Raw genomic sequence first — 57,671 nt, 5'->3', positions numbered from 1 at the left:
TTTGATACGTTTTACTTAGCCACACTGCGTCTGCACAAAGAAAAACAATTTTTTCACTCTGTAAATGGACGAATAAACCGAATTGTCCCGTTGCATGTCCTGTTAAGTCAACAGCAAATAATGAGCCATCATCAAATACATCATACCCCTCTTCAAACTTTCCATATGTAGAAGGTAAGTTTTGCGGTGGAGTTTGATCAATGAATGACATCCTCTTCTCTAAATCCACCGGCAGTGTATCTTTTAGACACCCTTTTAATAGAGCACCAAATTTACTTCTCTTTTTAATATCCTCATAAGCTTTTGCGAAGGTTAATATTTTCGCTTTTGGAAAATCAGGTAAACCAGCTGTATGATCGCCATGAAAATGAGAAAGAATAATATATTTAATTTCTTCTGGCTGAATACCATCAAGAAGAAGTTGCTGTTTAATAGATTGCTCTTCCGTAAAATGAACAGGCGTAAGTTTTGCATATACAGAGTAAGGGAATTTTTTTGTCGCCTCTTTAAAATGTCCCGCATATCCAGTATCAAATAAAATATATCCTAATACTGGATGCTCGAGTAACCCTACTGTAGCAGGAAAGCATATTTGTTTCCAACTGCCCTTGGAGTATGCAATTTTTTCTGGATGTGTGCAATATCCTGTATCATATAGCTTTAAAGATTTGATTTTCATTGTATTTTCCACCAGTCTACAAATTTTGTAATTCCTTCTTCTATACTGATCTTTGGAGCATATCCTAGTTCTTCTTTAGCTTTATCAATATTTAATGTCTGGCTTTTTGAAAGGACACTAACAGTATATTTTGTGAGAATAGGTTCTTTTCCGAATAAAATAGTTTTTGAGATTCCTTCTAGTATAGCAGCTAGTGAAAAAGCGGTTTTGTAGGAAATTTTTTTATATTTTACTTCCTTATCAAGACGCTTCATTACATTTTCTATAACCTCATATAAATTTACACGCTCGTCATTTGTTATATTGTACTTTTGCCCTAATGTATGTTTTGGGGAATGCATACAAAGAAGTAAAGCATCTACAACATTCTCAACATACGTAATATCAACAAGAACATCTTCAGTACCAATTCTCGGTAAAGCACCCTTTTCACATACTTTAATAAGACGCGGAAGAATCGCATTATCTCCTGGTCCGAATAAAGCGCGCGGGCGTATTGTGATAACTGGTAAACCATGCGCGAAAGCTTGATCAATAGCTTGTTCAGCCATGTGCTTCGTTGTTGCATAATGATTTACAAATGTATCAGGAAGTTTTGCGTTTTCAACTACATTTTGTCGCTCATCATAATAGAAATAAATACTTGGTGTTGATACGTGGATCAGGCGTTTTATACCGTACTTTTGACACCCCTCGATAATATGTTTCGTTCCTAACACATTCGCATTATAAAAATCTTCATATTTGCCCCAAGGGGAAGAAAGTGCGCCGCTATGAAAGATGTAATCTTTACCTTTACAAACTTGTAGCACACGATCCCTGTCTTCAAGAGGACAATGAACAAACTCAATTCCATTTTGTTCTAATACCTTACCGATTGTTTTATTTCTTCCCGTTGCCGTTACTTCATAGCCCATATTTTTCAGTCGAAAGGCGAGTTTTTGTCCTAGAAAGCCCGTTCCACCAGTTACTAGCATTTTCATAAATCTTCACCATCCCAAGATATGTCATATGTTGTTTGCTCTAAAATAGTCCGTTCCTGTTTATAACTTTCACGCCACAATTTATACATGCTAAAAAACTGATAAAAAAATGGTTTCCAATCATTGTGACGATAAATGATATCTGGATAAGAGCATAAAACTTTTAACCATCGCTTACGTTTTTGTTTACTTTTTAAATAAGGAAATCCATATAGAACCATCGCTAACCGAATTGCACACTCAGAGTTTGGTCTTGGAATGAGTGTATTGTTTACCTTTTCATGAAAGAAGGCCGGCAATATTTCCTCATCGAATAAATGTAATCCACTTGTAGTACGTGGATTACATTCAATCGGAATCGCATCTCCATCCTCTGTAACGATAAAATCAAAAGCAATTTGTCCTGAGAAATTTAGCTCTTTTACAATATGTCTCACAAACTGATCAATTTTAGGATGATTCATATGCTGAAACGCAATGGTAGCACCTAAGCCTGCCGTGAATTCCGTTTTATACGTAGAGTGAGCTAATACTTCCCCAGATTGTGCAATACTATAGGAACAATGCTGCGTCCCTCGTATAAACTCTTGCATAATATAATTCGACTTATCTATCATGCTTTCTTTTAGAGCATCCTCTTTTGTAATAAATTCCACTTTATCAGAAAACCGGGAAAAAATCGGTTTTCGTACAAAAGGAGTATAAGCTGGTGTTTTATGTATCATTGAACGTATCGCTTCTTCATCATCTATTCTATATGTTGCAGGTACTTGCCACCCTAAATTCGCTACGAACTGAATAAATTCCCACTTATTATGCAGTAATGATAGCTTTTGAAAATCATCTACTAATACATGGCAAAATGCGCTTAATTCTTCTCTATATTTAGATATATAAAACACTTCTTCACAAGTAGGAATAAGCAAATCCACATTATGACGTTTAATAATGGATAGTAGCGCACGGATACTTTCTTTTGTTTTCCACTTTGGAGAAGGAATTTCATAAAAGTAATCCGTACTCTTTGAAACTTTACTTAATGGATAAGGAATACTATCTGCAATAATAACGGTATGTCCAGCGTTATGAAACAGTCTGCATACATGCAAAGTTGCTGGTGCACGTGCCCCTGTAATTAATACTGTTTTCTTAGTATTCAAGAAGGATGCCCCCGATTGAAAGTCCTGCAGAAGTACCTAATAATAGTATTTTATTTCCACGTTGCACTTTCTTTTGCTTAATCGCCTCGAAAAGAGCGACTGGAATAGATGCGGAAATCATATTACCGTAGTCTTCAAAAATGGTCATAAAGCGCTCTTCATCAACACCTAATTTTTTACGAATGAGTCTCATAGCTGGTCCACTCGCTTGGTGAGGAACAATTAAATCAATATCGGCTAGAGTATAACCAGTATCTATAAGTAGCTTGTCGATAAACTTCAACAAATACTTAGAAGATAGTTTAAAAATGGCTCTTCCATTCATATCGAACAAGAAGTCTTCTTTTCGTTCCTCACTATACTCGCGAGGATGAATCATCGTTCCACCGCCACGAATTTCTGATAAATGCGCACCAGAGCTATATGTTTCCATATGGGAAGCAATAATAGAAGATGTATGATCGCCTTTTGTTATGACAACAGCTGCCGCACCGTCACCGAATAAAATGCTGCTTTCATTTTGTCCCCAATTTAATCCGACAGAAGAAATTTCAGAAGAAATGATAACAACATTTTTGTATCTCCCGCATTCCATTGCGTACGAAATTGTATCAAGTGCTGTTATGAAACTTAGACATGTTGAATTGATATCAAAACATGGAATACCAGAATGCTGTAGCCCGAGCTGTTCTTGAATAAGTGATGCTGTAGAAGGAATCGCTTGTTGAATCGTTCCGCTTCCGCAAATAATACAATCGATATCATCCCAAGTTAACTTAGCATCTTCTACAGCTTTTTTTGCAGCTTCTGCACCCATATAAGAAGACGTTTCCCCATCAACAAAATATCTTGTTTTTACCCCAGCTTTTTTTAATGTCCATCCTTCTGGCACATGTAGCATACGATCTATTTCAAAAGAATCTACCTTTCGTTTTGGAAGATATGTGCCAATTCCTTTTATACTAATATATCTTTTCATTCTCTATCGCCTCTTAATCTTTTTATAAATTTAAAAATCCTTTACATCTAAACATTGTTGTGGATACATACAGAAAGTATTTTTATAAAATCCTGCTATCCCCTTATGTACTTCTAATCATATTTCTCTTCAAAAAAGAGCAAGCTCTCTACTTGAGAACTTGCTCTTTTTGCATGAGAATTCTTCAAATACACAATCTAGAAAAAACTTTTATATCAATTTAATTATATTATAACAATTATCCGAAAATATTTAATAGTATTTTTTGTAAATAAAAGTGAAAATGTGGTATAAATTTACGTGAGATGGTAGTTTATTGAGCAGCAAATATACACATATGGAGTGTACATACAACTCATTTCAACATCTTCTTTTCCCTTTTTGTTTCCATAAAAAAATAATTTATATAATTAAATTGGCGGAGCTTTAAGTGATACTGCATAAAACAAACATATCTACCATCACTAAATTTGCTTTCCTTGTCTTTCATAAATGCATCACTATGCCCTATAATACTTTCCATTCCTGCTATTTATATTTTCCGCTCCATACAGAGCCCTCTTTGGATTTATAATAATCAGAAAAACTGCAACTACTAAATAAAAAATCGCGTTATACATAATTAAATCGATTAAGTTTCCTTTTATAATACCAATAAAGAAATTAAAAAATTGATGAATGATGATTGGGATAATTAAATTCTGATTTAAATTATAAAATGCAGTCATAACGATTTTTATAGATATGATAGAGATCATAAAAAATAGAATATATTTAATTAGGTCCATGCCTACAAATCCTGTAGTAAACCAAATAGGTAGGTGCCACATTCCCCACCAAAACCCTATAATTAGCGAAGCTATTAATGGTGAATGCCTCTTTTGGAGTTCAATTTGCGCAAAACCTCTCCATCCTATCTCTTCTCCCAATGGCCCCGCAAGAAAGTTTTTAACAAAGAAATAGATTAGCATTCCCCGTGAAGTGACAGTAAAAATAGAGTCTATTTCACTATTTTTAGACACGACAAATAAAATCATTAAAAATATGAAAGTTTGAATCACACTCACAACAAGTATTACAGAAACTTTAAGTTTATTTTTGAACTTGTCTTTTACAAATTGTATAAAGCTCTGCCCTGGATAGATTTTTTTAAATAGTACGGCAAAAGCAAAAGTTGAGGACCAAGACGATATACAAAACATTACCTCAAAGATCCATGTAGGAAATTCCAACATACTTATAGCACCTACAAGCAAGAAAAGCGGCAAAAAAATGATATTGGTTAATACAATAAAACTCGCTACTGGTTTTGTTAGTTTCTTTTCTCTATTCATGCACAATCCCCATTTCAAACTAAGTATTTCGTAAACATAATAGTATTTATATTTACAGATACTTTCAGCTTAAACCTGGGGGTTACTCACAGGTCAATACATGTCTGCATTATTTTACAGGTGCATAAATTTCTAAAAATATACGTTCAAGTTCCTCTTCATATGTGGTAAGTAATATATTTATATACACTAGACCAAAAAGTTCATACCCTTGTTCTATCGCTGCTTTTCTTAAACTGGATTCCACATTATGATCAATACTTTCCCCACCAGTTGCCCACCTTCCATCTTCAATAACAGTATAAATACATTTTGGATGCGATAGAATTTCCCCTTCTAATTCTTTATCAAAGTCTTCTACTTTTCTTACGATTATAAATTTATCTTCTATAATACCTTCTTTATTAAAACTTATAACTCTTCGTAAAGATGTTAAAGTAACTGCTTTTTTTAAACTATCCGTATTCTTTTTCAAAGATTCATATTCATCATACGCAGTAAAATGCTCTATTTCTCCGTTTACTTCTAAAGGTTTCATTTCTTTTATTACGTATTTCCCTAAAAATTTCTTTATTTTTTCACAATCTTCTTGTACAATTTGAACCTTTTTTAAAAGAAGCTTTTTATATTCTATCTCTTCTAAAACTTCTTGTTCTTTCTCTTCCAACAATGATTTTATTCCCTCTATACTCTTACTTTTTCTTAATTCCTGAATTTTTTTTATTTCGATATCCATTTCCCTATAGAAATTGACCGTTGTTATATCATATATATCAAAATTATTATATTTTCTATACCCATTCTCAATATTTTGCTTCGGCTTGACCAAATCTTTTTCCTCATAAAACTTCAAAGTATCTCTAGATACATCTAAAAATTTAGCAACTTGTCCAATTGTATACATTACGTTCTCCTTTATCATTGCTACTTCATCTTTTACATTCATACTGCATATTCTGTGAACTATCGAATTCTCCTTCCAACAGTCATATCTTTTTTCATAAAAAAAGACACAGAGATTCCTCCCCATGCCTACTAATTCCTTACTTCTTCACCGCATGCACATAATGCACCGTCTCAAAAGCTTTTAAATAATCGTTTCGTCCTTCAAAATATAATGTATGAATATCCTCTGGTGATAAGTGCTCATAAATGAGTAAGCCTACCTTCTCTAACAGTGCTTCCATTTCAGCATAAGAAAAACACGATTTCATCGGTTCTCCGCCTACTGCAGCCATTTTCACCATATTTTCAACTCGATTGGACAATCCTTTTTCTGTAAATAAGTTTTCATCCGGATAATCGAATACGATAGAGCTCCCCACTGGAAACATCTCGAATAAATTTTCTATTAAACTAGAAAGCTCCTCTTTCGTTAAATAGTACGTAACACCTAATAGGCTAAAGAAAGTCTTTTTATTTTCAAATCCTTCATTTACTAATGTTTGCCTCGAGAAATCTGTAGTGAAATCCATCGAAACAAAATGAAGATTGCTTGGCATTTCATACTCTGCTTCTTTCACTCTTTGTATTTTAAACGCTTGCGTAGAAGGATGATCCACTTCAAATATTTCTATTTTATTTTCTAACTCTCGGTGTCTAAAACTAAATGTGTCTAAGCCTGCACCGAGTATGACGTATTGCTTTGCACCTAATGCAATTTCATGTAGTAATACTCTTTCACAATATGCCGCACGTGCCAAAGGTGTTGGTGATAATTGAACTTGTGTAATCCATTTTAATATTTCTTGTGGATTGTCTTGAAACTTTTCTGCAATGTCTGTATTGAAAAAATGGATCCCTTGAACCATATTCGTTTCAATATCGTTACGTTCTTTTTGTGAAATAAAATCTTTAGCTACATAATCATCAAAGATTTTAGGACTATCAAATTCACTATGGTACGCCCTTCCGAAAGCTGATACTAGCGACGTTACACTCGCTTCACCTTTTTTCACGCACATACACTCCTTCATTTTCACAACAAAAATAGGGTTCCCCTGGCCAGGAGAACCCTATTATACACTTTATTTTTATATCGGTAAATTATAGCATAAATAAGTTTTTTTGTCAAGTTTTCAGCCTACTATCACTCCAATTCTTTGTATATTCTCTGGCAGGAAAATTGTCGATTCACACCGAATACCCCAAATGATAACAATACATATGGAGGCCAATATGAAACGATTAGTGATCATTACCGTAGGAAAAACTACATTTGCTAAAGAACTAGAAAAAAAGTTACCCCACTCTTTCGTTATGGATCAAGATAACCAAGCTGAATTCATTAACACGTATTATGAAAAACTACAACCAAATGAGGGCCCTAATACATTTAAACATGGTCTTTCGAAATTCATTGTTGATTATGCGAAAGAACATACAAATTTACACCTTATTATTAGTAACTCCAATCGCAGTAAAAACGGAAGGTTATATTTACTAAACGAATTATTTCCACAAAATGAATATGTACGCATACTCGTTCATTTTGATATTCCAGATGATATACTTTATGAAAGAGTGGCTCGAAGCACGCGAAGTACCAATATTTTTAGAGGTAGTTATTCTAGTTTCAAAGAAGTACTTGATCGACAACAGTCTGAATCACTATATCAAGATGTGGTAGATCCTATAGAAAACGAGGCTGATTATTTGTTTGTTATTCGTAATCGTAAGGATGTAAACTCTACTATAGAAGAAATTGTTCATCTAGCTAAAGATCTCTCCCCTACCCAAAAATAATAGACTATAAGCATTACATAATGATAGATTATTATGCAAATACTTCCTCTAGACATCGTACATGGTATATAATGATAAGATAATCTACTTCTATATGCTCAATTTTACACAAAACAGCTCATGCATATGAAAGAAAAGAGGTATAAAAATATGAAAACAAAACAAACAATCGCTGCGTCTACACTAGCTTTAGCAATGATTGCTGGCGCAAACTCTGCTCATGCGGAAGTAACTGATGCTACTCCTCAGCAAAGTACGGGAGATCGATTAGCTGAAATTAAGCAACATAGACAAGAGTTAGATGCGAAATTGCAGCAGCACAAAGAAAACGTGGATCAAACATTGAATGAACTTAACCAAGTTAAGGAAAATGTTGATACGAAGGTTAATGAACTACATGAGCGTAAACAAGTTGCTGATGAAAAAATTAACGAAATGAAACAACGTAAACAAGAGTTAGATGCAAAACTGCAGCAAGATAAGCAAATCGCCGAAGATAAAATCGCTGAAATTAAAGAGCATAAAAAACAAGTAGAAGACAAAGTTGCTGAAGTTAAAGAACATAAGCAAAATATCGATAACAAAGTGAATGAGATTAAAGAACATAAACAAACTGTCGATGAAAAAGTGAATGAAATTAAGCAACATAAAGAGAACATTGATCAAAAGGTTAATGAACTTAAGGAAGTTAAAAAACAAGTAGATGAAAAATTAGCTGAGTTAAAGAAAGCGAAACAAACTGCTGAGGACAAACTTGCTGAGCTAAAAGAAAATAAGCCGAATACTGGGAACACGTTAGAGGAACTTAAGAAAATTAAAGGCAATTTAGATAGTCTTTCAGCTAACTTAGAACTAGCGAAACAAGATGTAAAAAACAAACTAGCTGAATTACAAAAAGCTAGAGAAGATTTACTAAATAAAATTAACGAAATTAAACAAGCGAAACAAACTGTTTCAGATGATTTAACAAAGAAAAAACAAGACTTAGATATTAAAATTAACGACTTTAAACATACTGAGAAAAAAATTGAGGACAAATTAGCTGAGGTACATACAACGAAGCAAAATGTAGATAACAAAATTAATGAAGTATCTCAATCAAAACAAACAGAAACAAAGACTGGTACTACAAACACAAACAATAACGCTAGAGAACTTCCTAACGCTGGTAGTGAGCAATCAAACAATATGGCTTTAGGTATGTTATCTGTATTAGGCGGCGTTTTATTAATTACACGAAATAAAATTAAAGCGTTATTCTCAAAATAAAGCAATTATAAAAAAGACAACCGCACACTTGTGCGATTGTCTTTTTTCTTTATATTAACTTCCCATCTCTTAGCGTCAATATACGATCACATACATCAAGCATTCTTTCATCATGCGTAATCATAATTGCTGCTTTTTGGCTCTCTTTCACTTCACGTTTCATCATTTCTACAACTTCACGTGCGCGTTTTGAGTCTAAGCTTGCAGTTGGTTCATCCGCTAATATTAAATCTGGGTTGTTCATGAACGCTCGAGCGATTGCTACCCTTTGTTTTTCCCCGCCAGATAGTTGATTTGGATAATGACTTTTTCTTTCTCCTAATCCAAATGCCGCTAATAAATGATCCGCACGTTTTTCAGATTCTTGTTTGTTTTCCTTTTTTAACTTCGCAATATAAAGCAATTGTTCTTTTACATTTAAATATGGAACAAGATTCGCGAATTGGAAAATGAAGCCGATTTTTTTCAAGCGAATGTCTGTCATTTCCTTTTCTGATAGCTTCGTAATATTTTGCTCACGAATGTAAATATCCCCTTTTGATGGTGATAATAACGCACCCGCGATTGATAATAACGTACTTTTCCCTGATCCAGAAGGACCGACGATTCCGATAAATTCTCCAGCTTTCACATTAAGCGACATCGGATGAAGGGCTGTTACTTCCGTATTCCCTTCTCCATACACTTTACTTACTTTGTCTAATTTTAATAATGAAGTCATTACATCCCGCCTCCAATCGCTTCTAATGCATCAACTTTTAATACTTGGTATAACGAAATAAGTGTTCCTAAAATACTAATTACGATGAAGATTGCTGCATATTGTGCAATCATCGGTGTTGTTAATAAGAACGGCATACCCGCTGGTAAAATTTGTTCTAATCCTTGTACAAGAACAATACTGATTACCATCGCAACGACTGATAAGAATAACGCCTGCACGACTAAGCTATTTGCTAAATAAGAGTTCTTTGTACCGATTGCTTTTAATACACCTAATTGCTGTGTTTTTTGCAGTGTAATAACGTAGAAGAATACACCGATTAGTAACGCAGCGATAACAAGTAAGAATGCAATGATCATCGTTAATGTTCCTTGCTCTTCTTTAAATCCTGGAATACTTTGCAGTACTTCTTTTTTGTCGATAACATGTGCATTTTTAATTTCTTTATCTGTATTCAGTGCAATTGCACTATAATCTTTTTGGTTTGGTTGTGAAATAGATCCCCATACGTCTTCATTTACATAAACGACTGGTGTATGGCTAAACATTTGATCTTTCGTAAATCCAACGATTGTAAATTCTTTCTTTGAAACAGGATCAATAATTGTATCCCCAATATCGATTCCTTTTTCTTTAATAGATTCATCAGCAACCATTTCGTTATTTGCTGTGCCTAATTTCTCACCTTTTACAATGTTCGGTTCTAAAAATGAATCACGTTCACTTGAGAAAATAGCAACATCCACTTTTTTCGAACTATCTTTCTTTTCATACGTTGAAACTTTCACACGAAACGGAACGGCCTCTTTGTCGCCTACTTGATTGACTACGTTATCTACATCTTCTTTCTTAATTTGTGAACGAAGTAATTTATTTTCCGCATCATCTGCTAAAACGAACTTATTTGCCTCCATATTTTGAATCGATGAAGCATTATCATATGATAATCCATTTGCTAATCCTGAAATAACAAGAACTAAAAATGATAATAACACCATAATCAGTCCGATTAATCCGTATCTTAATTTTGATTGTTTTAATTCACGCAGAGCTAAAAACATTTCGCTCGCTCCTTCCTCTTTCTTTCTATGCACTTATCATAAAAAAGAAATATGAACGGAATATGAACAGAAGATTACAGAGGAGAAGATTTAATTTTCGGAAAGTATTGAAAATAATCAGAATCCTTGATACAATTCAGTCAAATAATCTTGACCGAGTAATTTTATTTGAGGAGTTGATCTTGTTGAAGCCCATGTTAACAATAACTACTTATAGCCAACTAAAAGCAATAAGCGATCCACTTCGTGTCGAAATGATAATGCGTCTATGCGAACGTCCTTATACAGGACAACTACTATCTGATAAATTCGGCATTCCAAGGGCTAAAATTCATTATCATTTAAAAGAATTAGAAAAGAATGGTTTTATAGAAATTGTTTATACAGAAGAAAAGAATGGCATCATTCAAAAGTTTTATCAATCTGTCGCTAGAGGCTTCACCCCTGCCGCGGACCTATTACCTCATTTAGAAATATTAAGCGAATCAGGTCGCCAAATCTTTTTACAAATGACAGAAAGAACGAAAAGCCATATTCTCGCTGCACCAGAAGAAGCTTTTACACTACGAAAAGTAAGCGAAGACCCAGCAGAGTGGAATTACGTTTCATCTTGCTGGGAGTTTGATGCCACGCCAGAACAATTTCAAGTGTGGGTGAAAAAATTTCATGAATTAATGGCTGAATTAAATGATATCGCAAAAGACGCAGATAAAGATCCAAATAGTAAATCTTATTACATTTCTACTACTGCACTACAAATCGATGAAAAAGCAATGCAGCGCTTTGTGAAAAAAGAAGAAAAATCGTAATACGATTTTTTTTACATAGACGGTCAAATTTATTTTACCGAATAATTTTTTTATAAAGGAGTAGATTAAATGGACATATTAAAAAACCGAAATTTCCTCTTACTTTTTTTAGGGAGAATTTTTACAAACATAGGAGATAGCTTATATTATGTAGCTACGATGTGGCTCGTATATAAGCTGAGTGGTAATCCTTTTTATTCTGGATTGGCTGGTTTCCTTACATTATTACCTTCTGCATTACAATTCCTTACCGGCCCATTCGTTGATAGATGGGCAATAAAAAACACCCTCGTCATTACACAAGTTTTGCAATGCATGCTTATTTTAATCATTCCTATTACACACTACTTCGATCTATTAACAGTTCAACTACTACTCATCATCATGCCCATCGTAGCCTTTATCGAACAATTCGCCTATCCCGCACAATCAAAAGCTTTACCACTTCTACTTCATAAAACACAACTATTAAAAGGAAATTCACTCTTTTCATTTGCGTATCAAGGCATTGATTTAATTTGCACGACGCTTTCTGGCATATTAGTAGCACTACTTGGCGCAATCACTTTATATGTAATTGACTCTATTACATTCGCGATTACTGCCCTTTTGTTCTTTTCATTGAAAATGCCAAAGCAAGCAGAAACCAATACATCACTTTCAACTAAACAATATTTCACTGATTTAAAAGAAGGTTTTTCGATCGTCTTCCGTTCATTAATGGGCGTATTCTTAATCGGTTCAGTAGTCGCTAATTTTTCAATCGGTATGACGATGGCGATACTCCCTTCTTTCGCCGATTCTTTAGGAGGCGTGAAATCATATGGCTTCTTTTTAGCCGCTATATCAGCCGGCAGTTTAATTGGAGCATTATTCAGTTCATGGGTTGGTAAACGTAATGTTGGCCGTGTCTCTATTATTGGCTTTGCGACTGGTGCTATCTTTTGGTTTCTCTCCACGATCGTACCGTTTCAGTGGTTGTCTATTCTCTTATTCGGTCTAGCCTGGATTCCAATTGGTGCAACCAACATATTATTCGCGACAATTAGTCAAATTGTAATTCCAAATCAGTATATTGGACGCATAAACTCAGTCATGCGAAGTATGGGCACAATTGCTATGCCGTTCGGTTCTTTAATTGGTGGATATGCTGCAAATGTATTTAGTAGCCAACTCATTTTCGCGTTCGCTAGCATCGGGATTTTATTTATTTCTTTCGTATGGCTACTTCATCCAAAGTTACGGGCTTTGCCGAAAGCTGATGAAATTACAGCGGATACTTTTGAAGTTCGATTTAAAGTAGAGCCCGGGAAAGATGCGGCTTTATAACAGGAAGGTAGTACGTGAAATTTATATCAGCGATTTTTCAAATATATCAGCGCAACTCAAATTATATCAGCGATTTTCCGATTATATCGATTTATCGACAAAAAATGACAAAAAGAAGAGGCTGTTCCCAAGCAGCCTCTTCCATCTATTTCGGAAGCTCCACCTGAACAGTAGTCCCTTCCCCTTTCGTACTATATACTGAAACGTTTCCGTTATGCAGTTCAACAATTTTCTGCACAATCGATAATCCTAAACCACTACCTTCTACGTTTCTTGCCCTTGCAGTATCTACTTTGTAAAAACGATCAAATATACGATCCATTTCTTCTTTTTCCATACCGATTCCGTTGTCTGATATAGAGATCATCACGCTCGACTCTAATTCTTCTACAACAAATTCAATCGTTCCGCCGTCGTTTGAAAACTTAATGCTATTCGTAAAAATATTACTCCATACTTGATGAAGTAAGTTTTCATCACCTTGTATTGTAATATCCGGCACATCAAATTCAACGGCGATATCTTTTTCACGCCATTTCCATTCGAGCATAAAAATAACGTCTTTAATTTGCTTCTGTAGATTGAATTCTTTTATTTGCAACACTTTCTCTTCTTTATCTAAAGAAGCGAGCGTAAGTAACTGTTTACATAAACTAGACATTCGCCTACTTTCGCCCTCAATAATTTGTAAGTAATGGTTTCTTTCTTCTTCACTCATCTTTTCTGTTTGCAATGTTTTCGAAAAACCTTGTATAGAAGAAAGCGGCGACTGGAATTCATGTGAAACGTTTGAAACGAATTCTTGTCTCATTTCATCTAGTTCCTTAATACTTTTCGTCATCTTTTGAAAGCTTGTAGATAACGTTCCTATTTCATCTTTTCGTTTTACGTCTAATTCGATTTCATATTCACCACTCGCAATTTTTTGCGTAGCCTTCGTAAATTTACGAATTGGACGCACGATATATCCTGCTGCAATCGCAATAAAAATAATACTTAATACAACGATAAACCCAAGCAATACCGCTAAGAAAATTCGCATCTCACCAAATTGGTTCTGAATGTCAGGACGAATAAATAAAGCATATTGTTTATCACCGTGTTGCACTGGTACACCGACACTATTTATTAATTCATTATCGAAAAAACCGGTAATAAATAGGCGAGTCGGATATGTAGAAACGCCATTAAACGTTTCGCCATTCAATACTTTATGAACGGTATCATCACTTATTGTCGTCTTACGAAACGCATTACCGATACGTTTTCCATTCTTTTTGTCGTCGACAATATAAATTTCATATCCTAATTTCGCGATAGAATGCAAGTACGCCTCTTGATTTCCTTCACTTTGCTTTTCATATAATGACTTAACTTCTTTCGCATACGTTAAAATCTTTTCACTATTATACGGTTTTAACTTCACTTGATAATATACGTTCGTTAATAAAAAACCGATAATACTACTAAGAAGCATGATCCCAACTGTCATAAAAACAAATCTAGAATATAGTGATTTCATCTTATTTCAGCTCCAACTTATAACCGAGTCCGCGCACTGTCGTAATTTGAAAATCATCAGTTCGTTTTGAGAAACGATCTCTCAGTCGCTTCACATGAACGTCAACCGTTCGTTCGTCTCCTTCAAAATCCATTCCCCATACTAATTCAATTAGCTCTTCTCTTGAAAATGTTCTCCCAGGATAACTAGCTAATTGTGATAATAATTCAAATTCCTTTAGCGGAAGCAAAATCGTCTGCCCGTTACACTTTACTTCAACACCTTTACGATCAATTGTCGTCCCGTGAAGTGTAATAATGTCTGCACTCAGCATTTGATAACGGCGCAATAAAGCTTTCATACGGAAAATGACTTCAGCTGGCTCAAATGGTTTTACAATATAATCGTCCGTACCAGAAATGAATCCTTTTTCTTTATCAACTAACTGATCTTTCGCAGTTAATAAAATAACCGGTATATCATGATACTTCCGGATTTCTTCACATAACGTATAACCATCAACAAACGGCATCATTATGTCTACTATCGCAAGATGAATATTTTCCTTCTCTAATACGCCTTGCGCTACCTTTCCATCTTCTGCTTCAAAAACTTTAAACCCCTCTTTTTGTAAATGGTAATGTAACAACTCTCTAATATGCTTATCATCATCAGCTAATAAAATATGTATCATCTTCATTAAACCCTCTCTTGTTCATCCTTCTACATCCTTACCTTAAGAAACAATTGGATTTTTTGCAAGAAAAAGAAAAACAAACCAACATTTTAAGATAAATAAAAAGAATCTATTTTGAAAAAAGATTATTCAAAATAGATTCTTACGTTTTAGTATTAAGATTATTTTAATGAAAAGTAATTTCTATGCTTTAGAAATATCAACGAATCCTTCTCCAAATACGTCACGAACATCGTGTATAGCGATGAACGCAGCCGGATCTGTAGTTTGAACAATCCGTTTTAGCTTGACTACTTCTTGCTTATTAATAACAACATAAAGAATTTCCTTCGGCGTTTTCGTGTAATAACCATGACCTGAGTACACAGTAACCCCTCTGCCCATTAAGGTAGTCACCTTCCCAGCAATTTCATTTGGATTATCAGAAATAATCGTAATAGCCTTCTTCGGATTTAAACCTTCAATTACAAACTCCATCACTTTCGTTGCTACATATAGCATAATAATTGTTATCATCAGTTTTTCTGCACCAATGATGAAATAAGATGAAAACGCAACAATTAAATCGAAGAACAGTAAACCATAGCTAATGCTCCATCCTAAATATTTATGCGTCATCCTTGCTAAGATGGTAGTACCTGCTGTTGTTCCGCCAACGCGAATAATAAGACCAATCCCGCACCCAATAAATATTCCTCCGAAAATGGCATTTACAAGCATTTCATCCGAAGCAATCGTCCAACCTTCTGTTAAATGAAGAAATAGCGAGTTCGTAACTACAGCGATAATCGTATAAATTGTTGTAATCTTATTCAAAAATTTATAACCAGCTATTAACAAAATCGCATTTAAAATTAAGTTAACTAAGCCTGGTGACCATTCAAATAAATAATACGTAATAATCGTGATACCAGTTACTCCACCCTCACCAAACTCGTTCGGGATAACAAACAAATTGACACCTAACGCAAAAAGAAATGCACCAATAATAATAAAAATAATGTCTGTCGTTCTTTTTTTCATACAGTACCTCACTTCTTATGTAAATATTTATTCTGTCATAAACTCTCACCATTATATCGTGGAATATTCAAATCGAACAGTGGTTTATTTTTATTTTAATATAGGGTAATAAATCAACTTCATCCTATATCCACATGTAATAAAAAAAGTAAAACAACTGTATTTATTATGTACTACAAATAAAGTTTTGATTTCACATGCAATTGTTGCTAAAAAATGAATATGAACACTCACTCGCACAAACTTCGAATACAAAACAAATAGGCGAAGCTATAGAATAGACTTCGCATCAAACATTTGATTCCAGGGATTTATATTCATACATTCCAGAAATAAATTTACTTATCTTTCTCCATATATTCTTTAATCTTTCGTTCTTCCCACTCTTTTCCGAATATCCCAAATGGAAAAGTTGTCAATCCGTGTATAACGATACCAATCCCCCAACCTGCAAGTGGATATAAAAACCATAATTTACTTGAATCAGAACTTATATTTATAATAAAAAGCATTAAGTTCACTAGTATATAAACCGTTAAATGAATGTAAAATGCTTTTAAATTCTCCACCCTTTTTTTAGCTCGTAAATAATTCTCATCTTGCTCCATATATAAACACCTCTTTCATTATTGTATTTTTTAAATTCGCTCCGATTTAAACATCATATTCTAATCAAAAATCTCTTATTCTCAAAAATTCACAAAATAAAAAAGATCGTCTTCATTTCAGGAAGATTGCAGGTGCTAGTGGATACCCTTTTTGTTCGTAGTACGATATCTTGTGAAAAAATTGAAAAATCAAACTTCACAATAGAAATAAACCCTTTAAATCTGTATAATAAAATTAATAGCCATATTTTAATACAGAAAGGTTTTGGTAACATGCTAGGTATCGATATCAAAAAAACAGATGGAGAATTAATTATTTCATGGCAACTAGCTAAGATTCAAATTCCATTAAGTGAAATTATTGAAGTTACAGAAGATGAAACCTATGCTGGTGTAGAAGAAGAAAACGTAATCCGAATTGGAACAGCATACGCTACAACAGACCGGATTTTAATCAGAACAGTAAAACAAAATTATCTATTATTTACGACCAATAGAGTCTCAATTTTGAATAAAATCAATGCATAAGCAATAGGATAAAACACTTGTCTATATTGGTTTATTCGATTCAACTGTATACCCGCATTTTAAAAATTATTATAGATACAATGATGTAAAAATAAACAAAAAGTACCCAGCAAATGATCATGTGTATGACAATTTGCTGGGTACTAAGGGATATATTTGTTAATTACAGAATTCTAATTAAGACCAAATCCAAACATCATCATTATTTTCAACGTCGCTCTTTACATCATGAACGTTTTCAATATGATCCGTTGTGTTCCAGTTAATAGAACTTCCACCCCAGCCTACAAACTTCATATCAATTTTTACTTTCTCGCCCGTATGAAATACTTGTCCCTTCGTTAAGAAAACATCAATAATAACTTTCTTCCCGTTTAGTGATGGATACTCAACTACGACATATTTAGTAGAACTTTCTCCTTCCTCTTCCCTCGTTCCTACTTTTGATACTTCCCCAATCACATAATCAGGAGAACCATCTTCTTTCATATGCATACCTAATTTATTTGACGTATTTTCAACTGTATTTGCAATCATATATTCAGTAAAATTACGCATCATAGATCCGGTAGCTTTTACTTCATCTCCTACTTTCACGTTTGAAAGAGAATCTATATACACACTAACAAGTTCTTCATATTGCTTAGATTTCACAACAATTACACCGTTATCTACTTCTACTACTCGTCCTTCTAACGTCGAGAAATTCGATTCAATAGAAGCGGCACTCACTTTTGATAGTTCTAATCCTGGTAAATTCGTTCCTGATAATGCTGCGATACCTAAAGCACCTGCTAAAATTATTTTTTTCATACCCATATGTAACATCTCCATTCATGATGATTTTATTTTCGATTGGATACGACCAACCTGTAACTATTATAGTTACAGGTTATAGGAAATAGCAACCATCTTTCTCATGCAATGTTGCATACAGTAAATTTTAAATATACAGCAAGAGGACTACATTCTCGAATTATAATAGTTAATTTATTTCAAAGCTAAAATAACCTTATAAGCACGGTATAAAGAAATTAAGAGTTGCTTTCAGTCCTAAAGTTAGCGAATAGCTTTATAAAAACTCACTCAAAATCTATTCAACGAATTGAAAAATGAACCATGTCGAATTTTATTTTCATAAAATTCAAATTTCAAGGAGGTTTTACAAAATATTACACAGAATTATTCGTATATCGTAATATAATTGGAAATTTTTTACGATTCATTTCATTTTATCTACCACGTTTAGACAAAATGAAAAACATAACAAAAGGAGAGATATAGATTGAAAAGAAAAATTAGTACAGCTGTTGTAGGTTTATCGGTACTTAGCTTTGGTCTTTTTGGTGTAAATATTGGGGATGGCGGCGTTGTAAAGGCTGAGCACGGTGAAACTTTTGCTCCGAAATTAGAAAGCCATGGGGACCACGGTGGCGCTCCTGCTTTCAATATTGGCGATACTGGCGGCGCTCCTAAACTTGAAGGGCACGAACATTTCCCTGCTCCTAAATTAGATGCTCATGGGGATACTCCTGCTCCTAAATCAGTAAGCATTGGGGATGGCGGTGGCGCTCCTGCTTTCAATATTGGCGATACTGGCGGCGCTCCTTCATTAAACATCGGCGACACTGGTGGAGCTCCTAAACTTGAAGGGCATACACATTTCCCTGCTCCGAAAGTTGAATCTCATGGCAATACTGGCGGCGCCCCTGCTAATTCTGAACATGGTACAGGTATTTAAGTTACCAAAATTGAAATCTATTTAGTTTTCAATTTCCATATCTATTCGGAAACCATTCAATATAGCAAATATTATGTATACGCATGATTTCTATTGTGATACACTGTACCCGAGAGAAATCTCCAATACATATGTGGTTTTCAAGTCTAAAAAATACACCTATTAATTAGGTGTATTTTTATTTTACCTCTCTATCTAATAATTAAAGAATAATCCCCTAAAAATCCCAACAAAAAAACCCGAAGAAACTACCTATACTTCGGACACTTAAAGTACCACGAACGTTGCGATTTTTAGTGACACTCCGTATCCAATCTCACTTTCATCCCAAGTTCCTAAAGGCGATAGCTTTCTTGTTCAGGAAAAGCTGTAACCTCTCCATTCATGATGTTTTTATTTTTTGGATTGAATACGACCAACTTATAATCATTACAGTTACAGATTGTAGAAAATAGCAACCCTCTTTCTCATGCAATGTTGCATACTGTAATTCTCAAATGCAATTCAACACTAAGACTGAATTCTTGAATACCAGCAGGTAAACGGATTGATGATGAAGAAACTAATGTCATGCATCATGTTTTTTCAATGATACAGTTTGTATAATCGTAGTCCATTACATTATGTAGGAGCGGTGTTAACATGTTAATAAAACCAAAGAGGTTACAGGCAGCAGATATCGTAGCAACAGTAAGCCCTTCATGGGGAGGCGCAGGCGATTCTGAAATAAGATGGCGATATGAGCAAGGAGTAAAAAGATTAGAAGAAGTTTTTGGTCTTACGGTTATTCCAATGCCAAATAGCTTAAAAGGTAGCGAATACCTTTATAACAACCCAGAGGCTCGTGCGGAAGATTTAATGACAGCATTTAAAGATACGCGCGTGAAAGCAATTATTGCGAATATTGGCGGTGAAGATAGCATTCGCTTACTTCCTTATATAGATTTTAATGTAATACGTGAAAACCCGAAAATTTTTATGGGATACTCTGACGTTACTATTTCACATTTATTTTGCCATAAAGCAGGTCTTTCCTCTTTATACGGTCCAGCAATTTTGACCGATTTTGCCGAAAATATAGAGATGGATCCATATACAGTTGAAATGGTAAATCGGACTCTCTTTTCAAATGAGATAATTGGCGAGATTCAACCAGCTCATGAATGGACAAGTGAGCGTTTAGAATGGATAGAGGTAAATAAAGATACAAAGCGTACGATGCAACAAAACAATGGCTATGAACTACTTCAAGGCTCTACTACCGTACAAGGACGCTTAATTGGTGGTTGTATAGAAGTATTGGAATTTGCAAAAGGAACGGAGCTTTGGCCTGAGAAAAAATATTGGGAGAATCGTATCCTTTTCTTTGAAACTTCTGAAGACCATCCAGAACCAAGCTATATAAAGTATTGGTTACGAAATTATGCAGCACAAGGCATTCTGCAAAAAGCAAAGGGCATCATTTTTGGTAAACCAAAAGACGAAATGTATTATGAAGAATATAAACACGAAATACTGCAAGTAATGAAAGAACATAATTTAGAAGATTTGCCGATTCTTTATAATTTAAATTTTGGCCATACCGAGCCGAAGTTTATTTTACCTTACGGTGCGATGGCAGAAATTGATTGTGAAAATGTATCCTTTTCTATTTTAGAGAGTGGCGTGGAATAAATAAAAACACTCCTATAAGATATGACTGTGAATTGATACTTTTTAAAAGTATATAATTGGAGGGAGATTACGTTTATGGAAGTAACATTTACAGTAAGTAAATGGGATGAAAAACTAATTGATGATACTAGAAAAGATTTCCCTATTAATATTGCCCATGTTGAATATGATATTGATGGTGAATTAAAAGGAAAAGCTTTTGTTGAATACTTATTATATTATTTAGACTCAAATATAAATGATGGTCACTTGGCTACTGCTAAAATTTCTGGTTTTTTACACTTCGAAGGAATTTATAAGGGGCAACAAGGGACCTTTACAGCTATAGAGCAAGGAATATTTGATAAAGGAAATCTAGATTCCCCAGGAACAATTATTAAAGCTACCGGTAACTTAGAAAAACTAAGAGGGTCCTATAATTATCAGTTTACAGGTCAAACCAGTAAACTAATTTTAGAGTTTGAATTCCAGCAAAATATCCTATAATTTAGTGGAAAGGACATTTCTTGTAATACTAGGAATGTCCTTTTTTTATTGACAAGCTTATTCAACTATTCTTCTATTAGTTAAGAAAAGAACAGAGTATATTACATAACGTCTTATTATCAGTATCCAGCAATGCATAAAATTTTCGTTATGGGGGGAATTAAAAATCTAAGCCCGAGAGGCATGTGCCCCCACCTATTCATTACTTTTCCTACTAACTAAAGAATAATCCCAGAAAAACTCCCCTGCATAACTTCTTTTTCAAGTTGATTCCTACATATAAACATCGCAATAATTTTTGTACGATTTTTTTCATCGGGCTCAAATTGTTCAATGGTTACGTCACAACGAATGGTATCACCGCTAAAGACAGGACGTACAAATTCAAAATCCATTTTGCGAGCTAGTACGTTATAGTCACCGCCAATTTTTGTAGGCAGCGTTGATGTTAACAGCCCTTGTACAACAAATCTCCCCTGCTCATCTGGTGTAACATGATGACCCCCTTCATCTTTCGATACTTCTGTAAATAAACCAACATCCTCTTTCGTAAAAGTTCGTTCAAAGGTGATTTTTTCTCCTACTTGCAATTCCATCCATACCCCTCCTCAAAAACACTTTTAAAATAAGAAAAACCGAAACTATAATCATTTCGGTTTTTCAATCTAAAGAAGTCTATATTTACTTTAAAGAATGTACAAACAACCCACTACGAAGTTTCGGTTCAAACCACGTTGACTTCGGCGGCATAATTTCTCCAGCATCTGCGATTGATAATAAAGCTTCCATTGATGTCGGATATAATGAAAACGCTGCTTTATATTCACCGCTATTTACAAGGCGTTCTAGTTCTTCTAATCCGCGGATTCCTCCGACAAAATCGATGCGTGAATCAGATCGCGGATCGTGTATTTCAAGTACTTGGCTTAATAAATGATCTTGCAGAATAGATACATCTAAACCTTTAACGAGATCGTTCGCATCAAACGTTTCCTCTTTCACTGTAAGCTTATACCACTTCTCATTTACATACATTCCAAAAGTTTTTGGCTCATTTGGTTTATACGGAGAAACAGCTGCTTCTTCTACATAAAAGTATTGTGCAATTTGCTTTAAAAACTGTTCTTCTGATAAGCCGTTTAAATCTTTCACAACTCGGTTATAGTCCCAAATGGATAATTCATCGTGAGGGAATAATACAGATAGGAAGAAATTAAACTCTTCTTCTCCTGTGTAATTCGGATATTGTTCTCTTCGCATGAGCCCTACTTTTGCTGCTGATGCTGAGCGATGATGCCCATCTGCAATGTAAAGACTAGGAATATCTTCAAATGCGTTTACTAAAGTAGCAATTACATCCTCATCAACTATTTTCCAGGCAACATGCTCCACGCCATCTTCTGCTGTAAATGTATAGATTGGCACATGCTCTTCTTTCCAGCTTGCAATGATACGTTTCACATCTTCTTTCGTACGATACGTTAAAAAGATAGGCCCCGTATTTGCATCACACACATCTACGTGGCGTATACGATCTAATTCTTTTTCGTGACGCGTTCTTTCATGTTTTTTAATTGTATCATCTTCATACTCATCAATCGATGTACAAACGACAAGACCTGACTGCGTTCTTCCTTGCATCGTCAGTTCATAAATGTACAGTGATGGCTCTTCATCTTGTATGAATACTTCTTCTCGTATAAATCGATTTAAATTTTCACCCGCTTTTTCATATACACAATCATCGTACGGTGAAAGTGCCGGGTCTAAATCAATTTCTGCTTTATCAACGTGTAAGAAAGAATACGGATTCCCTTTTACAACCTCTCTTGCCTCTTTACTATTTAATACGTCATACGGTAAAGCTGCAACTTCCGCTGCTTTTTCTTCTACTGGACGAATGGCCCGAAACGGTCGGATTTTTGCCAAGTTTTCCTCTCTCCTTTACACAATCATTCGAACGGCTACAACACCTGTAATTTTGCTTATATTTTCCACAATGTTCTCTTTTATTATATCATCAATTCCGTTATCAATATCAATCATTGTATACGCCCAAGAATGTTTACTACGATTAATCATATCCGCAATATTAATATGATGTTCTGCTAAACATCCTGTAATTTGTCCTACCATGTTCGGAACGTTTTGATGCATGATTGTAATACGTTTCTTTCCGATATAAGGGAGTTCGACGTTTGGATAGTTTACTGAATTACGAATATTTCCTGTCTCTAAATATTCACGTAATTGGCGCGCTGCCATGATTGCACAATTTTCTTCTGATTCAGATGTAGATGCACCAAGGTGAGGCGTCGCTGTTACATTTTTCATCTTTATCACATTTTCATTCGGGAAGTCTGTTACGTAATGCGTAATAACATCTTCTTCTAACGCTTTTTGAAGAACATTTTCATCTACAAGTTCTCCTCTAGAGAAATTGAATAAACGCATACCTTTTTTCATCTTCTCTATAGCGTGTTCCCCAATAATTCCCTTCGTTTGATTCGTAAGAGGAATATGAAGTGTAATATAATCACATGTTGCGAAAATTTCATCTAAACTAAATGCTCTTTGCACATGTGTAGAAAGACGCCATGCAGTTTCAACTGAAATGTAAGGATCGTATCCGACAACGTCCATCCCTAAAGCTAACGCATCGTTCGCAACTAAAGCACCGATTGCGCCAAGTCCGATAACTCCTAAACGTTTCCCTGCAATTTCTGATCCAACGAATTGTTTTTTTCCTGATTCAACAAGCTGTGGTACTTCTTCACCTTCTAAATTTTTCGTCCAGCTTACACCGTTAATAATGTTACGTGAAGACATAATAAGGCTGGCGATAATAAGTTCCTTTACTGCATTTGCATTCGCTCCTGGTGTGTTAAATACTACAATCCCTTTTTCTGTACATCGCTCGACAGGAATATTATTTACACCAGCACCGGCTCTCGCAATCGCCTTTAAGTCTTTTGAAAATTCTTCTTGATGTAAAGAATAGCTGCGAAGTAAAATACCGTCTGGGTGATCCATTCTATCCCCTACTTCATAACGCTCTCCGTCAAAAACTTGCAAACCCTTTTCCGCAATTTGATTTAACGTTTGAACACGAAACATATCCCCATCTCCCTATCTATTCTCAAGCTCAAATTCCTTCATATAATTTACTAATTGCTGTACGCCGTGCACTGGCATCGCATTGTAAATACTAGCACGCATACCACCGACTGAGCGATGTCCTTTTAGCGTAACGAGACCGCGTTCTTTCGCTTTTTGTAAAAACTGATTGTTCAGCTCTTCTGATGGTGTTGTAAACGGAATGTTCATAAGTGATCGATACGTAGGATCAACTGGTGAAGTAAACAATTTTGATTCATCTAAGAAATTATAAAGAAGTGAAGATTTCATTCTATTCTGTTCTTCAATCGCAGATACCCCGCCTTGCTCTTTCAACCACTCTAGTAGAAGTTTCGTTACGTAAATACTAAAGGATGGCGGTGTATTATATAAGGAGTTATTTTTGCTGTAAGTTTCATAGTTTAACATCGTAGGACAAGAGCGATCTGCTCCCCCAATTAAATCTCTTTTTATAATAGCAATCGTTAAGCCCGCTGGTCCTAAATTCTTTTGCGCTCCCGCATATATAAGACCAAACTTCGTAACATCATATTGTTCTGATAAAATATTTGAGGACATATCCGCAACGAGCGGTACTCTATCTAAACGTGGAATGTCCACATATTTCGTACCCTCAATTGTATTGTTCGTTGTAATATGTACATAATCTAGTCTTTCATCATTTGGTAAACCATCCAGTTTAGGAATTGTAGTAAACTTCTCTTTTTCAGAAGAAGCAAGCACTTGTACTTCCCCTATTTTTTCAGCTTCTTGCATCGCCTTTTTAGACCATGAGCCAGTTAATACGTACCCTGCTTTTTTATACGTATTCATTACATTTAACGGTATCATAGAGAATTGTAATGACGCACCGCCTTGTAAAAACAGTACTTCATACTCATCAGGAATGTTCATTAATTCACGAATTAGGCTACTCGCTTCATCTATAATACTTTGAAAATAAGAAGATCGATGACTCATTTCCATAATAGACATGCCTGTCCCGTTATAATTTACAAGCTCCTTTTGCACTTTCTCTAAAACTGGCAAAGGGAGTATTGATGGTCCAGCTGAAAAATTATATACTCTCTCCATCACCCTGATAACCTCCCTATTTCTTATTTTTATTAATTTTTAAACTTTCTGAATTATAACCTAAAATATAATACGTGGTCAATTTGTTTTCTATTATTACGGCGTAAGACGCAATGGAATCGCTTGCATGTGCAAACTACTTTTTATAAACATACAAAAAAGTGTTAAGTACATAATCGTACTTAACACTCTAGTAATAAAGTATAATTGCTAATTGTCCGTGAAGAACCGATCAAAAATTTGATAAATAGCAGAAAGACCAATGAGCCAATAAATAGTGTCCACAAGCGCCGGCATAGAACCAAACCATTTCTCAACTACATTGTAATCTAACGCTACAAACAACCAATTCAAACCGCCAAGAATCACCAAAATTACTGTAAGGTAAGACAAAAATTTCATTATGATTGCCCCCTAGGTGATAAGATGGTGAAAGGCCTTTCACTAGAAATATATGTAGTAAAATTCAAAACTTACCTACTTTATAAAAATTATTTTCGGTACCAGCCGTTAATAACTGCCTCTGCTTCTTTACTATGTATTTGATACGCATGCGTACTATTATGAGAGCCAATAAACCAAATTGAAAAACCTTTAAAATACGGTTTCGTTTCTAATACATCTCGGTAAGCACGCCATCCGTTTAATTGTACGTCCTTTGAAAACACATTAGATACATCTGGATTCCACGGATTTTGTAGTCCAAGTTCACGCGCCGGAACGTTAAATCCACCAAAATAAACCGGCTTTCCTGTTGCTGTATGTAATTGTTCCAACTGCTGCACAACATTTTGTCCACGATTATACACTGTCGTCGCAAATAAACTTTTCTTTACTTCTTCATATGTCGGATTTCTTTTTCCCGAAACTTCAAACCAACTATCGATACTTACAATATCAACCTTTTTTAAATACGGACGATTGATTTTCTCTTTAAACTTCGCTTCATACGAAAGATCAAAGCTTGCTGTTAACCACCAATTCATTTGATACAAAACATTTCCTTTATACTGCTGACGGACGAAATCAATCGTATCGCTCCAATATCCTTCTGCATATTCCATATTCACAAAATTAGAAGCAATCTTGAGCCCGTACACATTGTATTTACTTGTAATCGAATTAAAGATGTCTTGTAGAATAACCGTTTTCCAATTCCAGAAGAAATCATTAATATTACTCGGATTCCATTCCGTTTCCCCAACATTTCCTTGCTGAATATATGGGAACGGTTCCACAATAACTTGAATATTACGCTTTAATAATTCTTGAATTAAAAGAATAGCCTGTTGCTTTTGTGCTTGATTAATTACCATGTTCGTAGAAGTTACATTCGGAATATCTACCTGAATCGGTACATTTACTGTATTTAAATTTAAGCGCTCTACATCAGCTAACACTTTCGCCACATTTCCAACTTCCCATACCGTTACATTTCCTGATTTGATTTTTCCAGATTGAACAGTATTTACATCTGCCTGTACATTTCCTTGAAAACAAAAAGAAAACAGCATAATAAACACCCCTAAAAAACTTACTAAACTCTTATTTTTCTTCACAACTTTCCTCCTATAATTTTTGGCATTCTTGCTTATTCTATACAATGTTTCACAAATATTCCACAAGAATATTTAATGAAATTTCATCAATAAAAATGCTATTCACCCTTTATCCACACCTTATTCATACTAACCTCCTAAAAATAGTAAGGTAAATAAAAAAAGGAGCGTATTTCAGCTCCTTTTTTACCCTTATATGATTGAATTTATTAACTTCCTTCAGGCAACTTAATTGGATCAAATTTTTCAAATGAATCAATTTTTATACTCACAACTGTATCCAATTTTTCTTTATCCGCACTAGATTTCTTATCTGTATTACGTTCACTTACATTTATAATTGTGCGCATCTCTTCAAATTTATAATCTTTCGTTATGATATATTCAACAGTGAACGCATCCATATTAAATCCGTCCGTTAATTTTTTCATATCTCCATTAATTTTCTGTAATGTATCTACTGCTTCTTTCCCCTTTAAGTCAAGTGTAAGCTTATATGTATCTCCCTCCTTCTTTGCTTTCATTTTTTTAGCTAAATCTTCCGGTAAATCTAACTCATTAAGTAAATTTTTACTTACCATTACGTCATCAACATTAAATTGATCATTAGGTATCGTAACTAACTCTCCTGTACCAGGGTCTTTCACTTGAACAGCGACCTTTCCATCTACTTCGTACGTTACAATATCTGTTCCACTTATTTTCATTTCCGCTCTAGAATTCTTTCGTTTTGGCTCCATTTGAATGTTCATTTTAATCTCTTCTGATTGGCTGTTCCCCTTCATTGACATAAGAGACGTTAAAGTGAGATATTCTTCTTGTTTTAATTTATCACCCGCTTTTTTAAAAATGTCTTTCGCTACTAACTCTTTTTCTTTTTGTACAGATGTAGTTTTAGGCCCACTTGTTTTTTCACTACTACAACCAGTTGTCAAACCTACTATTAACGCCAAACTAGATGCTACAATTATTTTCTTCATAATGATTCTCCCCGTCCTCTATTAAAAATAATTACACTTTATGTATAGTAAATGAAATGAATTAACACAAAACAGATACAATACTTATTTAACTTCTAAACTAAACCAGTTATTCAATCCATATACTAACGTAACTAACGCTCCTATAACACCAAAAACAACTATATTTATACCCATTGAAGAACCAAATACAACAGCCATTATTGACACAATCATGAATAAAATGGCGATACTATTAATCTTAATTTCTACTATATCGCCATCCTTTACTTTCTTTTCTTTACTCCCAAAAAAGAATTGTTTTACTTTTATATTTGCTTCATCTCCCTCAAAAGGAAGCGTATATTCTTCATTATTTTCAAGTTTCATTACTACTTCATTATCTACCTTTACAGCGACTCTTGCTGCTCCTCCCATCATTCCCGTTGCCCTTACTACTTTAATACTCATGCTAAATCCCCCCTGCTTCAACGCCTTGTGACTCTATTTTCCCTAGTAGCCCTTCATATTTTTGCATCTCTTCTTGCGCATTATTCCAGCTCTCACCGTAAATATGAGTTAACTTTCTTGCTGTTATTTCAATTATAAAAGAGCTATCTCCATTTTGAAGTAATACATACGTTCTTGTATCCTCTTTATATATTTTCATAGGAGTTGCTTTTTTTAACTTCTCCCCGGCTGGTTGTCCTACTTTTTCTAACATAACCGGTACATAACTTTTCTCTATAGCTCCCTCAATTGTACTTCCATTCCAATCACCTTTTCTTAATACGTATAATACAGTTACTACTTCTAACTTATCGAACGATTCTTTTTTATCTTTGAGCGCTTTATCTTGTTGCTCTACAATAATATCCTTCGTTTCTTGACTCATTTGTGGCGTCGTATTCACCGCATTTGTATTATTTAAGTTATACAATTTCCCAGCTTTAAATATAAAGGAGATCGATAAAACGACAATTAAACAAATATACCATTTATTATATTTTGGTGATTCAATATCTGAATAGGATTGAATCTTTTTATGTTCAGCTGATGATAAAGCTGGTTCTTTCACTGCTGCAGCAACCTCTTGTTGCCCCTCATACACAGTTCCTTTACTCCAAAAGCCCTCTAGCTGTGCTTCCAGTTCTTCTTTTGATAGTTTCGCAGCTGGAATAGTAGTAGCTTCTCCTTTTTTAACTGTACTTTCCATATTGGAAATTTCACGATTTCGAATGATTTTATTTTTTTTCACATTGTATTCAGCATCAAAGCGTGTTCCTAATCCTACTTCTTTATGAATCCGCCCTTTTATAATAGATGAAATGATATACATCATAAAAATAGCTATATACACGGAACCCGCATACCAACCTGTTAAATATACAGGGAGGATTATCCACCCTAAAAGGCTTAAAACAACTAAAATATAATATAATTTAAGACTCTTCTTACTTGTAAACGAAAATATTTTACAAAACTTAGAAAATAACTTCCAAAATGTATACGTAAAACTTGCCATAAAAGCACAATACTTATTTTTCGTTCCGATTGTATCTCTATAAATTTTGTAGGCACCTTCATGATTCGGCTCTAATCGTATTGCAGTTTCAGCTAGCATTCTTGCTTTTTTAAAATTCCCTTTTTCTTTTGCTACATTTGCAAAAGAGACTAGATTTGTTACATTTTCTGGATTTAGCTCTAACGCACGTTTTTCCGCCTTTATACCCTCTTCTATTCGTTTCGGATAATAACTTAAAAGAATAAAAGCATATCTTCCTACATACATATCATTTTCAGGTTCTAACTCTATCGCTTTGTTATAGTATGTAATACCTTTATTAAGCGATTCTATATGTACTTTTGCCTCACCCACATAAAAGTAATATACGCCTTCTTCCGGATAATTTTTTATCCCTATTTCTGCTATCTCTTTTAATCTCTTAAAATTTTCTTGCGCATAAAAAATATCTAACGCTGTTAATAAAACATTTTCATCTAAGTGATCTATTTTTAGTGCCTCTTCTAAATATTTACTTGCTTCATCAATTTGTCGAAATCCAAAGTAGTACACATGACTTAAACAAATATAACCAGTAGCATCTTCTGGATCTTCTTTAATCATCCATTCCGCTTCTTCTTTTGCTAGCTCAACATCACCAAGCTTCAATAAGTGCGAGATTCTCCTAAGTTGCTCTTCCATCTATTCCTTTCCCTCCAAACTAATATCATTTATTTCAATTGGTGTTCTTCCATATACTCTAATACTTTGTCAAAATCTTTATTTACATCACTAAACGTTGCATAATTTTTTGCGGTTGAGAACCAGTCTAAAGTTGTCGGTTGCCGTTTTTTCATTGCTTTTAATAAATCTTCATTGGATAAGGGTTGTAACTGTCCCGTTTCAAATGAACGTTGAATAGCTTCATTAATAGCATCTTCCACTAAATATGTTAAATCTGCTCCTGAAAAATGCTCTGCATACTTCGAAACAAAATCTAACTGCAATTCCATTCTCGGTTTATCCTTTGTTTTCAACTCTAGTATTGTCAGCCTTTCCTCGTTATTTGGTGGTGCCACAAAAACAAGTGAATTAAAACGGCCTGGTCGTCGTAACGCTGGATCAATATACCATGGTGTATTTGTTGCCCCAATTATATAAACACCTTCATTAAAAGAATTGCTTCCGTCCATCTCCACTAGCAATTGATTAACTAACGTTCTTTGATGATGAGCACCCATCTTCTGTCTATTCCCGCCATATGCGTCTAACTCATCTATAAATAAAATACAAGGCTTTGTTTTTCTTGCCTCTTCGAACACTTCATGTAAATTTTTCTCTGCTTCTCCTGACCACATCGATAGTATTGCTTGCAACTCTAAATGAATAAAATTAGCGTTTATCTCACCTGCAACTGCTCTCGCTAAAAATGTCTTACCACATCCAGGCGGCCCATAAAATAATAAACTGCCTCCTACTTTCTTACCGAAAGCTTGAAAATACTCTGGATTGTTAATCGGCATAATAAAGTCCATATTGATTTTCTTTTTAATATCTTCCATTCCGCCAACATCATCAAAAGTTATTTTACTCTCTTCCACTTCAACCATTTGATTTTTTTCTCTATCAAAAGAAATCACTTTAATTTTCTCTCGATATTTCTCCATGTCGTTCATTCTTGTATTTATCCCCCTATAAAACCCTTTAATTTAGAATACATGTATCACTATTGCTGTAAAACCTTAAACAAAATATTCCAAAAAAAATTATAACAAAGTTCTACAGAATTTTTTGTCAAATTTTGTCACGCGGCAAAAAAGAGACCCTTACCTATAGTAAGAGCCTCTTCGAACATTATTTCGGTTGTAAAGTTAACACTTTCCCTTCTATTCCATCCGTATTCAATGTAGTCGTATGATACGTTCCGTTTACCCAATCATCTATTTGATCATGATACCAATCGCTTCTAAAATGTCCTGATTGTCCTGGCCCTACGATATGATAACCGTTTGACATATCTTTCGTATCAATCACGAATCGCCAAGAAGCTCCATGATTGACAATACCGTTATCTCCGTAACTCGCTGCTTGAACGGTAACTTGGCTTCCGCCAATTGGAACTGGTTTTTCACGATTAAATGCAAGTAACGCTAACATACTAGATGATTTTGAGATTGGATGTGTGAACGCCAGTTGATGGTAATCGCCCCACTTCCACTCCGCAACATTCGGTCCATATTCCTTCTGTAATTTCTTCATTACATTCTCGTACGATGTATGCACAACTTTCGTGAAGCCTCCGTACTTTGTAAACCAAGCGCTATTTTCTCCCGCTACTTCTTTTCGAATCAATTCATCAACAACTTGTGACTTCCCTTCAAATAACTCCATCACATCTTTCGGTATTTCTTTTGAAAATAACGTATTTGAAATCTCTTTCATTAACAAATGGAATATTAATGGTGCTGCTTCATCTTTACTATCGTAAAAATTCCACTTTGTTAATTGTTTTACACCTTCTTTCTCTACTTCATTTAAAGATGTTTTATTTAACTCTTTTAAAAATATAGGGGCAAATTCTTTCCCGTATAAATTTTTTTGATCCATCTGTAACTCTTCTAAATCTTTCACCGTATACTTTTCTTTCTCTTGTAAAAATTCTTGAATACGCATTTGTCTATATGGCTGTGCCCACGTATTACTAATATGGTACGGATAATTATCATCCACAATTTTATTATTCGCAGTTGAAATAAACCCTTGTTTTGGATTTATTACTTTTGGCAGTTGATCATATGGGATATACCCTTCCCATTCATATTCATCTGTCCACCCTGGCACTGGCAAACTCCCATCACCTTTTTTACGCACTGGTATATTTCCATTTGCTTTATACGCAATTGTGCCGTCATTTGATGCAAATACAAAGTTTTGAGTTGGTGTATGAAAATCTTGAAGTGCCGTTTCAAACTCATTCCAATCCTTCGCTTTATTCATATTTAATACAGCCTTTAATTCAGCAGAAGGCTCCAAAGCAGTCCATTTCAAAGCGAATACTGTTTTCGTTTTCTCTTTTCCTTTATCCGCAAACTCTGAAATGACTGGACCATGCCTCGTAACCGTCACATTATACGGAATTGTTTTCCCGCCTTTTACTTTAATAGATTCATCAACAACTGTAGCTTTTTCCCATTTATCGTTATATAAAAATTCATTTTCATTATTAGGATTTCGCTTCTCAATATATAAATCTTGTACATCAGGACCTGTATTCGTAACGCCCCATGCTATTTTGTCATTGTGACCTAATATAACACCCGGTACTCCAGCGAAAATAACACCACTCACATGTAAATCTTTCATTTCAAGTTTCGATTGATACCAAATAGAAGACGTTGCAAGAGATAAATGAGGATCATCCGCTAAAATTGGCTTACCAGACGCACTCTTCTCACCGCTTATGACCCAGTTATTGCTACCATTAAACTCTGGGGGAATGATTGTTTTTGCAAAACTTTGTGCTACGTCCACATTTGTATTCTTCAGTTCAGCTAGCAATCTAGGTGCATCTTTCGGATATGTAGGAAATAGCTCATTTGCTTGCTCTTTCGGTAAATTTTTCAGCGCCCAATATCGAAATGCCTGTCCGTGCCAATGTCCGCCTAAGTCAAACGCCATATACTTTCCAATCGTTAACGTATCAACAATGGACCATTCAGTAGGCTCATATCCTAATATAGTAAACTCAACCGGCAATTTCTTTTCCTCTTTCGCCTCGCGTATAAAAGCGTTCACCCCATCAGCAAATGACTGCAGGGCATATTTCGCTTCCCCATCATATTGACTAACAGACGCTTCGGCTGCTCGTCGTAAACCGAGTGTTCGAAACAATTTATCTCGATCAACAGCTGCTTCCCCTACAACTTCACTCAACATCCCAGAAGCTTGCCTTCTACTTAAATCCATTTGAAACAAACGATCTTGCGCTTGTACATACCCTTGCGAAAAATATAAATCATGTGCATTTTCCGCTTTAATATGCGGTACCCCTTTACTATCCCGCTTTACCTGAACAGCATGTTGTAAATCCTCTAGCTTTATCGTCCCATCTATCTTTGGCACAGAACTAAGCGTATATATGTTCAAAAAAATCACTGTACAAATAACTAACAAAAGAACGATACTACTACACCAAATAAAAATTCTCTTACCTCTAGTTCGTTTCTTCTTTATGACGACTTCCATATAACCCCTCCTTTCTCAAACAATTCGCTTTTATTTAAAGAAGCACCTTTTAGAAAAGTTGAAAAACCCATACTTTCTCATACTATGGATCATACAAACTACATACTGCTCTCTTATGTAAACCTTCCTTTCCTTCAATGAAATCTACTCGTCCTTTCTTATACCAATTCCTTAAAATCCCCTTCACATAAGCAAGCGTTCGCTTATTATGTTCAAATGCAATTTTAAGCGCCTCTATTACTGTCTTTCCTGAAACTTTTTGTATCCACTCTTTCAATTCCTTCACGATATACGGAGATAGACTACTTATATTTTGTTTGTAAAACTTATAAACTTCACTATGCGACGTATCCTCTTCTGTCTCTTCTTCCTTCTCCTCAACAACTTCTTGTAAACTACTAGTATCCTCTTCTGCCGGCATACCAAAATGCTGCAATAACAATGGAATCTTCCATTCTTCTTCAAGACATTTACGTAAAAACGTATGTATGAACTCTTTATTTTTCACAGTCTTTAATTCCCGTAACACACACTTTTCTACATTCGTATTTAAAATAGGGTTATAGTGTAGCCAATTTAGTATGTATAACTCTTTCGTTTCCGCATCGTATAAAATCTTTCCATATGCAACAAATCTATTTAACAGCTTCTCAACAGTTTCCATACTGTAGCCTGTTTCCAGTTCTGCCACACGCTTCGGTAATACGTAAATTCCACATTGCTTCGTTTTCGTACCAGTTAACAAGTATATGTAAAAATAACGCTCCTCTGGCGTTAAATCTAATATGAATTCATCTTGCCAAAAGTTCACCTGCACATTACGGTACACCGCCATATGTTTAGCTCCTCCTTTTATTCATAAAAAGACAGAATTCAACCCTTCAATATACATATAGGAATGAGCGCTTTGTTTTTGCATTTGAATTCCAAATTTTTTTAACTACTACAACGCCGGTTTTATTTTTTCGCGCTTTTTTGTTCTTGTAGTTGTTTTTGTTTTGTTTTTTCTTAGTGATTTATTACTTGGTAGGTGCTTATGAGGGGCTTAGAAGGGGCTTCATAGGGGCTAAAATAAAAAGGAGCTGTTCCAAATTTTCATTTTGGATAGCTCCTTTAACATCCTTATTACTTTTTCTTGCATCAGTACAAACTTTTACATACCATTCATTTATTTCTGCATAGAGTCTAACATCTTCACTAAAAAGGCAGCTGCCTCACCACGAGTTGTTGTACCTTTAGGATTAAACTCATTATTTCCAACACCAGTAACTACCTGTAAGCTGTATAATCGTTGAACAGACTGTTTATATGTGATCAAATGTTTATCCCTAAATGGTAATGCAACTAATTCACCTGTAACACCTTTATACTGTAATGCGTTGTCAATCATGATAGATGCTTCTTCACGAGTGATTGGTGCGTTCGGGTCAAAAATCCCACCACCACGACCGCTAATAATCCCTGCACTTGCACTTCGCTTAATACCATTATGAAGTGACGGATGCGCTTTGTTAATGTCTACAAATGACTTATTTCCTTCTGGTAATTGAAGAGCATTTGAAATTAATGCAGCAAACTCAGCTCTCGTTACATTACGATAAGGCGCAAATACACCATTTCCTTCTCCGTGCATAATACCTAGACTGTGTAGTTTACGAATATGTCCCTCAACCATCCACCTGTAATATCATCTTTTGGCTTTTGTACTTCTTCTTTTGGTACATTGTAGTTAATCTTAATCCAACTTGGATTATAGAAAATCCACTCTCCATTTCCTACTTTGTACCAACCGTTTTTAACTGCTAACACTTTGTAACGGTCACCTTTTGAAGCTTTACGAACAATATGATGCTCAAGGTCCGCACCACTACGTACGTTTATACCGTCACCATTCACTACAAGCTCCATGCTAGGTTCAGCTGGATTAAATTCATTTGAATCAAATAGCTCGTTTCTTTCATTTTATGTAATTCTTCTGATTCAGAATGTTTATGCTTATATTCTTCCAGAAGAACTTTCTCATTTTCTGATACTTCTGCCTCATTAATTTACATGTAATCTGGAGTTTCTAGATTGAAATTCGAATAACTTAAACCGCTTGTTCCACGTTCCCCTTGTGCAATACTAAGCTGGTCAGTATGAGATTTGTTTATCTCTTCTGCTGATATCGCTAAAGGTGCACTCCCTAACATTACTAAACTTGTTGATAGTGTGATTACTCGTTTTTTAATATTCATTGCTGTATGAAATACCTACACAGTTCATGTAAGCATCCTAACTTCCCTTTATTTTCTCATTCGTGAAAGACTATGAATCTACTATGTATAAAAATATGTTTATTCCGCCTTTTTATAAACACTTCATTTTATCCCCAGCAGGCGAATTATAATTTCCAGAAAATCCCTTAAAAGACATTATTTTATAACTAATTGCAAATGTCGTCAAAAGCACTTACCCTCATACACACTACTCCTTCTCAAAAATAGATTGGGATACTTTTTTACTGATTTTCTTCAATAAGAAGGAACATTATGATTTTTCATAACTACTATGTATCTATTAAATAAATCCTGTTTCTTTGTACTTGTTCTCTTTGAAAATATTAACATTTTTACATTCTTGCGATAATATAGATGTAACTTTTTATATTGAAGGGAGTTTTATTTGGAAAAGATTGCTCATATTGATAGCTGAAATAAAGAAGACCAAAAAATGATGAAGAAAAACGAGAGTACATTCGATATTCATCAGATGGGATATATTTTGAAGAGCTAGAAATAACACCACTAGAATGGCTTGAAAACATAGTTAAACTATTAAAACAAACAGTACAAGTTTATTAGATCATACGTTAAAGGGGATGAACGAATTGTTAGATACGATTGTTTACGATAAAGCGAAGTACCATTATCAAGGTGATTTTCCTGAGGACTTACCAATTGATCAAGCTTTTGTACATACTGGTATGTTTTTAGGATGGATAATTGAACATCATTTATGTAGTCAAGAATTTGAAGAAGAGTCTCAAGACGAAATTAAACAGTTTAAACTTAGACAAATGACTGACACAGAAATTTATATGAACTGGGATGGCGTTTTAGCAGACGACATGTTAAATGATGAGGGCAACCGATTCGCAAAGTACTACTTTAACCATGATGAGGACTGGAAATATATAAATGATTATAGTAATGTTTTTATAAACGAAGAAACTCTCTACCATGTGCAAGATACTTGGGAAAACTATTTCAAATTAAAAGACGTTATTGATAATAGCTATAATTTTTGGAAAGATAACTTACAAAATAAATAATTATAGAAAGTCGATTTCTTATGTTAATAAGGAATCGACTTTCTTATTATCGAATTTGCTGATTAACACCTCACCCAAAGATCATTTTACTAACGATACTATTATTGATACCGAATTATCTATAACGGAACGTTCAGGGCGTGATTTCATTAACACCGTTAATCCAATTAAGGACGTGACTAATGTTTGCGCTACTGCTTTAGCGTTCAAATCACTTTGAAGTTCTCCTGATCGAATTCCTTTCGTAATTAATTCTTGAAAAACAACTGCAAGATACATTTGATGTTCTCTAGTCAGTACTTCAAATTTTTCATTATGAGGAGCAAGTTCGACCATTGTGTTAATACAAAAACAACCTTTACTGAACTCTTTTTTATATTCCTCTTCCACTATATTTTCAAAAAACGTCCGAATTGCTTCTTTTACAGATTGTTCGTTTTGAAGTTTTGTTCGTATATTAGCCGCATGTAAATTTGTGTATCTCCTTAATGCCGCTTCAAATAACCCCTCTTTATCACCAAAGGCTGAATATAAACTCGGCTTTTGTATTTCCATTTTAGCAGTTAAATCGCTTAATGAGGTAGCTGCGTATCCCTTCTCCCAAAAAAGTTGCATAGCAGCATCCAAAGCTTTTTCTTCATCAAATTCGCGTAGTCGTGCCATTTAAAACAATCTCCTTTCTACATCTAGTTATTAAGATTACACATCACCATTTGTGTACCAATCAGTATAGTATATATCGTATTAAATTATAAACGATGTGTCAAAAAATCACATTAAATTCAAAATAAACTTGACATATATGTTTCTTCAAGATTATATTTTACTTATAAAATAACATACCGTTCGGTACGTTATTTTTAACAATACAAAAAGGAGCTGATTTTATGAATAGTAAAGAAAAAATGATGACCATTCGAAAACATACTCACACTCATATACATTCACCTGTTCATGCAACAATGTCTCGTTATATGACTCTATTATTCGCAATAGCTTGCGGAATGGCTGTGGCAAATATATATTTCGCTCATCCACTTCTTGATTCTTTATCAAATGAATTTAAGATTAGTCATTCAACTATCGGTAGTGTAATTACTATTACTCAAGTTTGTTATGCACTTGGATTACTTTTATTAGTTCCACTTGGTGACTTATTAAACCAAAAGAAAATAATCATTGTCCAAATGCTTTTATCTGTTTTCGCTTTAATTATAATCGGGTGCGCTTCCTCAAGCACCGTACTTTTTATAGGTATGGCCTTAGTAGGAATCCTTGCAACTGTTACGCAAACACTTGTCGCATATGCATCAATTTTAGCTAATCCAGCAGAACGTGGACGCATAGTAGGTTTCGTTACAAGTGGCGTTGTAATAGGTATACTCCTTGCTCGTACATTTGCAGGCACATTAACAGATTTAGCTGGATGGCGATCCGTTTATCTCACCTCTGCTACCCTTTTACTCTGCGTAACTTTTTTGTTACACCGAAATTTACCTACTCTTGAACATAAAAAAGTGACAACTCTATCTTACCGAAAATTAATATACTCTGTTTTCTTATTATTTATAGAAGAACGACTTTTACGCATTCGCGGAATATTAGCATTGCTTATTTTCACTTCATTCAGTATTTTATGGACTTCTTTAGTATTGCCTCTAAGTGCTACACCACATAACCTTTCGCATACAGCTATTGGTGCGTTCGGTCTTGCTGGAGTGGCGGGTGCATTAGCTGCTACTAAAGCTGGACAATTAGCTGATAAAGGTTTAGGCCAAAGAACAACTGGCATAGCCTTATTATTATTAGTACTTTCATGGCTTCTAATTAAATCTATTAACCACTCTCTATTGTTACTAGTTTTCGGCATTATCCTTCTAGATTTAGCCGTGCAAGCTGTACATGTCACCAATCAAAGTATGCTGTTCACAGTGCGTCCCGAAGCAAGAAGTCGACTCACTGCCAGTTACATGATTTTTTATTCTATCGGTAGTGCAACAGGTGCAATTCTTTCAACAAATACGTATGCAAAATATGGTTGGGATGGAGTATGCATATTAGGTGTATCTGTTAGTACTTGTGCTCTTTTATTTTGGATAATAACCTTACGGCGATCATCACAGCTGAACAAAGAATAATTCATTTATGATTAATACGTGTTTTTCTACAAGACTATAAAATGACATTTATTTTTTAACACAAATCAACGGCATTTTCATATAAAAAATGCCGTTGATTCACAATTTCATGATAAGGGCCCCTATACTATCGAAATACATCTATTACAAATTCCCTTTAACGTTTTCAACAATCTCGTTTATCGTATTTCGATCAAATTTATCACTAATTTCGTATGGTTCACGATCTCCTACTAATTGTACGCCTACAATATCATTGCGATCCTTATCATATTGCACTTCAATAATAGATCCACGCTCTATTTGTTTCCAAATGAGACTTGCTTCATCTTTATTATCTAAAATCATACAGTCCTCAATATTTTCATCAATTCCTATTAACTTGTTGTCATCTATAAACCCAACCTCGTATTGTTGACGCTCTTTCGCTTTGCTGCTTACTAATATACCTTTGCTACCATATGAATAATCCATATAGTCCTTCTTCTCAGATTGTACCGCTTTCGTCTCTTGTGCTTTAGTTTTTTCAGCGTTCCCACAACCCATGATAAGACTAATTGGCATCACCGTAGTTAGTACTACTCTAGTAAATTTCTGTATCATTTATAAGCAACTCCCCATACTTATATTTAAATTCCGTTTATCAATTTATTAAAACATAACATGATATAAAATAGGCAAAGCCAACGATAAAATATTCGTTGCATTCCCACAATTTAATTAAGGACCAGGCCATTTAAACCTAGTCCTACATAACTTTACCTTTGCTTCACATACTTAATTGTATTGAATGAAGTCTCATTAAATAATCGTAAGTTTTCCCCATCATAATCTTGAACTTTATATGCTATTTTCTTTTTTTGAATTGTATCTTCTACACCGTCTACTAAACGTTTATTGAGATGTAAATAGATTGTAAAAGCTTCCTTATCATATTCCCAAGTTCCTTCAATATAATTCTTTTTATTTGGATACTCACCTTTACCATACGTTTCAAATGTCTTATCACCTTTTAGAATGAGTGACATAATGAAACCGTCTGTTCCTTTAAATCCCCAATTACCGATTAATTCCGTACCATCTTTCACATTCTTCATAACGTTATCCGTATTAATTCCAGCTTTCTTATCTAACTCTTTCAAATCTTTCACAGATACTGTACCGTCACCGATTTTAATATCCCCTTCAAGATCTTTGAATGCCTTAAGCCAGTAGATATCTCCTTCTTTCACTAACTTTTCGGATTTCTCGATTAACTCTTTATCAGTTTTATCGCCTTTTTCTCTTTTTTCTTTTCGGGTGAATACTTCATTTATTAAAGAAAAAGACTCTCTAAAATAACCAATTGCTTTTTCAAAATCCTTTTGTTGATTTACATACTCTGCAGGGGGATCTATCGACTCGAATTTATCTAACATTTTATTTAATTCTTTCACACTATCTACTACATCTGATTTCTTTTTCTTACCGTCAAAAACCTCTCTCGTAATGTTGTTATGCTCCGCAAACAACTTATCAAACTCTACCCCTAATTTATACACTTTATTAGGATAGTCTTCCTTTGAAACCTTTTCTTTCTTACTATTAGACTTCGATTCTTTTACTTTAGACTCTTCCGTTTTCTCCTGTTTAGAAGTGTTCGTTTTCTCAGACACTCCACAACCAAATAACAACATGACCGGAACTGCTACCCCTAGTAATTTCTTTGCATTCATGACTGATTTCTCCTTTTACTTGAATAAGTTACTCTTACTATATCCATCCTCTTTTTTTATCTTGTAATTAAAGTTACAATCGCAATAACTCCTAAAATCGGTCCCCAATATTCCATTTTTATAAAAAATAGTGAGTGCTTTTTGTTAAACATAACTTTTTCACCAGTTTCGGCATCTATATAAACTTTCCCATTTGGCTTATTAATATATTTTCCTAAATACCAAGACATAACCCCTGATATAATAAACATTACCGCCATTGGCCAACTATGGTCTTGAAAATATGTAGCGTCCCCCGTTATAGATCCAAAAATAACCTTACCCAAAAGAGTATTAATAATTACAATAATTGCGACTAAAAAACCCCAACCAGACCAAATAATCATCTATTTCTCCTCCTAAAGCGCACCACTTTGCACCTTATGTTAATTTGAACTGCAAACGAAAACATTAAAGAAACCGAATATTCAGACGCAAACAATTATATTTATCCTACATTCGATTCTAACTTTAGTGTTCTAAATGCAAATGAACCAGACATAATTTGTAATATTGTTGGAATAAGCAAAAAGAATAATGACATAAATAACATAACTATAGGAATCACAATCATACAAACTCCATAAACTTTATTATTAACCTTATTTACTAAACATGATAAAATAAGCAACCCTATTTGAACCGTTAAAATAATAGAATAATAAGCTAAAAGTTCATAATCAAAACCTTCCATAATATTAAACGCTACAACTATTAATAATATGGAAATAATGATTCCTATAATGCCACCAATTAAACCTAGTACGAATTCAAGCGTTCTTTTCAATTCAATCCCCCTTTTATGAGCCACTAAAAACTTGTATATTTTTCCCATTCACCATCATACCAAATATTTATTGGAAAAACTATACATACTTTCATTCTTCCTTACCTTACAGCGACCTTCTTACCATTATAGATAGCTTGTAGCGGTTACAAAATTAAAACCTTCAAAATTACTAACTGAATTGTCATATTGAAAGTTATAAATTAAAACGAAAGAATTATAGGATTTATTTAATTTAACTACTCCCTTAATTCGAGATAGTATTTTATCATCATATGAACATCCCGTTAATAACATAGAAATGTCATCACTTGCTTCTTCTAACACTTCCTTTTCAATAAAATCCTCATCTACATCAATCATATCTATATTAAAATCAACAAAAAATCTTGCTGGTATAGCGTCTCCTTTTTCATCATACGTAACATCCATATATGTATCCAATTGACCTTGCGTTTTCATATTACCTAACCATATTGAAACCATTCCATGTACTTCCATTAATAGCGTCCTCCATTATGAATATATATTCTCATTCAACTTACACTTTACATACTCTGCAATTTCCATCTCCCCTCTTTCAACAGCAAAGGTATAAGCGTCCATTTCTTTCATATTATTACCAGAATATTTTATCGTTATATCTATCCCATTCATAACTAGCAATTTAACAATCTCAAAATGCCCACTATATATAGCAGCAAACAGAGGACTTCGATCCGGCTCACTAGTATCCATTTCAACTTGATGTTTAATAAAGTACTCTGCAATATGTAAATGCCCTTTCGTAGCTGCTCTTTCAAGTACATTTGTAGAGAAAGTCCCACACTTTGCATGAATATTGATTCCTGAATTGATTAAGTACTCTATTATTTCTAACTGTCCATGCGCTGTCGCTACATGTAACCACGTACCAAATAGTGTGACATGTTCCAACATCTTAGGCTCTCTCTCAAGTAAATCTTTTAAGGTGTTTATTTGACCACTCTTTATGGAATCTCTAATTCTTTTCGCAAATTGAATCTTATCCATTGTATTTCTCCTTTAATTATTATCTTACAGAACTAACTTTATAACTTATCAACTACTTTACAACTCATGATTTTTATAAAAACCATTTCTTCTTTCCTTTCAGTCAAATAGGATTATTCGGAAATTCATTGTCATACTTATTAATTAGCTCTTTATCATTTTCATCAATTGGTACTTCACCTAAGTATTTATGTTTCCAAATAATCATCTGATCACTAAAACTATATTCTGTATCGAACCAATTTGTATAATCGAAATGCATGTTAAATCCCCCACTATGTTCAAGAGACATTGTAAAGGAATACCAAAGTTCTTGGTGGTTATCTTTGAAAACATTTCTTAATTCATCACTCAATTCAAATAACTTTCTTTTATTCCTTCTAAATTCTATTTTATCAACAGCAAAGTAAAACGGGATTTTCACACTATAATTAAAATCTTCTCTATCTTCAGGTGTATTATAGTAAAAGTAAGTTCCCCCTCCAGTTTCTGATATTTGAGCGTAAAAATAAAATTTCTCCCACTCTGCTGGAATCATTTCATTAACCGTCTCCGCTATCTCTCTATATAATCGATTCAGCTTTTTTTCCAATTAAATTCCTCCTATATGATTTTTACCGCCCGCTTTTGCTATATTATACCATTTTCTAGATTATCTCTGGCTTCATTTTATTCAACAATCAGACCGAATTTTGATAAACTTTAGAAAGTAGACATACCTCCAAAATACAATTAGTATTAACATTGAGAAGTATGAAAGACTGAAAAATATAAACTAGATAATTACACTTAAAAAGATTTTTATATTAAGGAAGGAAGTGCACAGCTATGGACTTTAAAACAGTTATGCAAGAGCTTGAAGCCCTCGGTAAGGAACGAACGAAAAAAATATACATATCTAACGGTGCACACGAACCAATTTTTGGCGTAGCTACAGGTGCTATGAAACCAATTGCTAAGAAAATAAAAGTAAATCAAGAGTTAGCCGAGGAACTGTATGCCACTGGCAACTACGATGCTATGTACTTTGCAGGTATTATCGCAGATCCAAAAGCTATGAGTGAGTCTGATTTTGATCGCTGGATAGACGAAGCATATTTTTATATGCTATCCGATTATGTGGTGGCAGTAACTTTATCCGAGTCAAATATTGCACAAAATGTTGCTGATAAATGGATTGCAAGTGGGGACGAGCTTAAAATGTCTGCCGGCTGGAGTTGCTACTGTTGGCTTTTAGGAAATCGCAAAGACAATGAATTTTCCGAAAGTAAAATTTCCGATATGCTTGAAATGGTGAAAGATACAATTCATTATTCTCCAGAACGAACAAAATCCGCTATGAATAATTTCCTAAACACTGCGGCAATTTCATATGTACCACTACACGAAAAAGCAGTCGAGATTGCAAAAGAAGTTGGTATAGTCGAAGTCAAACGTGATAATAAAAAAAGCAGTTTGTTGCATGCTACAGAGAGTATTCAGAAAGAACTTGATAGAGGAAGACTAGGTTTCAAACGTAAGTATGTAAGATGTTAAACAAATTCGTATCTGGGTGTCAATTCGAGAAAGATTGACACCCTTTTTTATTGAGATTATTCGACTATTAGATAAGCTCAATGACTTCATTAATAGATTTACTAAACATATCAGAATCTTCATTTTTTATTTCCAATAATAGTTCTTTAATGCTACTTGTAATGGATAAATCAAATTGCGAAAGTACTTTTCCATACACCGTTCTTATTTGGGGATCATTAAGTATTCTGTAATGTATAATCTCTACCCAGTCTTTAGCGCCGCTCATCATCGACGGAGTAGCTGTAGCAATACATTTCAATCCCTCTTCTATATGATTTTCATATAAGCCCTCTATCCCATGAATCAAACTAAACATCACTTCAGGTTGTTCAGTATCATCATCAAAGACTAAACATAAATCTGGAATAATAGAAACATCGTTACACTCAATCACTCGTATGCATGACTCATTAAACTCTTGTATCTCATTTTCATTTTCTAGCAAACGGTTATCATATAATCGATTTAAATGTTCTTTAGTATCCAAAAGAGATTATCCTTTCTTTTTTTCATCTTCAAAATATTCACTGTCCCGATAGATCTTTATCATAAATTCCATCAGTGAATCAGCTTTTTTATTTTCAAAGTAATATACAGGCGTTTATTGAAACGTATTGAAATTAAAAAGTAATATCCTGATAACCTACTTCAATTACCTTGTATTTGATCTCTTCATAGAAATGCTTATAGTACAAATTAGCAACTCTGTACAAACTACCTGTACGGCATAGAACCAATAAATGTAACCTCTAAACCATCAAACATATCTTCTCTTTTCGCTTCATTATATTTAAAATCATAAAGAACAATAACAAAGTTAATATCGTTCGCTAAACTATCTCCATTTACTAGCTTTTTTATTTTAGGAATAATTCGTTCACTATAAGAAAAATCACTTAAAATATGTTCAACTTCCCTTTTATTATTCTCATAAAAACAAATTTCAATATTATCTTCATCATAATAACCGAATTCAAAGCTCGTCCCAAACTTTGAATGAACTGAATCACCATCTATCGTGTAATCTATATCGATATAATCCCCAAGATTTTGGAGTGATTTAGAAATTCCAAACCAAACTGAAACCATTCCACTATATTCCACTTTCCCACCCCATCTAGCCGGTCTATAATTCATATAAACATTCTTCACTTTACTATTTTTGTAACCTCAAACTAGAAATTAACTCATTTAAACTATTCGAAACCTCTGTAAACGACCCGCGTTCAAATTCCTCAAATTGAGTCTTTCCACGTACATTATTTAAAACAACTAGTGAACCATTTCCTTCTACCCTTATCTAGTCCCTTAATAACTCGTGATTAAGTCTTCGCCTTCATATCTAGGGTCTTTCTCCACTTTACCATCTTTTGTTTTGATGACTTTTAGTCTACCTAACCACTCTGCTCCGTTATATGTCTCCTCACTTACCCATACATTATGCTTTTTACCATCTACCTCAACTACTAATGTTGGGTGTGTAAATATGAATTCCTCCTCTACATGCCTACCTACTATTTCTGCATGTAATGATGTACCTTCTTCAACTAATTTACTATTCTGATACCCTTCGATAATAGGTAATCCAATAAATACAAAGAATATCAGTCCAAATACGATTACTTTCTTCTTTGTACTCCATTTATTCTTTTCTTTCAATTCCTTTTGTCTTGCTTCTCTTTCTTCGCGTTCATCCAAACTCTCATTTAAAGCGTCTTCCCACGCCTTAATTTCTGCTTCGATTTCCGCTTCGGCTCTTGCTAGTTTTTCTAGTTGTTCATCGGTTGCTACCATCTCATATGAATTATCTCCAACCACACGAATTTCAGCACCATTTTCTTTTACTTTCCGCAAGTCTTTTTCTGTACAATCAAACTCTCGAATGATTTCCCCTTGTGTGTTTACAAGTCTAACGTAAATGTTTTTTTCTCCTTCTTCTTAAACATCTGAACTCCCCCTTTATTTGTCTCCTATCATAGATAACCCTACTGCAATTAAGAGAAAGAAAACGATAATAAGGAAAGTCTTCCCTTTGCTTACTTGTGTTGTACAACCTTCCAAGACAGCCCATATAAGAATTGGGAAAAGAAGAATACCAAGGAGAATGTCAACCAACTTGTTACTACTCTTCTTTAGTGGTTTTTCTTCTTCTACTATCGGTTTTATCTGAACAGCTTCTTTTCTTATTTGTTTCGGCTTCTTTTTCTTGCGTCTATGATTCACCCAACATACCCCTTTTAGAATAACTTTTTACAACTATAAAAATACCGGAATATCCCCTTTTCACTTCCACTTATTCATATAAGCTCTCAATTTCAATACACCAAAAAGAACCCTTTTCCATACACTTATCATCAATTTTTTTCAATTCTTCCTTCAACCAACTTATTGTACACCCTGGTATATTATTATCGATAAAGGCATCCTCACCATTTATCTCTACTGCCTTATCAATCATTTTTGAATATACTAATAAGCATGCTGCAAATTGTTGTATAGAAGAATTCATAAACACTTCTTTATACGCATCACTATTATTTAGAAATACTATTTTTTCTTGTTTTTCAATTATACAAATTGGATCTCCAGAACTTGTTGTTCCTAAATACCAATATTTTCGAAACTCTTCTGGCATATGAAATACATTTATAATAGACCTTACGAAAGACTGAGATGAAGTAAATTCTAAATATGGTGGCGGTGTTTCCGGCAAGCCTCCTATAGACAAAAATCGTTTCACTTCAGCTGAAAAGTTTTTGTTTATTAATTCTTTTTCAGGAAATGTAATGAGTGGGCCATCTTTATTAACATCCCATTTCTCTCGAAAATCCTCTGGTATTATCATTTTTTCACCTTCTTGATGTGTTTATAACTTTTTACATTTAGTTGAGCTACTAGTTGTTTTTTTATTTTCTCCCATAAAACATCTATTAAAGCTTTCCGTTATAATAAAAATCACTCCTTAACAGGATGCCATAGAATGTTTTATATTCATCACATATATCGTTTTCTTATACGACTACATGTCCATAAAAATACTTTTTACCAATCTTCCATTCTTTCTTTGTTAGAACATCGATATATGACATCAACTCTCTATTTTTTTCATTTGTTATTATCGTATCGTATTGAATTGGACATTTGATTCCACTCCAAATTGATAAAACGGAAGGTATAGTAACAACATTATAAGTAGTTCTATCTCTTAAAGAACTCATAACTTCCGAAACTAACTCCTTTGCCAAATCTCCAGGAAAAGATAGTCTATTACGATAATAGTATTCTTGCGTATCATTATTTTCGATAAAACCAGAATAAGCTTCATTAAATTCTTCTAACGATACTTCATAATACTCGTCCTCAATTCCAAGCATCCATGAAAGTTCATTTCTTATAGCTTTTTCAACAAAGGTATCTTCCCACTCTTCTAGTAATGCTAAAAGATATGGTACTACATGATATGAAAGAGTTTCACTAGCACTTACTACAAAATTATGAACTCCATCCTCTGAAGCACTTGAAAGGAATTTCAAATTATTCATTTCTAATAAATCATCGTGAGTAGCTACTGAACAAAATAGTCTAGTGCATAAATGTAAAACAAGCTCATTTCCAGTACTATTCATAAGTTCAATTAGTAACCCCTTTACGGAGAAATCACCTAACTTTAACAATTCGTTAATTAAAATAAAGCATTCTGTCTCTGTTGCACTATCCCTTAAGTTAGACTTAAGAGTTTCTATTGTATGATTAGAAACTTTTCCATACCAAATATCTTTTTTTAGATCCTCTAATTCCATCATTCTCCCTCCTTTTATTGCTGCTTACATTTATACGAACCATTTTATATGGATAATATTATTAATCACGTAACTTATTTAAAAACTCCGTAAATTTATTAGCTACAAAAAATACATTTTCTCTCGCTACTTCCTCTGCTTCCTCAGCCGTAATCCCTTCACTTTCCATCAATGTTTCCTTTTCCCATGCCCCCTCATGTTCCCAAAAGACGACAATTGGATCTTCTTCATGATTTTTATAATCAAAGCAAATTAAATTTCCTGCTGGATCAAATGCGAATGGCACCAATGCACTCGGTAATGTGTCATTGTAGTCATAGAATACCTCAATAATATTTTCATCATCATCCATATCATAAGTTAGTAATGTACCAAAAACTTTTCTCTTCCCCTCAACTTCAAATACTTCTGGGCTAACATGTGCTCCGTTATTCTTCATTACACATTCTATATAATCTAAAGGAAAATGAATGCCCAACTCTTTTTCCACATTCTTTACATTTTCTCGCAATAAAGGCTTATCTGGTGATCTCCATTCTACTTTATTCATCTCCTACCACCCCACTGAATCTCCTCAAGTCTTTTTCTCATTTATATTTGTTTGTTCGCGCCATAAACATACTTCTATATTTCGATACCTCTTCACATTTCCTATATATCTTTCTACGACTATCTCTCAATCGAATTACAATTTGTTATTTTATCAATATTCAATATTCTTAATGTAATGCTTCTTACTTGTTTAAACCGCTACTGAATTTTTCCGCATATAATATATCGAATTCAGTTGGTTCTATTTTTTGTTCTACAATATTCCCTTGTTCATCATACTTTTTAAAAGTCATTTCACGTCCCGCAATACATTCAGACTCATGCTTCTTCATTCCGTTTTGAAAAAATTCAACATGGTAGCCTTCAACCGTGCTTCTATTCATATTGCTGATTCTTTTTATATTTCCATTCATATACAACTCCACATACTCTCCTTGTTTAACACCATTTTCTACATAGAAATAACATTCTATATTTCCATTCTCATAGACATCATAAGCTAAGCCAGTAAACAATTTTTCTTTACCATCATCTGCACACTCTACTATTCCTAGCCCATAAGGTCCCCCATATTCTAAACACTCTTCAAACTCAAGGCCATTCTGTATTATATACTCCTTCGTTAACACATCATTTAACATTTTCAATCCTCCTTTACAATATTAGCTAATGGTTAAGCTGTTATGTAAAAGTAAGTTTTTATCGTAATATACTTCTATTTTTATTATGTAATTTCTACATGTAATGAGAGGTATTTTCTAATATTTGTTTATAACGTATGCTATCCATAATATATAATTTTAACATTTAAATACATATTTTTTCTGATTTTTAAATTCACTACTCAATCGCCTAATGAACTAACAGATCCCCTTAGTTATTTTTCATTTTGCACAGTATGTATTAATTACGCACAAATAAAAAAACTACAGTCTAAAAGTATATCACTGTAGATTCTTACATTTACTCTTCTTGATAACGTACTATATCATAGGGATAATGTGGTGTCTCTTTCAAAACTGCATTATCTTAAGTTTATTTATAGTACTTAATGCACCTTTCTTGGAAAGGGATTCTATCATCAAACAGCACTTCTTCTTGCAGAAACTTTATTATATCCTCTATTTTCCCAATGAATAATGCGTAAAAGTCGCCCGAATTTGGATATAAAAACAGACCATATCCCTTTGGTGACAGTATTTTGTTGGCCATCTTGATCTTATCGGGTAAAAATTCATAATTAAATGCTTCTAATCTCTCAAGTTCTTCTTGTGTTGCTAATTCAATTTGGTGGGCAAATTCGTAATCAAGAATAAAATTGACAATTTCTTGGTATTGCTCACCTTTATAGTCAACGTATAAAAACTGTTTCGTTGTCAATCCATATTTTAATAGGTCTTCATGTAAGTCATAACCTCCTTGTTCCTTCAAAAATGTTTCCAAATCCTTGCTATCAGGAAATATAATTTGCGCTATCCCTTGATCAGGCATCTTAGCTTCCTCCCTTTTATTGAAATAATTCTCCATGCTTGTTAGGAATATATTCTGGGTAGTTTTTACGATAAAATTGATCGATCATCTGAAGTACGGGATCCCACTCAGGGTATGGCTCACGTTCTCTAAATACCATTTTTGCTTCTGGAGTATTCATCAGAAAATTATCGAATTGAGTAGGTACTGGCAACCCTAGTTGTTTCCTTACATGGATCAAGAATAAGACTTCAAAAGGATAAAATCCGTATCCGAAATCGCCAAATTCACCTAGCTGTCCGATTTCAGAAGCTAATGCAGAATGATACTGTGACATTATCGAAATTAGATGTTCTATTTCTTCTAAATCACCAGTCGACCAACGTTCCAGCACTTCATCATAAATATTCAGGTCTTCAGGGATTGAGCCGCATCGCAGTTCAGCTTCCTTAAACTTATTTTTCACAGCTAGATGCAATTTTTTATTCGTTCCCATGATGGTTTTATTTCTATACTGCAAGTACAGCTCTAGCAAAAACCAAATATGTCTATCCTCTTCATTGGCATCTATTAAATGTTCACCGAAGTGATGAGTCATAAAATCATATAATATATTTTCTTCTTTCTCCCATCCATACATTGCAAAATGAACTATTGTGAGTACAACTTCTCTAAACGTATATCCCAAAATCATCTTTGGATACCTGATTGTATAGAGATCCTGGCCGATGCACTGGTAAAATAAGACTTTCTGCATGTTCTTTAATCCTTCTACATTGTTTCCATCGTTTATCAATACATCGTTTTTCCATAGTGACAAATGATATGAGAAAATTTTGCTTAAATTTATTAGTAGGATGTGATCTTTCTCTGTTTCATTTTGCTCAACAATTTTCGCAACCTTACTTCTACTGACATTATACTTATCTTTAACATCTTCAAATTTGATTCCATCCACAAAATTTTTGCTATATCTTTTAAAAGCCATTTCTAACTTTTTTTGATTCATAACTGCATCCTTCCTATGAATACATCTATTTCCTACTCTAGCCTTTCCCCTTAATTCACTCTCACCTTCAACGAACTCATATATTTCTATACAATTTGTATTATTTATCCATTCATATAACTTATCACCAGACACACTTTTCTGTTCAATCCAAATCTCGCATTTACATATTGCATCTCTTTCAGTAAATTAAAGCAATAGAAACTATCTTTAGTTTTTCCTCTTCTCTTATTTTTTCCCACAACTGTTTGCTAAGTGAACATGTTCATTAAAAATGTTGTTGTTAATTTGTTTTTCATATTTCTTTAATTCTTCATTGATTTTACTGCCAGTTTTACTTTCAAAACTTTTCTCTAATTCTGCTGCTATATCTCTTAGACTTGTTTGTAATTCATGAAATGCCCCTATGTTTTTTTGAAGAGCATATGTATCTTCTTTTATAATATCTATTGATTTAAACCCTACTTCTGTTTTTAACATCATACGCTGCATTTCTCTTTCAATCTGTTTTTTAGCAGCTTGTAACTCCTCAACTACCTGATCCGCTAAATCTCCTGTAACACTTTCGATTTGCTTTTCTATTTTTTTAATTTCCCCCATAAAATCCATCATATAATTCTCTCCTTATCTAAACTGAAAATTCCCCGCTAATTGATTATCTTTATCCCTAAGTGAATTTGCTGCATCACTAATTTCGTCCCCAAATCTACTTAAACTTTTTTGTTCTTTTCTTAAAAGATGAATTAATTCTTCTGCCATGTGTACATCGTGAAAATAGTCATTTCCACCTTCTTTCGTTTTGGCAATTCGTGAGATGGCTTCATCTATTTCATATGCTTCTAATAGATGATATTTCCCACCTGGTCCTGTTTCATATTTTAATTGACTTTTCAACTTTTGAACCGCTTCAGCTTCTCTTCTTTGAAACTCTTCTATATTTTTTGCTATATCTGATAATCGATTACTGAGCATTTGAATTTTTTGTGCTTGTCTTATAATATCTTCAGGTTCTAATTTTAATAGGGGGCTTCCATTTGAATGAAATGCTCCTCTAAATGTATCTCTGCCGTGTCCTTCCATAGTTAAACGTGTAAAAAAATCTTCTTTTGTATCATTCTGTCTCACTGTAAATTGCTTACCAATTAGAGGTGCACCGAATTGAGTATGGTTACCAATTGGGTCATTCTCATGTGTATAATCCGTAGCTTTGTTTTCCATTTCCCCTCTATCTACTCGTTTTTTCGCTTCAGGACTTAGCAAACGATAAGGATTTGGTGCAGCCCATGTAGTTGCATAACAATCTAATTCTGCAGCGATAAGGTCCGCTTCTGCACCACCTTTACTATGTCCAGTTGTATGAAGAGAAGAAGGGTTATATTTTGCTACGATGTCATCTTTTGCCCATTTTAATCCAGTATCAAATGATGTTGCAGAATCCGGTTTTATTGTTTGACTATTACTTGGAGTAATTACTTTAGAATGTGTTTTAATTCCAAACGTAATTTGATCGATATCTGTTTCGAAATCTGCTAATTGGTTAGGCTCTGTCCCACGAAATGCTAGGATTATCTCATCATAATGTGTTGCATTTTTATCATATTTGTCTGCTGGTACTACTGCGATAGCTTCTAATCCATTTTTTACTTTTTGACAATCTGCATCAATTGATTCTATAACTCTCCATTCTTTTCCGTTACTTCCTTTTATTTTTGCTCCTTTGTGTAAATAACTGTCTTCATAAACATGGTCTGATAGTTTAAAATAATCTTCATCTGTCGCAATTGGATTCTTTTTAAATTCACTCATATGTTTCAACTCATTTCATGGTATATTTTAACTATATTTAAATATAAGGGGATTTTTTTATGAAGAAAAAATTGGTAATTATTTCATCCATTATTTGTATTATAGCAGGAGGGTATTTTACAATGGAATACTTAAAACATAAAGAAAAAAAAGAAATTTTTTGGAAAGCACAAGAGGCAAGAGTAACAAAGTATATTCATTATAATGTTAAAAATGTAAAATCTATTACATTTACAAAACAAGATGTAAGTCCAATGGGTGTCCCTAAATTAAAAGGGTATATAAATAAAGATGAAAATTTATGGTTTGTAGCTCATATTAGTACGACAGAAAATTTTGAAGATGATTTTGGATGTTCTGGGGAACTATATGATAACTATGTTAAAAAACCTGAAAAATCAATATCCGAAATTGAAAAGGAAGAGAAAGAAAAGAAAAAAGAATAGTCTCTGCACTACTCTTGTCTTGTCTTCCCTATCCCATTTTAAGAAGAATGTAATGGTAATTTTTTTATAAGGGGAATTTCTAATGAAGAAAGTATTTATTTTAATTGTATCTGCTTTGGTGCTCATAGCAGGAGGATTTTTTACTTTGGAATACTTAAAACATAAAGAACAAGAAGAATTTTTTTGGAAAACACAAGAAACAAGAGTAGAAAAGTATATTCATTATAATGTTAAAGATGTTAAATCGATTACATTTATAGAACATAAAATAAGTCCAATGGGAATTCCGTCTATAGAAGGATATATAAATGATGATAAAGATCTATGGTTTGATGATAGTATCAGTACTACAGAAAACTTCGAAGATAAATTTTCACGTTCTGGAGAACTAGGAAAACTTATAAAAGACCCTGAAAAATCCGTATCCGAAATTGAAGAGGAAGAAAAAAGAAAGTCTTCAAATGTTAAAAACTAAGAAATCTTACAAGTAGCTCCGCTAAATAATAAATGTAATTTAAATCATTAAGTATAAAAAAGAGCAAGTTCTCATGTAGGGAATTTGTTCTTTTTTGTCTTCTATAATGGGAGAACTATCTTTTGATAAGGTACCTTCCTTCAACTTGATAATTACATCTATATATTTGATAATTTTAGAATATGATATCCTTTTACTATAATTTGATATTTACCCAAAATTAACAAAAACACTGAAGGCCTACTGATTTATGTAATGTGGCTGTTATTTCATCATCGTTTAAAATTTCTATGCTTTCCTTCATACATCTGAGCTCATTTAATGGTATATTTTAACTATATTCAAATACAAGGGGATTTTAAATGAAAAAGAAATTGTTAATTATTTTATCTATTATTTGTATAATAGCAGGTGGGTATTTTACAATGGAATACTTAAAACATAAAGAACAAGAAGAAAAGTTTTGGAAAACACAAGAAACAAGGGTAGAAAAATATATTCATTATAATGTTAAAGATGTTAAATCTATTACATTTACAGAACACGAAACTAGTCCTATGGGCATTCCTAGACTAAAAGGGTATATAAATAATGACCAACAATTAGATTTTGTAGCTCGTATTAGTACTACTGAAAATTTCGAAGATCAATTTGATCGTTCTGTTGAGCTAGGAAAACTTATAAAACAACCGGAAAAATCCGTTTCCAAAATTGAAAAGGAAGAGAAAGAAAAGAAATAAGAGTAGTCACTGCACTGCACTACTCTTATCTTTCCTATCCCATTTTAAGAAGAATGCAATCGTAAATTTTTCATAAGGAGATTTCCAATGAAGAAAGTATTTATTTTGATCGTATCTGCTTTGTTACTCATAGCAGGAGGATTTTTTACTGTGGAATACTTAAAACATAAAGAACAAGAAGATAAGTTTTGGAAAGTACAAGAGGCAAGAGTAACGAAGTATATTCATTATAATGTTAAAGATGTTAAATCGATTACATTTACAAAACAGGATGTAAGTCCAATGGGTGTTCCTAAATTGAAAGGGTATATAAATAAAGATGAAAATTTATGGTTTATAGCTCATATTAGTACTACAGAGGATTTTGAAGATGATTTTGAAGATGATTTTGGATGTTCTGGGGAACTATACGATAACTATGTTAAAAAACCGAAAAAATCCGTTTCCGAAATTGAAAATGAAGAAAAGAAAAAAATCCAAGAGTAGTCTTTACGATTACTCTTTTGTTTTCCTATAAAAAATAAACCAAAAGTTAGTTATTTGTAATATAGTAATAGCCATTTAACTATCTATAAGATAATTTTTTTATATTTGATAACCATATGCCTATCAATCTCTTTATTTTAGTCTTATTCCTTTTCCAACCTTTATAATCTCTCATCCATCTTACGTTTTATGTATGCAGCAATTTCTATGCTCTTGTCTAGCTATGTCTCTTATATTGGCAAGAACATGAATTATTCAACCGAAGATTTATAATCACTCTTTACATTTTTTAATCCTTCTATTACATTATTTATTCTTATCGATAAATCTTTTATTTCCTCTACTATCAATTCACCTTCTGCCTCTTGAAGATTAAACATACTTAGCCTCTTTGTTATACCTTTAATACGCCCAACAAAGACCATATGATGATCGACTGCTATTTCTCCTATGGCAGTATCAACGATAACATCTTCAATCTTTCCTACATTATCAAATTCATCCGCTATTTTTGCTATAGCATATCGATCCCCTCTCTCTTCATCTAATAACTCTTCATACGCCTCCCGAATTGCATGAAATAATTCATTATACTCCCAATCTTTCATACATCCTCCCTCAAAAAAATCCCCACGCTTATGTGAAAATAATCTTTCAACACAAATATGAGGACTTCCATATTTCATTACTATACTTTATACATTTTATTCGTTAGAATCTTCGTCTTTCAATTTATATACTCTATCTCTTTTCTCATCACTTTTGACAAAAATAAGCTTTTCTTCTTTAACAAACCCTTCTAATAGTAAGCATACTTGCCCATATGCTTTAGGCTTATTCGTTGTGAATCTTTCATCTGATATTTTACCAGCTCGTATTAATTGTTCGCATAACTCAAGTGCACTTATTTCTTCACAATTAATTAATTCTAAAATATCCTTTTGTAAGGGCGATAAAGGTACGGAAATCTCAGCTACCTCCACCTTTTCTGGTTTGTTTTCTTCTTCAAATAAATCTTCGAATGAAATTTGATTCATACTTCTTTTCCTTTCTAACGATTGATTTGTATAACATGAACTGAATCCTATAGCGTATGTATTATTATGTATTACTTACCTTTTTTCATAAATCTCAAACTCATGTACATCGTTTCATATAGTATATTTCGATTATACCAAATATACGTTCTGTTTTCTATTGTAGAATTCGTTATAATAGGAATGAAAGTAATAATGAACATTTTCTCGTTGTTAATTGTATACTCTCTGTAAAAAAATAGAAATAAAATTTATAAATTTGTATAATAAAATATTACGAGTAAAATTTTATTATAGAAAGGTTCTGGTAATATGTTAGGTATTCATGTTGAAAAAACAAAAGATGAACTAATTATTTCATGGCAATTCTCTAAAATTCATATTCCATTATGTGAAATCACTGAGGTAACGGAAGATAATACATATGCTGGTGTTGAAGAAAAAAGCGCAATTCGAATTGGAACAGCATATGGTACAACTGATCGTATTTTAATTAAGACAGTAAAACAAAATTATTTATTATTCACTACTAATAGAGTAACCATTTTAAATAAAATAAAAGCTTAATTGTTTTTCTTCCTATATTTAAACGTTAAACACTTTCATTCTATTATAGGAAACGCTACAAAAGGTTCGTTGATTACTCCTGCTCCTAATTCGGAAGCATATGGTGAAACTATATAACACAAACACCCTAGCTCTTCGCTAGGGTGTTCTTAGTTTTATCTATAATACAGTAGTTCTACAATTCTTATTTATTTTTATGAACTCCTTGTAATTGACTAAGAACCTCATTGGCAGTCCTCTCAAATCTTTTAGGGTTATCAGCAATAATTTCATTAAGTAAATTAATTATCGTTAGTTGTATATCATGATTCATTCCTACAAGTACTTTAGCATACTCACTTCTATATAAATCATTATTTAAAATTCTTATGTTTAGTAGCATTGCCCACTCTTTTGCACTCTCAACCATTTTTGGTAAAGCTCTAGGCATCTCTGTTAGATATTTTCCCATTTCAAAATCTTCAATAAAATGAACTAGACCAAACATAACTTCTTCCTCTTGTGTTTCATCCTCAAATACTATACACAACTCTTTAATAAGCTTCTCATCATCACAATCTGCTAAGTTTTCTAATACACTGTCAAACTCTTCACATTCCGATTGATTTTTTAAAAATCTACAACTATATAATCTCTTAACCTCAGATTGATAGTCCATATAAATTTCTCCTTTTAAATGAATTGGATAATTAAATTAATATGATCATTAGTTTTCAACTTTTCTATTACATCAATTAAATCCATCTTCAAATACTTCTTGTCCATTTTTATTACACGTAGTTAATTCATCATTGCCTAATAAATTTGTAAGTTGCCATATCTTCATAATAGCTCTCCTTATTCTCAAGCATTACAAGAATTATATTTTGCTT

General features: G+C 33.6%; 65 protein-coding genes and 2 pseudogenes (1 of these 67 cut by a window edge). 16 read left to right on the top strand and 51 right to left on the bottom strand.

Annotated elements, in window-relative coordinates; genetic code table 11:
- The 7 genes from DN389_RS12415 to DN389_RS12385 all read right to left on the bottom strand — a co-directional run.
- On the bottom strand, positions 1–679 hold the 5' portion of the coding sequence (locus DN389_RS12415) for an MBL fold metallo-hydrolase (protein WP_088122587.1). The gene continues 173 nt to the left of window position 1, outside the view; only the first 679 of its 852 coding nucleotides appear in the window; the start codon lies at positions 677–679; its stop codon lies beyond the left edge, outside the window.
- Entirely contained in the window at positions 676–1,662 is a 987-nt protein-coding gene (locus DN389_RS12410; RefSeq protein WP_098190624.1) for an NAD-dependent epimerase/dehydratase family protein, read from the bottom strand. Before DN389_RS12410 ends, DN389_RS12415 begins: the two co-directional genes overlap by 4 nt.
- The gene (locus DN389_RS12405; RefSeq protein WP_149237193.1) at positions 1,659–2,822 is read right to left on the bottom strand and encodes an ATP-grasp domain-containing protein; all 1,164 of its coding nucleotides are present in this window, start codon (positions 2,820–2,822) and stop codon (positions 1,659–1,661) included. The genes DN389_RS12410 and DN389_RS12405 overlap by 4 nt, the downstream gene beginning before the upstream one ends.
- Positions 2,812–3,801 carry a beta-ketoacyl-ACP synthase III gene (locus DN389_RS12400; RefSeq protein WP_098190625.1) on the bottom strand — a complete coding sequence of 330 codons (990 nt, stop codon included), beginning with the start codon at positions 3,799–3,801 and terminating at the stop codon, positions 2,812–2,814. The genes DN389_RS12405 and DN389_RS12400 overlap by 11 nt, the downstream gene beginning before the upstream one ends.
- A gap of 500 nt (positions 3,802–4,301) precedes the next feature.
- On the bottom strand, positions 4,302–5,135 hold the full coding sequence (locus tag DN389_RS12395) for a CPBP family intramembrane glutamic endopeptidase (RefSeq protein ID WP_149237192.1): 834 nt from the start codon (positions 5,133–5,135) through the stop codon (positions 4,302–4,304).
- A gap of 109 nt (positions 5,136–5,244) precedes the next feature.
- Positions 5,245–6,039, bottom strand: a complete 795-nt coding sequence (locus DN389_RS12390) for a MerR family transcriptional regulator (protein ID WP_098190716.1) — start codon at positions 6,037–6,039, stop codon at positions 5,245–5,247.
- Positions 6,040–6,178: 139 nt separating this feature from the next.
- Entirely contained in the window at positions 6,179–7,099 is a 921-nt protein-coding gene (locus tag DN389_RS12385; protein ID WP_149237191.1) for a class I SAM-dependent methyltransferase, read from the bottom strand.
- A 214-nt stretch (positions 7,100–7,313) separates the two neighbouring features.
- Here DN389_RS12385 and DN389_RS12380 point away from each other — a divergent pair, with 214 nt between their 5' ends.
- Together DN389_RS12380 and DN389_RS12375 are read left to right on the top strand one after the other, a co-directional pair.
- Positions 7,314–7,880 carry an ATP-binding protein gene (locus tag DN389_RS12380; protein WP_142354669.1) on the top strand — a complete coding sequence of 189 codons (567 nt, stop codon included), beginning with the start codon at positions 7,314–7,316 and terminating at the stop codon, positions 7,878–7,880.
- Positions 7,881–8,030: 150 nt separating this feature from the next.
- Positions 8,031–9,149, top strand: coding sequence for an LPXTG cell wall anchor domain-containing protein (locus DN389_RS12375; RefSeq protein WP_098190628.1), 1,119 nt, complete (start codon positions 8,031–8,033; stop codon positions 9,147–9,149).
- Between the two features lie 49 nt (positions 9,150–9,198).
- Here DN389_RS12375 and DN389_RS12370 read toward each other — a convergent pair whose 3' ends face one another.
- Together DN389_RS12370 and DN389_RS12365 are read right to left on the bottom strand one after the other, a co-directional pair.
- Positions 9,199–9,870 carry an ABC transporter ATP-binding protein gene (locus DN389_RS12370; RefSeq protein ID WP_088122594.1) on the bottom strand — a complete coding sequence of 224 codons (672 nt, stop codon included), beginning with the start codon at positions 9,868–9,870 and terminating at the stop codon, positions 9,199–9,201.
- A complete protein-coding gene (locus DN389_RS12365) occupies positions 9,870–10,934 on the bottom strand; it encodes an ABC transporter permease (protein ID WP_088063981.1) in 1,065 nt (354 codons plus the stop codon). The genes DN389_RS12370 and DN389_RS12365 overlap by 1 nt, the downstream gene beginning before the upstream one ends.
- A 185-nt stretch (positions 10,935–11,119) precedes the next feature.
- On the opposite strand from DN389_RS12365, the gene DN389_RS12360 reads away from it, so the two are divergent.
- Both DN389_RS12360 and DN389_RS12355 read left to right on the top strand, forming a co-directional pair.
- A complete protein-coding gene (locus tag DN389_RS12360) occupies positions 11,120–11,743 on the top strand; it encodes an ArsR/SmtB family transcription factor (RefSeq protein WP_098190629.1) in 624 nt (207 codons plus the stop codon).
- 69 nt (positions 11,744–11,812) lie between these two features.
- Positions 11,813–13,072 carry an MFS transporter gene (locus DN389_RS12355; RefSeq protein ID WP_149237190.1) on the top strand — a complete coding sequence of 420 codons (1,260 nt, stop codon included), beginning with the start codon at positions 11,813–11,815 and terminating at the stop codon, positions 13,070–13,072.
- A 145-nt stretch (positions 13,073–13,217) separates the two neighbouring features.
- Here DN389_RS12355 and DN389_RS12350 read toward each other — a convergent pair whose 3' ends face one another.
- From DN389_RS12350 to DN389_RS12335, 4 genes are all read right to left on the bottom strand, one after another.
- Positions 13,218–14,594: a sensor histidine kinase gene (locus tag DN389_RS12350; RefSeq protein WP_088122597.1), complete on the bottom strand. Its 1,377-nt coding sequence runs from the start codon at positions 14,592–14,594 to the stop codon at positions 13,218–13,220.
- A gap of 1 nt (position 14,595) precedes the next feature.
- Complete coding sequence (locus DN389_RS12345) at positions 14,596–15,273, bottom strand: response regulator transcription factor (RefSeq protein WP_000781972.1); 678 nt, start codon at positions 15,271–15,273, stop codon at positions 14,596–14,598.
- Positions 15,274–15,453: 180 nt separating this feature from the next.
- The gene (locus DN389_RS12340) at positions 15,454–16,293 is read right to left on the bottom strand and encodes a YitT family protein (RefSeq protein ID WP_000747488.1); all 840 of its coding nucleotides are present in this window, start codon (positions 16,291–16,293) and stop codon (positions 15,454–15,456) included.
- Between the two features lie 338 nt (positions 16,294–16,631).
- Positions 16,632–16,901 carry a 2TM domain-containing protein gene (locus tag DN389_RS12335; protein WP_149237189.1) on the bottom strand — a complete coding sequence of 90 codons (270 nt, stop codon included), beginning with the start codon at positions 16,899–16,901 and terminating at the stop codon, positions 16,632–16,634.
- 273 nt (positions 16,902–17,174) lie between these two features.
- Here DN389_RS12335 and DN389_RS12330 point away from each other — a divergent pair, with 273 nt between their 5' ends.
- Positions 17,175–17,429, top strand: a complete 255-nt coding sequence (locus tag DN389_RS12330) for a SunI/YnzG family protein (RefSeq protein ID WP_000900575.1) — start codon at positions 17,175–17,177, stop codon at positions 17,427–17,429.
- A 177-nt stretch (positions 17,430–17,606) separates the two neighbouring features.
- Here the strand turns inward: DN389_RS12330 and DN389_RS12325 are convergent, their stop codons facing one another.
- Positions 17,607–18,248 carry an ATP F0F1 synthase subunit alpha gene (locus DN389_RS12325; RefSeq protein ID WP_088122599.1) on the bottom strand — a complete coding sequence of 214 codons (642 nt, stop codon included), beginning with the start codon at positions 18,246–18,248 and terminating at the stop codon, positions 17,607–17,609.
- Positions 18,249–18,714: 466 nt separating this feature from the next.
- Here DN389_RS12325 and DN389_RS12320 point away from each other — a divergent pair, with 466 nt between their 5' ends.
- The 3 genes from DN389_RS12320 to DN389_RS12310 all read left to right on the top strand — a co-directional run bounded on the left by DN389_RS12320 (position 18,715) and on the right by DN389_RS12310 (position 21,330).
- Positions 18,715–19,170, top strand: a complete 456-nt coding sequence (locus tag DN389_RS12320; RefSeq protein WP_149237188.1) for a hypothetical protein — start codon at positions 18,715–18,717, stop codon at positions 19,168–19,170.
- Positions 19,171–19,812: 642 nt separating this feature from the next.
- Entirely contained in the window at positions 19,813–20,844 is a 1,032-nt protein-coding gene (locus DN389_RS12315; protein WP_098190633.1) for a S66 family peptidase, read from the top strand.
- A gap of 75 nt (positions 20,845–20,919) precedes the next feature.
- A complete protein-coding gene (locus DN389_RS12310) occupies positions 20,920–21,330 on the top strand; it encodes a DUF3224 domain-containing protein (RefSeq protein WP_098190634.1) in 411 nt (136 codons plus the stop codon).
- 218 nt (positions 21,331–21,548) lie between these two features.
- Here DN389_RS12310 and DN389_RS12305 read toward each other — a convergent pair whose 3' ends face one another.
- The 13 genes and pseudogenes from DN389_RS12305 to DN389_RS12240 all read right to left on the bottom strand — a co-directional run bounded on the left by DN389_RS12305 (position 21,549) and on the right by DN389_RS12240 (position 36,046).
- Positions 21,549–21,926 (bottom strand): hotdog family protein, encoded by a 378-nt coding sequence (locus tag DN389_RS12305; protein ID WP_149237187.1) that lies wholly within the window; start codon positions 21,924–21,926, stop codon positions 21,549–21,551.
- Positions 21,927–22,011: 85 nt separating this feature from the next.
- Positions 22,012–23,259, bottom strand: a complete 1,248-nt coding sequence (locus DN389_RS12300; RefSeq protein WP_098190635.1) for a DUF1015 domain-containing protein — start codon at positions 23,257–23,259, stop codon at positions 22,012–22,014.
- Positions 23,260–23,274: 15 nt separating this feature from the next.
- The gene (locus tag DN389_RS12295) at positions 23,275–24,447 is read right to left on the bottom strand and encodes a 3-phosphoglycerate dehydrogenase family protein (protein WP_088122605.1); all 1,173 of its coding nucleotides are present in this window, start codon (positions 24,445–24,447) and stop codon (positions 23,275–23,277) included.
- Positions 24,448–24,459: 12 nt separating this feature from the next.
- On the bottom strand, positions 24,460–25,542 hold the full coding sequence (gene serC, locus DN389_RS12290; RefSeq protein ID WP_098802445.1) for a 3-phosphoserine/phosphohydroxythreonine transaminase: 1,083 nt from the start codon (positions 25,540–25,542) through the stop codon (positions 24,460–24,462).
- A 210-nt stretch (positions 25,543–25,752) separates the two neighbouring features.
- Positions 25,753–25,944 (bottom strand): DUF378 domain-containing protein, encoded by a 192-nt coding sequence (locus tag DN389_RS12285; RefSeq protein ID WP_000670803.1) that lies wholly within the window; start codon positions 25,942–25,944, stop codon positions 25,753–25,755.
- An 89-nt stretch (positions 25,945–26,033) separates the two neighbouring features.
- Positions 26,034–27,101, bottom strand: a complete 1,068-nt coding sequence (locus DN389_RS12280) for a glycoside hydrolase family 113 (RefSeq protein WP_098802436.1) — start codon at positions 27,099–27,101, stop codon at positions 26,034–26,036.
- A gap of 209 nt (positions 27,102–27,310) precedes the next feature.
- Positions 27,311–28,081, bottom strand: coding sequence for a DUF6612 family protein (locus tag DN389_RS12275; protein WP_098802435.1), 771 nt, complete (start codon positions 28,079–28,081; stop codon positions 27,311–27,313).
- A gap of 84 nt (positions 28,082–28,165) precedes the next feature.
- A complete protein-coding gene (locus DN389_RS12270; protein ID WP_088081052.1) occupies positions 28,166–28,531 on the bottom strand; it encodes a hypothetical protein in 366 nt (121 codons plus the stop codon).
- Position 28,532: 1 nt separating this feature from the next.
- Positions 28,533–30,266: a tetratricopeptide repeat protein gene (locus DN389_RS12265; protein WP_149237186.1), complete on the bottom strand. Its 1,734-nt coding sequence runs from the start codon at positions 30,264–30,266 to the stop codon at positions 28,533–28,535.
- Between the two features lie 29 nt (positions 30,267–30,295).
- Positions 30,296–31,240 carry an ATP-binding protein gene (locus tag DN389_RS12260; RefSeq protein ID WP_000999215.1) on the bottom strand — a complete coding sequence of 315 codons (945 nt, stop codon included), beginning with the start codon at positions 31,238–31,240 and terminating at the stop codon, positions 30,296–30,298.
- 178 nt (positions 31,241–31,418) lie between these two features.
- Positions 31,419–33,809: a penicillin acylase family protein gene (locus DN389_RS12255; RefSeq protein ID WP_149237185.1), complete on the bottom strand. Its 2,391-nt coding sequence runs from the start codon at positions 33,807–33,809 to the stop codon at positions 31,419–31,421.
- Positions 33,810–33,891: 82 nt separating this feature from the next.
- The gene (locus tag DN389_RS12250) at positions 33,892–34,644 is read right to left on the bottom strand and encodes a DnaD domain-containing protein (RefSeq protein WP_149237184.1); all 753 of its coding nucleotides are present in this window, start codon (positions 34,642–34,644) and stop codon (positions 33,892–33,894) included.
- A gap of 333 nt (positions 34,645–34,977) precedes the next feature.
- A pseudogene (locus DN389_RS12240) lies at positions 34,978–36,046 on the bottom strand (S-layer homology domain-containing protein).
- A 632-nt stretch (positions 36,047–36,678) separates the two neighbouring features.
- Here DN389_RS12240 and DN389_RS12235 point away from each other — a divergent pair.
- Positions 36,679–37,122 (top strand): DUF7832 domain-containing protein, encoded by a 444-nt coding sequence (locus tag DN389_RS12235; protein ID WP_149237183.1) that lies wholly within the window; start codon positions 36,679–36,681, stop codon positions 37,120–37,122.
- Positions 37,123–37,203: 81 nt separating this feature from the next.
- On the opposite strand, the gene DN389_RS12230 is transcribed toward DN389_RS12235, so the two are convergent.
- Positions 37,204–37,785 (bottom strand): TetR/AcrR family transcriptional regulator, encoded by a 582-nt coding sequence (locus tag DN389_RS12230; protein ID WP_088122612.1) that lies wholly within the window; start codon positions 37,783–37,785, stop codon positions 37,204–37,206.
- Positions 37,786–38,009: 224 nt separating this feature from the next.
- Between DN389_RS12230 and DN389_RS12225 the strand changes: the two genes are divergently transcribed.
- Positions 38,010–39,260, top strand: a complete 1,251-nt coding sequence (locus DN389_RS12225) for an MFS transporter (RefSeq protein ID WP_098802431.1) — start codon at positions 38,010–38,012, stop codon at positions 39,258–39,260.
- A 144-nt stretch (positions 39,261–39,404) separates the two neighbouring features.
- Here the strand turns inward: DN389_RS12225 and DN389_RS12220 are convergent, their stop codons facing one another.
- From DN389_RS12220 to DN389_RS12190, 7 genes are all read right to left on the bottom strand, one after another.
- Entirely contained in the window at positions 39,405–39,863 is a 459-nt protein-coding gene (locus DN389_RS12220; RefSeq protein WP_098190643.1) for a hypothetical protein, read from the bottom strand.
- Positions 39,864–40,018: 155 nt separating this feature from the next.
- Complete coding sequence (locus tag DN389_RS12215) at positions 40,019–40,975, bottom strand: DUF3994 domain-containing protein (RefSeq protein ID WP_000992215.1); 957 nt, start codon at positions 40,973–40,975, stop codon at positions 40,019–40,021.
- A gap of 56 nt (positions 40,976–41,031) precedes the next feature.
- Positions 41,032–41,361: a hypothetical protein gene (locus tag DN389_RS12210; RefSeq protein ID WP_000587857.1), complete on the bottom strand. Its 330-nt coding sequence runs from the start codon at positions 41,359–41,361 to the stop codon at positions 41,032–41,034.
- Positions 41,362–41,462: 101 nt separating this feature from the next.
- Positions 41,463–41,801, bottom strand: coding sequence for a DUF4064 domain-containing protein (locus DN389_RS12205; RefSeq protein ID WP_063261426.1), 339 nt, complete (start codon positions 41,799–41,801; stop codon positions 41,463–41,465).
- A 126-nt stretch (positions 41,802–41,927) separates the two neighbouring features.
- The gene (locus tag DN389_RS12200) at positions 41,928–42,302 is read right to left on the bottom strand and encodes an immunity 22 family protein (protein WP_149237182.1); all 375 of its coding nucleotides are present in this window, start codon (positions 42,300–42,302) and stop codon (positions 41,928–41,930) included.
- A gap of 15 nt (positions 42,303–42,317) precedes the next feature.
- Positions 42,318–42,833, bottom strand: a complete 516-nt coding sequence (locus DN389_RS12195) for an ankyrin repeat domain-containing protein (protein ID WP_098190645.1) — start codon at positions 42,831–42,833, stop codon at positions 42,318–42,320.
- A gap of 103 nt (positions 42,834–42,936) precedes the next feature.
- On the bottom strand, positions 42,937–43,425 hold the full coding sequence (locus DN389_RS12190; protein WP_088081042.1) for an antitoxin YezG family protein: 489 nt from the start codon (positions 43,423–43,425) through the stop codon (positions 42,937–42,939).
- Positions 43,426–43,661: 236 nt separating this feature from the next.
- Between DN389_RS12190 and DN389_RS12185 the strand changes: the two genes are divergently transcribed.
- Positions 43,662–44,369 carry a DNA alkylation repair protein gene (locus DN389_RS12185; RefSeq protein WP_098190646.1) on the top strand — a complete coding sequence of 236 codons (708 nt, stop codon included), beginning with the start codon at positions 43,662–43,664 and terminating at the stop codon, positions 44,367–44,369.
- A gap of 67 nt (positions 44,370–44,436) precedes the next feature.
- Here DN389_RS12185 and DN389_RS12180 read toward each other — a convergent pair whose 3' ends face one another.
- The 13 genes and pseudogenes from DN389_RS12180 to DN389_RS12115 form a co-directional block, all read right to left on the bottom strand.
- On the bottom strand, positions 44,437–44,898 hold the full coding sequence (locus DN389_RS12180) for an Imm30 family immunity protein (RefSeq protein ID WP_149237181.1): 462 nt from the start codon (positions 44,896–44,898) through the stop codon (positions 44,437–44,439).
- 227 nt (positions 44,899–45,125) lie between these two features.
- Positions 45,126–45,548, bottom strand: a complete 423-nt coding sequence (locus tag DN389_RS12170) for an immunity 22 family protein (RefSeq protein WP_142343608.1) — start codon at positions 45,546–45,548, stop codon at positions 45,126–45,128.
- A gap of 19 nt (positions 45,549–45,567) precedes the next feature.
- A pseudogene (locus tag DN389_RS28765) lies at positions 45,568–45,711 on the bottom strand (SecY-interacting protein Syd); the annotation flags it as partial.
- A gap of 8 nt (positions 45,712–45,719) precedes the next feature.
- A complete protein-coding gene (locus tag DN389_RS12160; protein ID WP_149237180.1) occupies positions 45,720–46,265 on the bottom strand; it encodes a hypothetical protein in 546 nt (181 codons plus the stop codon).
- A gap of 105 nt (positions 46,266–46,370) precedes the next feature.
- Positions 46,371–46,634 carry a hypothetical protein gene (locus DN389_RS12155; protein ID WP_048544721.1) on the bottom strand — a complete coding sequence of 88 codons (264 nt, stop codon included), beginning with the start codon at positions 46,632–46,634 and terminating at the stop codon, positions 46,371–46,373.
- 70 nt (positions 46,635–46,704) lie between these two features.
- Positions 46,705–47,256 (bottom strand): SUKH-4 family immunity protein, encoded by a 552-nt coding sequence (locus tag DN389_RS12150; RefSeq protein ID WP_060487689.1) that lies wholly within the window; start codon positions 47,254–47,256, stop codon positions 46,705–46,707.
- A 166-nt stretch (positions 47,257–47,422) separates the two neighbouring features.
- Positions 47,423–48,211 (bottom strand): Imm47 family immunity protein, encoded by a 789-nt coding sequence (gene imm47 / locus DN389_RS12145; protein ID WP_142343607.1) that lies wholly within the window; start codon positions 48,209–48,211, stop codon positions 47,423–47,425.
- A gap of 61 nt (positions 48,212–48,272) precedes the next feature.
- Positions 48,273–48,761 carry an SMI1/KNR4 family protein gene (locus DN389_RS12140; RefSeq protein WP_098802428.1) on the bottom strand — a complete coding sequence of 163 codons (489 nt, stop codon included), beginning with the start codon at positions 48,759–48,761 and terminating at the stop codon, positions 48,273–48,275.
- Positions 48,762–48,945: 184 nt separating this feature from the next.
- Positions 48,946–49,404 (bottom strand): toxin-antitoxin system YwqK family antitoxin, encoded by a 459-nt coding sequence (locus DN389_RS12135; RefSeq protein WP_097858647.1) that lies wholly within the window; start codon positions 49,402–49,404, stop codon positions 48,946–48,948.
- A 394-nt stretch (positions 49,405–49,798) separates the two neighbouring features.
- Positions 49,799–50,254: a hypothetical protein gene (locus DN389_RS12130; RefSeq protein ID WP_088122629.1), complete on the bottom strand. Its 456-nt coding sequence runs from the start codon at positions 50,252–50,254 to the stop codon at positions 49,799–49,801.
- A gap of 16 nt (positions 50,255–50,270) precedes the next feature.
- A complete protein-coding gene (locus tag DN389_RS12125) occupies positions 50,271–51,242 on the bottom strand; it encodes a hypothetical protein (RefSeq protein WP_098190719.1) in 972 nt (323 codons plus the stop codon).
- A 228-nt stretch (positions 51,243–51,470) separates the two neighbouring features.
- Entirely contained in the window at positions 51,471–51,854 is a 384-nt protein-coding gene (locus DN389_RS12120; RefSeq protein ID WP_000968638.1) for a hypothetical protein, read from the bottom strand.
- Positions 51,855–51,866: 12 nt separating this feature from the next.
- A complete protein-coding gene (locus DN389_RS12115; RefSeq protein ID WP_098190650.1) occupies positions 51,867–53,048 on the bottom strand; it encodes an alpha/beta hydrolase family protein in 1,182 nt (393 codons plus the stop codon).
- 59 nt (positions 53,049–53,107) lie between these two features.
- On the opposite strand from DN389_RS12115, the gene DN389_RS12110 reads away from it, so the two are divergent.
- The 4 genes from DN389_RS12110 (at position 53,108) to DN389_RS12095 (ending at position 55,195) form a co-directional block, all read left to right on the top strand.
- Positions 53,108–53,494, top strand: a complete 387-nt coding sequence (locus DN389_RS12110) for a DUF1433 domain-containing protein (RefSeq protein ID WP_088081033.1) — start codon at positions 53,108–53,110, stop codon at positions 53,492–53,494.
- A gap of 82 nt (positions 53,495–53,576) precedes the next feature.
- Entirely contained in the window at positions 53,577–53,969 is a 393-nt protein-coding gene (locus tag DN389_RS12105; RefSeq protein ID WP_098190651.1) for a DUF1433 domain-containing protein, read from the top strand.
- 362 nt (positions 53,970–54,331) lie between these two features.
- Entirely contained in the window at positions 54,332–54,709 is a 378-nt protein-coding gene (locus DN389_RS12100; protein ID WP_098190652.1) for a DUF1433 domain-containing protein, read from the top strand.
- 87 nt (positions 54,710–54,796) lie between these two features.
- Positions 54,797–55,195 (top strand): DUF1433 domain-containing protein, encoded by a 399-nt coding sequence (locus tag DN389_RS12095; RefSeq protein ID WP_149237179.1) that lies wholly within the window; start codon positions 54,797–54,799, stop codon positions 55,193–55,195.
- A 251-nt stretch (positions 55,196–55,446) separates the two neighbouring features.
- Here DN389_RS12095 and DN389_RS12090 read toward each other — a convergent pair whose 3' ends face one another.
- Both DN389_RS12090 and DN389_RS12085 read right to left on the bottom strand, forming a co-directional pair.
- Entirely contained in the window at positions 55,447–55,803 is a 357-nt protein-coding gene (locus DN389_RS12090; protein ID WP_149237178.1) for an Imm3 family immunity protein, read from the bottom strand.
- A gap of 96 nt (positions 55,804–55,899) precedes the next feature.
- Positions 55,900–56,232, bottom strand: a complete 333-nt coding sequence (locus tag DN389_RS12085; protein ID WP_098069141.1) for a DUF3895 domain-containing protein — start codon at positions 56,230–56,232, stop codon at positions 55,900–55,902.
- 312 nt (positions 56,233–56,544) lie between these two features.
- Here DN389_RS12085 and DN389_RS12080 point away from each other — a divergent pair, with 312 nt between their 5' ends.
- A complete protein-coding gene (locus DN389_RS12080) occupies positions 56,545–56,799 on the top strand; it encodes a SunI/YnzG family protein (RefSeq protein WP_000900620.1) in 255 nt (84 codons plus the stop codon).
- A gap of 184 nt (positions 56,800–56,983) precedes the next feature.
- On the opposite strand, the gene DN389_RS12075 is transcribed toward DN389_RS12080, so the two are convergent.
- A complete protein-coding gene (locus DN389_RS12075) occupies positions 56,984–57,457 on the bottom strand; it encodes an Imm30 family immunity protein (RefSeq protein WP_098069143.1) in 474 nt (157 codons plus the stop codon).
- Between the last annotated feature and the right edge of the window lie 214 nt (positions 57,458–57,671).

Source organism: Bacillus sp. AY3-1, assembly GCF_008368785.1.
Taxonomy (GTDB): Bacteria; Bacillota; Bacilli; order Bacillales; family Bacillaceae_G; genus Bacillus_A; species Bacillus_A wiedmannii.
Note: the sequence above shows the minus strand (reverse complement) of the source record. Positions and strands in the feature narration are given on the sequence as shown.

Excerpts from the sequence above, each read along its gene's own strand:
- DN389_RS12095 (WP_149237179.1), top strand. The coding sequence starts at position 54,797 with ATGAAGAAAGTATTTATTTTGATCGTATCTGCTTTGTTACTCATAGCA.
- DN389_RS12210 (WP_000587857.1), bottom strand. The coding sequence starts at position 41,361 with ATGATTATTTGGTCTGGTTGGGGTTTTTTAGTCGCAATTATTGTAATT.
- DN389_RS12255 (WP_149237185.1), bottom strand. The coding sequence starts at position 33,809 with ATGGAAGTCGTCATAAAGAAGAAACGAACTAGAGGTAAGAGAATTTTT.
- imm47 (WP_142343607.1), bottom strand. The coding sequence starts at position 48,211 with ATGGAATTAGAGGATCTAAAAAAAGATATTTGGTATGGAAAAGTTTCT.
- DN389_RS12200 (WP_149237182.1), bottom strand. The coding sequence starts at position 42,302 with ATGGAAGTACATGGAATGGTTTCAATATGGTTAGGTAATATGAAAACG.
- DN389_RS12195 (WP_098190645.1), bottom strand. The coding sequence starts at position 42,833 with ATGGATAAGATTCAATTTGCGAAAAGAATTAGAGATTCCATAAAGAGT.
- DN389_RS12100 (WP_098190652.1), top strand. The coding sequence starts at position 54,332 with ATGAAAAAGAAATTGTTAATTATTTTATCTATTATTTGTATAATAGCA.
- DN389_RS12225 (WP_098802431.1), top strand. The coding sequence starts at position 38,010 with ATGAATAGTAAAGAAAAAATGATGACCATTCGAAAACATACTCACACT.
- DN389_RS12330 (WP_000900575.1), top strand. The coding sequence starts at position 17,175 with ATGCTAGGTATCGATATCAAAAAAACAGATGGAGAATTAATTATTTCA.
- DN389_RS12410 (WP_098190624.1), bottom strand. The coding sequence starts at position 1,662 with ATGAAAATGCTAGTAACTGGTGGAACGGGCTTTCTAGGACAAAAACTC.
- DN389_RS12230 (WP_088122612.1), bottom strand. The coding sequence starts at position 37,785 with ATGGCACGACTACGCGAATTTGATGAAGAAAAAGCTTTGGATGCTGCT.
- DN389_RS12305 (WP_149237187.1), bottom strand. The coding sequence starts at position 21,926 with ATGGAATTGCAAGTAGGAGAAAAAATCACCTTTGAACGAACTTTTACG.
- DN389_RS12120 (WP_000968638.1), bottom strand. The coding sequence starts at position 51,854 with ATGATGGATTTTATGGGGGAAATTAAAAAAATAGAAAAGCAAATCGAA.
- DN389_RS12400 (WP_098190625.1), bottom strand. The coding sequence starts at position 3,801 with ATGAAAAGATATATTAGTATAAAAGGAATTGGCACATATCTTCCAAAA.
- DN389_RS12380 (WP_142354669.1), top strand. The coding sequence starts at position 7,314 with ATGAAACGATTAGTGATCATTACCGTAGGAAAAACTACATTTGCTAAA.
- DN389_RS12110 (WP_088081033.1), top strand. The coding sequence starts at position 53,108 with ATGAAGAAAAAATTGGTAATTATTTCATCCATTATTTGTATTATAGCA.
- DN389_RS12250 (WP_149237184.1), bottom strand. The coding sequence starts at position 34,644 with ATGGCGGTGTACCGTAATGTGCAGGTGAACTTTTGGCAAGATGAATTC.
- DN389_RS12325 (WP_088122599.1), bottom strand. The coding sequence starts at position 18,248 with ATGGGTATGAAAAAAATAATTTTAGCAGGTGCTTTAGGTATCGCAGCA.
- DN389_RS12080 (WP_000900620.1), top strand. The coding sequence starts at position 56,545 with ATGTTAGGTATTCATGTTGAAAAAACAAAAGATGAACTAATTATTTCA.
- DN389_RS12390 (WP_098190716.1), bottom strand. The coding sequence starts at position 6,039 with ATGTATACAATTGGACAAGTTGCTAAATTTTTAGATGTATCTAGAGAT.
- DN389_RS12295 (WP_088122605.1), bottom strand. The coding sequence starts at position 24,447 with ATGTTTCGTGTTCAAACGTTAAATCAAATTGCGGAAAAGGGTTTGCAA.
- DN389_RS12265 (WP_149237186.1), bottom strand. The coding sequence starts at position 30,266 with ATGGAAGAGCAACTTAGGAGAATCTCGCACTTATTGAAGCTTGGTGAT.
- DN389_RS12375 (WP_098190628.1), top strand. The coding sequence starts at position 8,031 with ATGAAAACAAAACAAACAATCGCTGCGTCTACACTAGCTTTAGCAATG.
- DN389_RS12185 (WP_098190646.1), top strand. The coding sequence starts at position 43,662 with ATGGACTTTAAAACAGTTATGCAAGAGCTTGAAGCCCTCGGTAAGGAA.
- DN389_RS12260 (WP_000999215.1), bottom strand. The coding sequence starts at position 31,240 with ATGAACGACATGGAGAAATATCGAGAGAAAATTAAAGTGATTTCTTTT.
- DN389_RS12275 (WP_098802435.1), bottom strand. The coding sequence starts at position 28,081 with ATGAAGAAAATAATTGTAGCATCTAGTTTGGCGTTAATAGTAGGTTTG.
- DN389_RS12370 (WP_088122594.1), bottom strand. The coding sequence starts at position 9,870 with ATGACTTCATTATTAAAATTAGACAAAGTAAGTAAAGTGTATGGAGAA.
- DN389_RS12150 (WP_060487689.1), bottom strand. The coding sequence starts at position 47,256 with ATGATAATACCAGAGGATTTTCGAGAGAAATGGGATGTTAATAAAGAT.
- DN389_RS12125 (WP_098190719.1), bottom strand. The coding sequence starts at position 51,242 with ATGAATCAAAAAAAGTTAGAAATGGCTTTTAAAAGATATAGCAAAAAT.
- DN389_RS12285 (WP_000670803.1), bottom strand. The coding sequence starts at position 25,944 with ATGAAATTTTTGTCTTACCTTACAGTAATTTTGGTGATTCTTGGCGGT.
- DN389_RS12215 (WP_000992215.1), bottom strand. The coding sequence starts at position 40,975 with ATGAATGCAAAGAAATTACTAGGGGTAGCAGTTCCGGTCATGTTGTTA.
- serC (WP_098802445.1), bottom strand. The coding sequence starts at position 25,542 with ATGGAGAGAGTATATAATTTTTCAGCTGGACCATCAATACTCCCTTTG.
- DN389_RS12105 (WP_098190651.1), top strand. The coding sequence starts at position 53,577 with ATGAAGAAAGTATTTATTTTAATTGTATCTGCTTTGGTGCTCATAGCA.
- DN389_RS12140 (WP_098802428.1), bottom strand. The coding sequence starts at position 48,761 with ATGAATAAAGTAGAATGGAGATCACCAGATAAGCCTTTATTGCGAGAA.
- DN389_RS12135 (WP_097858647.1), bottom strand. The coding sequence starts at position 49,404 with ATGTTAAATGATGTGTTAACGAAGGAGTATATAATACAGAATGGCCTT.
- DN389_RS12085 (WP_098069141.1), bottom strand. The coding sequence starts at position 56,232 with ATGAATCAAATTTCATTCGAAGATTTATTTGAAGAAGAAAACAAACCA.
- DN389_RS12220 (WP_098190643.1), bottom strand. The coding sequence starts at position 39,863 with ATGATACAGAAATTTACTAGAGTAGTACTAACTACGGTGATGCCAATT.
- DN389_RS12315 (WP_098190633.1), top strand. The coding sequence starts at position 19,813 with ATGTTAATAAAACCAAAGAGGTTACAGGCAGCAGATATCGTAGCAACA.
- DN389_RS12335 (WP_149237189.1), bottom strand. The coding sequence starts at position 16,901 with ATGGAGCAAGATGAGAATTATTTACGAGCTAAAAAAAGGGTGGAGAAT.
- DN389_RS12345 (WP_000781972.1), bottom strand. The coding sequence starts at position 15,273 with ATGAAGATGATACATATTTTATTAGCTGATGATGATAAGCATATTAGA.
- DN389_RS12385 (WP_149237191.1), bottom strand. The coding sequence starts at position 7,099 with ATGTGCGTGAAAAAAGGTGAAGCGAGTGTAACGTCGCTAGTATCAGCT.
- DN389_RS12170 (WP_142343608.1), bottom strand. The coding sequence starts at position 45,548 with ATGAATTATAGACCGGCTAGATGGGGTGGGAAAGTGGAATATAGTGGA.
- DN389_RS12355 (WP_149237190.1), top strand. The coding sequence starts at position 11,813 with ATGGACATATTAAAAAACCGAAATTTCCTCTTACTTTTTTTAGGGAGA.
- DN389_RS12270 (WP_088081052.1), bottom strand. The coding sequence starts at position 28,531 with ATGAGTATTAAAGTAGTAAGGGCAACGGGAATGATGGGAGGAGCAGCA.
- DN389_RS12350 (WP_088122597.1), bottom strand. The coding sequence starts at position 14,594 with ATGAAATCACTATATTCTAGATTTGTTTTTATGACAGTTGGGATCATG.
- DN389_RS12115 (WP_098190650.1), bottom strand. The coding sequence starts at position 53,048 with ATGAGTGAATTTAAAAAGAATCCAATTGCGACAGATGAAGATTATTTT.
- DN389_RS12310 (WP_098190634.1), top strand. The coding sequence starts at position 20,920 with ATGGAAGTAACATTTACAGTAAGTAAATGGGATGAAAAACTAATTGAT.
- DN389_RS12090 (WP_149237178.1), bottom strand. The coding sequence starts at position 55,803 with ATGAAAGATTGGGAGTATAATGAATTATTTCATGCAATTCGGGAGGCG.
- DN389_RS12395 (WP_149237192.1), bottom strand. The coding sequence starts at position 5,135 with ATGAATAGAGAAAAGAAACTAACAAAACCAGTAGCGAGTTTTATTGTA.
- DN389_RS12365 (WP_088063981.1), bottom strand. The coding sequence starts at position 10,934 with ATGTTTTTAGCTCTGCGTGAATTAAAACAATCAAAATTAAGATACGGA.
- DN389_RS12075 (WP_098069143.1), bottom strand. The coding sequence starts at position 57,457 with ATGGACTATCAATCTGAGGTTAAGAGATTATATAGTTGTAGATTTTTA.
- DN389_RS12340 (WP_000747488.1), bottom strand. The coding sequence starts at position 16,293 with ATGAAAAAAAGAACGACAGACATTATTTTTATTATTATTGGTGCATTT.
- DN389_RS12130 (WP_088122629.1), bottom strand. The coding sequence starts at position 50,254 with ATGCCTGATCAAGGGATAGCGCAAATTATATTTCCTGATAGCAAGGAT.